Origin of the sequence: Streptomyces sp. NPDC003036 (genome assembly GCF_040611175.1) — a bacterium.
Classification (GTDB): domain Bacteria; phylum Actinomycetota; class Actinomycetes; order Streptomycetales; family Streptomycetaceae; genus Streptomyces.
In genome coordinates this window covers 1-55,496 of the sequence record NZ_JBEXNO010000004.1, presented here as the reverse complement: position 1 = coordinate 55,496, position 55,496 = coordinate 1, and the positions used below count along the sequence as shown (strand labels likewise).

General features: G+C 72.8%; 54 protein-coding genes (1 of these 54 running past the window's edge). 27 read left to right on the top strand and 27 right to left on the bottom strand.

The window, feature by feature from the left end; all coding sequences use genetic code 11:
* Positions 1-422 carry the end of a PepSY domain-containing protein gene (locus tag ABZX67_RS04340; protein WP_355354293.1) on the top strand. It extends 1,012 nt beyond the left edge of the window, so only the last 422 of its 1,434 coding nucleotides appear in the window; its start codon lies off the left edge, out of view; the stop codon is at positions 420-422.
* Here the strand turns inward: ABZX67_RS04340 and ABZX67_RS04335 are convergent.
* The 6 genes from ABZX67_RS04335 to ABZX67_RS04310 form a co-directional block, all read right to left on the bottom strand.
* Complete coding sequence (locus tag ABZX67_RS04335; protein WP_355354290.1) at positions 419-973, bottom strand: winged helix-turn-helix domain-containing protein; 555 nt, start codon at positions 971-973, stop codon at positions 419-421. The genes ABZX67_RS04340 and ABZX67_RS04335 overlap by 4 nt on opposite strands.
* A 324-nt stretch (positions 974-1,297) precedes the next feature.
* Complete coding sequence (glnII, locus tag ABZX67_RS04330; protein ID WP_355354287.1) at positions 1,298-2,332, bottom strand: glutamine synthetase; 1,035 nt, start codon at positions 2,330-2,332, stop codon at positions 1,298-1,300.
* A gap of 129 nt (positions 2,333-2,461) precedes the next feature.
* Positions 2,462-3,625 carry a hypothetical protein gene (locus tag ABZX67_RS04325; protein ID WP_355354284.1) on the bottom strand — a complete coding sequence of 388 codons (1,164 nt, stop codon included), beginning with the start codon at positions 3,623-3,625 and terminating at the stop codon, positions 2,462-2,464.
* On the bottom strand, positions 3,622-5,043 hold the full coding sequence (locus ABZX67_RS04320; RefSeq protein WP_355354281.1) for a hypothetical protein: 1,422 nt from the start codon (positions 5,041-5,043) through the stop codon (positions 3,622-3,624). Before ABZX67_RS04320 ends, ABZX67_RS04325 begins: the two co-directional genes overlap by 4 nt.
* Positions 5,044-5,203: 160 nt before the next feature.
* Complete coding sequence (locus tag ABZX67_RS04315) at positions 5,204-5,905, bottom strand: hypothetical protein (protein WP_355354278.1); 702 nt, start codon at positions 5,903-5,905, stop codon at positions 5,204-5,206.
* A gap of 99 nt (positions 5,906-6,004) precedes the next feature.
* Entirely contained in the window at positions 6,005-6,367 is a 363-nt protein-coding gene (locus ABZX67_RS04310; protein ID WP_355354275.1) for an arsenate reductase family protein, read from the bottom strand.
* Between the two features lie 156 nt (positions 6,368-6,523).
* On the opposite strand from ABZX67_RS04310, the gene ABZX67_RS04305 reads away from it, so the two are divergent.
* From ABZX67_RS04305 to ABZX67_RS04295, 3 genes are all read left to right on the top strand, one after another.
* On the top strand, positions 6,524-6,799 hold the full coding sequence (locus tag ABZX67_RS04305) for a hypothetical protein (RefSeq protein WP_355354272.1): 276 nt from the start codon (positions 6,524-6,526) through the stop codon (positions 6,797-6,799).
* Between the two features lie 97 nt (positions 6,800-6,896).
* The gene (locus tag ABZX67_RS04300; protein ID WP_355354269.1) at positions 6,897-8,075 is read left to right on the top strand and encodes a winged helix DNA-binding domain-containing protein; all 1,179 of its coding nucleotides are present in this window, start codon (positions 6,897-6,899) and stop codon (positions 8,073-8,075) included.
* Between the two features lie 207 nt (positions 8,076-8,282).
* Positions 8,283-8,531 carry a hypothetical protein gene (locus ABZX67_RS04295; RefSeq protein WP_355354266.1) on the top strand — a complete coding sequence of 83 codons (249 nt, stop codon included), beginning with the start codon at positions 8,283-8,285 and terminating at the stop codon, positions 8,529-8,531.
* Positions 8,532-8,631: 100 nt separating this feature from the next.
* Here ABZX67_RS04295 and glnA read toward each other — a convergent pair whose 3' ends face one another.
* Positions 8,632-10,041 (bottom strand): type I glutamate--ammonia ligase, encoded by a 1,410-nt coding sequence (gene glnA, locus ABZX67_RS04290; RefSeq protein ID WP_355354263.1) that lies wholly within the window; start codon positions 10,039-10,041, stop codon positions 8,632-8,634.
* A 209-nt stretch (positions 10,042-10,250) separates the two neighbouring features.
* Here glnA and ABZX67_RS04285 point away from each other — a divergent pair, with 209 nt between their 5' ends.
* Positions 10,251-10,718, top strand: coding sequence for an RDD family protein (locus ABZX67_RS04285; RefSeq protein WP_355354260.1), 468 nt, complete (start codon positions 10,251-10,253; stop codon positions 10,716-10,718).
* Positions 10,719-10,812: 94 nt separating this feature from the next.
* Here the strand turns inward: ABZX67_RS04285 and ABZX67_RS04280 are convergent, their stop codons facing one another.
* On the bottom strand, positions 10,813-11,460 hold the full coding sequence (locus ABZX67_RS04280) for a ScbR family autoregulator-binding transcription factor (protein ID WP_355354257.1): 648 nt from the start codon (positions 11,458-11,460) through the stop codon (positions 10,813-10,815).
* Positions 11,461-11,724: 264 nt separating this feature from the next.
* On the opposite strand from ABZX67_RS04280, the gene ABZX67_RS04275 reads away from it, so the two are divergent.
* The 13 genes from ABZX67_RS04275 (at position 11,725) to ABZX67_RS04215 (ending at position 25,319) form a co-directional block, all read left to right on the top strand.
* The gene (locus tag ABZX67_RS04275) at positions 11,725-12,714 is read left to right on the top strand and encodes a ScbA/BarX family gamma-butyrolactone biosynthesis protein (protein WP_355354254.1); all 990 of its coding nucleotides are present in this window, start codon (positions 11,725-11,727) and stop codon (positions 12,712-12,714) included.
* The gene (locus tag ABZX67_RS04270; protein WP_355354251.1) at positions 12,708-13,853 is read left to right on the top strand and encodes an acyl-CoA dehydrogenase family protein; all 1,146 of its coding nucleotides are present in this window, start codon (positions 12,708-12,710) and stop codon (positions 13,851-13,853) included. The genes ABZX67_RS04275 and ABZX67_RS04270 overlap by 7 nt, the downstream gene beginning before the upstream one ends.
* On the top strand, positions 13,850-14,671 hold the full coding sequence (locus tag ABZX67_RS04265; RefSeq protein ID WP_355354248.1) for an HAD-IB family hydrolase: 822 nt from the start codon (positions 13,850-13,852) through the stop codon (positions 14,669-14,671). The genes ABZX67_RS04270 and ABZX67_RS04265 overlap by 4 nt, the downstream gene beginning before the upstream one ends.
* Before the next feature lie 17 nt (positions 14,672-14,688).
* Positions 14,689-15,534, top strand: a complete 846-nt coding sequence (locus ABZX67_RS04260) for a TetR/AcrR family transcriptional regulator (RefSeq protein ID WP_355354245.1) — start codon at positions 14,689-14,691, stop codon at positions 15,532-15,534.
* Positions 15,452-16,495: a LysR family transcriptional regulator gene (locus ABZX67_RS04255; RefSeq protein WP_355354242.1), complete on the top strand. Its 1,044-nt coding sequence runs from the start codon at positions 15,452-15,454 to the stop codon at positions 16,493-16,495. Before ABZX67_RS04260 ends, ABZX67_RS04255 begins: the two co-directional genes overlap by 83 nt.
* 259 nt (positions 16,496-16,754) lie before the next feature.
* Entirely contained in the window at positions 16,755-17,756 is a 1,002-nt protein-coding gene (locus ABZX67_RS04250; RefSeq protein WP_355354239.1) for a nitronate monooxygenase, read from the top strand.
* Positions 17,757-17,810: 54 nt separating this feature from the next.
* Positions 17,811-18,401, top strand: coding sequence for a YciI family protein (locus tag ABZX67_RS04245; protein WP_355354236.1), 591 nt, complete (start codon positions 17,811-17,813; stop codon positions 18,399-18,401).
* A gap of 58 nt (positions 18,402-18,459) precedes the next feature.
* On the top strand, positions 18,460-19,893 hold the full coding sequence (locus ABZX67_RS04240) for an FAD-binding protein (RefSeq protein WP_355354233.1): 1,434 nt from the start codon (positions 18,460-18,462) through the stop codon (positions 19,891-19,893).
* 31 nt (positions 19,894-19,924) lie between these two features.
* Entirely contained in the window at positions 19,925-20,860 is a 936-nt protein-coding gene (locus ABZX67_RS04235) for a hypothetical protein (RefSeq protein WP_355354230.1), read from the top strand.
* A complete protein-coding gene (locus ABZX67_RS04230) occupies positions 20,857-21,639 on the top strand; it encodes a hypothetical protein (protein ID WP_355354227.1) in 783 nt (260 codons plus the stop codon). Before ABZX67_RS04235 ends, ABZX67_RS04230 begins: the two co-directional genes overlap by 4 nt.
* Positions 21,636-23,420 (top strand): isocitrate/isopropylmalate family dehydrogenase, encoded by a 1,785-nt coding sequence (locus ABZX67_RS04225; protein WP_355354224.1) that lies wholly within the window; start codon positions 21,636-21,638, stop codon positions 23,418-23,420. Before ABZX67_RS04230 ends, ABZX67_RS04225 begins: the two co-directional genes overlap by 4 nt.
* Positions 23,413-24,273 carry a DUF6282 family protein gene (locus ABZX67_RS04220; RefSeq protein ID WP_355354221.1) on the top strand — a complete coding sequence of 287 codons (861 nt, stop codon included), beginning with the start codon at positions 23,413-23,415 and terminating at the stop codon, positions 24,271-24,273. Before ABZX67_RS04225 ends, ABZX67_RS04220 begins: the two co-directional genes overlap by 8 nt.
* Before the next feature lie 20 nt (positions 24,274-24,293).
* Positions 24,294-25,319: an MBL fold metallo-hydrolase gene (locus ABZX67_RS04215; RefSeq protein ID WP_355354218.1), complete on the top strand. Its 1,026-nt coding sequence runs from the start codon at positions 24,294-24,296 to the stop codon at positions 25,317-25,319.
* Between the two features lie 10 nt (positions 25,320-25,329).
* On the opposite strand, the gene ABZX67_RS04210 is transcribed toward ABZX67_RS04215, so the two are convergent.
* The 3 genes from ABZX67_RS04210 to ABZX67_RS04200 form a co-directional block, all read right to left on the bottom strand.
* The gene (locus ABZX67_RS04210; protein WP_355354215.1) at positions 25,330-25,878 is read right to left on the bottom strand and encodes a helix-turn-helix transcriptional regulator; all 549 of its coding nucleotides are present in this window, start codon (positions 25,876-25,878) and stop codon (positions 25,330-25,332) included.
* On the bottom strand, positions 25,875-26,432 hold the full coding sequence (locus tag ABZX67_RS04205; protein ID WP_355354212.1) for an XRE family transcriptional regulator: 558 nt from the start codon (positions 26,430-26,432) through the stop codon (positions 25,875-25,877). Before ABZX67_RS04205 ends, ABZX67_RS04210 begins: the two co-directional genes overlap by 4 nt.
* A gap of 189 nt (positions 26,433-26,621) precedes the next feature.
* Positions 26,622-27,827 carry an aminopeptidase gene (locus tag ABZX67_RS04200; RefSeq protein WP_355354209.1) on the bottom strand — a complete coding sequence of 402 codons (1,206 nt, stop codon included), beginning with the start codon at positions 27,825-27,827 and terminating at the stop codon, positions 26,622-26,624.
* A 44-nt stretch (positions 27,828-27,871) separates the two neighbouring features.
* Here ABZX67_RS04200 and ABZX67_RS04195 point away from each other — a divergent pair, with 44 nt between their 5' ends.
* A complete protein-coding gene (locus ABZX67_RS04195) occupies positions 27,872-29,221 on the top strand; it encodes an MFS transporter (protein ID WP_355354206.1) in 1,350 nt (449 codons plus the stop codon).
* 259 nt (positions 29,222-29,480) lie between these two features.
* Here ABZX67_RS04195 and ABZX67_RS04190 read toward each other — a convergent pair whose 3' ends face one another.
* From ABZX67_RS04190 to ABZX67_RS04130, 13 genes are read right to left on the bottom strand one after another with little or no spacing between them, the layout of a single operon-like run.
* The gene (locus tag ABZX67_RS04190) at positions 29,481-30,953 is read right to left on the bottom strand and encodes an MFS transporter (protein WP_355354203.1); all 1,473 of its coding nucleotides are present in this window, start codon (positions 30,951-30,953) and stop codon (positions 29,481-29,483) included.
* Positions 30,950-31,762 (bottom strand): methyltransferase domain-containing protein, encoded by an 813-nt coding sequence (locus tag ABZX67_RS04185; RefSeq protein WP_355354200.1) that lies wholly within the window; start codon positions 31,760-31,762, stop codon positions 30,950-30,952. The genes ABZX67_RS04190 and ABZX67_RS04185 overlap by 4 nt, the downstream gene beginning before the upstream one ends.
* The gene (locus ABZX67_RS04180; RefSeq protein ID WP_355354197.1) at positions 31,762-33,228 is read right to left on the bottom strand and encodes an amidase; all 1,467 of its coding nucleotides are present in this window, start codon (positions 33,226-33,228) and stop codon (positions 31,762-31,764) included. The genes ABZX67_RS04185 and ABZX67_RS04180 overlap by 1 nt, the downstream gene beginning before the upstream one ends.
* Positions 33,221-33,412: a hypothetical protein gene (locus ABZX67_RS04175; protein ID WP_355354194.1), complete on the bottom strand. Its 192-nt coding sequence runs from the start codon at positions 33,410-33,412 to the stop codon at positions 33,221-33,223. The genes ABZX67_RS04180 and ABZX67_RS04175 overlap by 8 nt, the downstream gene beginning before the upstream one ends.
* On the bottom strand, positions 33,402-34,889 hold the full coding sequence (locus ABZX67_RS04170; protein WP_355354191.1) for an aminopeptidase P family protein: 1,488 nt from the start codon (positions 34,887-34,889) through the stop codon (positions 33,402-33,404). Before ABZX67_RS04170 ends, ABZX67_RS04175 begins: the two co-directional genes overlap by 11 nt.
* A 55-nt stretch (positions 34,890-34,944) precedes the next feature.
* The gene (locus tag ABZX67_RS04165; protein ID WP_355354188.1) at positions 34,945-35,919 is read right to left on the bottom strand and encodes an ornithine cyclodeaminase family protein; all 975 of its coding nucleotides are present in this window, start codon (positions 35,917-35,919) and stop codon (positions 34,945-34,947) included.
* Complete coding sequence (locus ABZX67_RS04160) at positions 35,916-37,154, bottom strand: aminotransferase class I/II-fold pyridoxal phosphate-dependent enzyme (protein ID WP_355354185.1); 1,239 nt, start codon at positions 37,152-37,154, stop codon at positions 35,916-35,918. The genes ABZX67_RS04165 and ABZX67_RS04160 overlap by 4 nt, the downstream gene beginning before the upstream one ends.
* Positions 37,151-38,110, bottom strand: coding sequence for an alpha/beta hydrolase (locus ABZX67_RS04155; protein ID WP_355354182.1), 960 nt, complete (start codon positions 38,108-38,110; stop codon positions 37,151-37,153). Before ABZX67_RS04155 ends, ABZX67_RS04160 begins: the two co-directional genes overlap by 4 nt.
* A gap of 7 nt (positions 38,111-38,117) precedes the next feature.
* Positions 38,118-39,032, bottom strand: coding sequence for a hypothetical protein (locus ABZX67_RS04150; RefSeq protein WP_355354179.1), 915 nt, complete (start codon positions 39,030-39,032; stop codon positions 38,118-38,120).
* A gap of 43 nt (positions 39,033-39,075) precedes the next feature.
* Positions 39,076-39,924: an aldolase/citrate lyase family protein gene (locus ABZX67_RS04145; RefSeq protein ID WP_355354176.1), complete on the bottom strand. Its 849-nt coding sequence runs from the start codon at positions 39,922-39,924 to the stop codon at positions 39,076-39,078.
* Positions 39,921-40,877, bottom strand: coding sequence for a 2OG-Fe(II) oxygenase family protein (locus ABZX67_RS04140; RefSeq protein ID WP_355354173.1), 957 nt, complete (start codon positions 40,875-40,877; stop codon positions 39,921-39,923). The genes ABZX67_RS04145 and ABZX67_RS04140 overlap by 4 nt, the downstream gene beginning before the upstream one ends.
* Positions 40,878-40,891: 14 nt before the next feature.
* On the bottom strand, positions 40,892-41,443 hold the full coding sequence (locus ABZX67_RS04135; RefSeq protein ID WP_355354170.1) for a MaoC family dehydratase: 552 nt from the start codon (positions 41,441-41,443) through the stop codon (positions 40,892-40,894).
* Complete coding sequence (locus tag ABZX67_RS04130) at positions 41,440-43,194, bottom strand: 2-isopropylmalate synthase (protein WP_355354167.1); 1,755 nt, start codon at positions 43,192-43,194, stop codon at positions 41,440-41,442. Before ABZX67_RS04130 ends, ABZX67_RS04135 begins: the two co-directional genes overlap by 4 nt.
* A gap of 540 nt (positions 43,195-43,734) precedes the next feature.
* Between ABZX67_RS04130 and ABZX67_RS04125 the strand changes: the two genes are divergently transcribed.
* Both ABZX67_RS04125 and ABZX67_RS04120 read left to right on the top strand, forming a co-directional pair.
* A complete protein-coding gene (locus tag ABZX67_RS04125) occupies positions 43,735-43,932 on the top strand; it encodes a hypothetical protein (RefSeq protein WP_355354164.1) in 198 nt (65 codons plus the stop codon).
* Between the two features lie 64 nt (positions 43,933-43,996).
* Entirely contained in the window at positions 43,997-45,673 is a 1,677-nt protein-coding gene (locus ABZX67_RS04120) for a class I adenylate-forming enzyme family protein (RefSeq protein ID WP_355354161.1), read from the top strand.
* Here the strand turns inward: ABZX67_RS04120 and ABZX67_RS04115 are convergent.
* Positions 45,648-46,946, bottom strand: coding sequence for a M6 family metalloprotease domain-containing protein (locus ABZX67_RS04115; RefSeq protein WP_355354158.1), 1,299 nt, complete (start codon positions 46,944-46,946; stop codon positions 45,648-45,650). The genes ABZX67_RS04120 and ABZX67_RS04115 overlap by 26 nt on opposite strands.
* 260 nt (positions 46,947-47,206) lie before the next feature.
* Here ABZX67_RS04115 and ABZX67_RS04110 point away from each other — a divergent pair, with 260 nt between their 5' ends.
* The 3 genes from ABZX67_RS04110 (at position 47,207) to ABZX67_RS04100 (ending at position 49,812) form a co-directional block, all read left to right on the top strand.
* On the top strand, positions 47,207-48,112 hold the full coding sequence (locus tag ABZX67_RS04110) for a LysR family transcriptional regulator (protein WP_355354155.1): 906 nt from the start codon (positions 47,207-47,209) through the stop codon (positions 48,110-48,112).
* Positions 48,113-48,196: 84 nt separating this feature from the next.
* Positions 48,197-48,760: a cysteine dioxygenase family protein gene (locus tag ABZX67_RS04105; protein ID WP_355354152.1), complete on the top strand. Its 564-nt coding sequence runs from the start codon at positions 48,197-48,199 to the stop codon at positions 48,758-48,760.
* Positions 48,760-49,812, top strand: a complete 1,053-nt coding sequence (locus tag ABZX67_RS04100) for a putative sulfate exporter family transporter (RefSeq protein ID WP_355354149.1) — start codon at positions 48,760-48,762, stop codon at positions 49,810-49,812. The genes ABZX67_RS04105 and ABZX67_RS04100 overlap by 1 nt, the downstream gene beginning before the upstream one ends.
* An 11-nt stretch (positions 49,813-49,823) precedes the next feature.
* Here ABZX67_RS04100 and ABZX67_RS04095 read toward each other — a convergent pair whose 3' ends face one another.
* Positions 49,824-50,321, bottom strand: a complete 498-nt coding sequence (locus tag ABZX67_RS04095; RefSeq protein ID WP_355354146.1) for a MarR family transcriptional regulator — start codon at positions 50,319-50,321, stop codon at positions 49,824-49,826.
* 138 nt (positions 50,322-50,459) lie between these two features.
* On the opposite strand from ABZX67_RS04095, the gene ABZX67_RS04090 reads away from it, so the two are divergent.
* Together ABZX67_RS04090 and ABZX67_RS04085 are read left to right on the top strand one after the other, a co-directional pair.
* Positions 50,460-51,230 (top strand): class III extradiol ring-cleavage dioxygenase, encoded by a 771-nt coding sequence (locus tag ABZX67_RS04090; protein WP_355354143.1) that lies wholly within the window; start codon positions 50,460-50,462, stop codon positions 51,228-51,230.
* A 99-nt stretch (positions 51,231-51,329) separates the two neighbouring features.
* A complete protein-coding gene (locus ABZX67_RS04085) occupies positions 51,330-53,582 on the top strand; it encodes a VCBS repeat-containing protein (protein WP_355354140.1) in 2,253 nt (750 codons plus the stop codon).
* Here the strand turns inward: ABZX67_RS04085 and ABZX67_RS04080 are convergent.
* Entirely contained in the window at positions 53,579-54,106 is a 528-nt protein-coding gene (locus ABZX67_RS04080) for an N-acetyltransferase family protein (protein ID WP_355354137.1), read from the bottom strand. The two genes, ABZX67_RS04085 and ABZX67_RS04080, sit on opposite strands and share 4 nt — an antisense overlap.
* Positions 54,107-54,256: 150 nt before the next feature.
* Between ABZX67_RS04080 and ABZX67_RS04075 the strand changes: the two genes are divergently transcribed.
* The gene (locus tag ABZX67_RS04075) at positions 54,257-55,270 is read left to right on the top strand and encodes a sigma-70 family RNA polymerase sigma factor (protein WP_355354134.1); all 1,014 of its coding nucleotides are present in this window, start codon (positions 54,257-54,259) and stop codon (positions 55,268-55,270) included.
* The last annotated feature ends 226 nt before the right edge of the window (positions 55,271-55,496 follow it).

Below are 55,496 nucleotides of genomic sequence, written 5' to 3'. Positions count from 1 at the left end.
ACTCGGTCGCCGTCGACCCGGCCGACGGCCGGATCATGGACGAACTGCGGTTCGCCGACTACCCGCTGTTCGCCAAGCTCACGCGCATCGGTATCGACGCCCACATGGGCGTCTTCCTGGGTCTGCCCAATCAGCTCGCCCTGGCCGCCCTCATGGTGGGCCTCATCCTCCTCATCCTGTGGGGCTACCGGATGTGGTGGCTGCGCAGGCCCACCAAGGAGCGGACGCTGAGCTTCGGCCGCCCCGTGCCACGCGGCGCCTGGCGCAAGGTGCCGGCCGTGCTGCTCCTGCCGCTCGCGGCCGGGACGGCCCTGGTGGGCTGGTTCGTACCGATGCTGGGCATCAGCCTGCTGGCGTTCCTGGTGCTCGACGCGGCACTGGGCGCCCTGGCGGCCCGCCGCGCCTCGCAGAGCGCCTCCTAGGGCGCGTACTTGTAGCCGACCCGCCGTACGGTCTGGATCGTACGGCGGTGCTCGGCGCCCAGCTTGCGGCGCAGGCGGGCCACGTGCACGTCGACGGTGCGCCCGTCCCCGACGTGGCCGTAGCCCCACACGGTGGTCACCAGCTGGTCGCGCGTGTGCACCCGGTGCGGGTTCGCCACCAGGTGCGCCAGCAGCTCGAACTCCAGGTACGTGAGCTCCAGCGGCCGCCCGTCCACCAGGGCGGTGCGGCGGACGGTGTCGATGGCCACGGGCCCCTGGCCCGCGGCGGCCCGGCCGGGCGGGTTCTCCCCCTGCTCGGCCGGTACGAGCACGAGGTAGCCGACCATCGGCGGCTGCCCCGGCAGCACGGGCACGGCGTGCGGCGGCGCGGGCAGCCAGGTGGCGCCCGGCGGGATCAGCTCGGAGACGTCGACGGCGTCCACGATGTCGACGACCTCGTCCCGGCCGACGGCACGCAGCCGGTGCCGGCCGGTCGGCAGGGGAAGAGGGGACAGCGGGGAGACGGGGGCGGCGGTACGGGTGTTCGCCATGATGGGGTCAGCTCTTTCGCGCGAAGGGACGGGAGTACGTCGTTGCGCGACGGCCGAAGGCATCGGAGGGCCTGGAGAGGCCTCCACCAGCGTTAGAGGGCCGACGCGTTCCTCGCGCGGCAACACACCCGGTCGAAATCGTGGTGCTGACGGGACGGCCAGAACGGCTCGAGGTCGTCGCTGCGACCCGTGGCGGTGTTCCGGAGGCTGGCCATGCCGCTATTCAAGCAGACACCCCCGTACGCGCGGGAGGGCGCCCGCCGAAAATCGGCGGACGCCCTCGCGTCGTACAAGTCCCGCACCGTCATGCGGGGTGATGGCGGATCAGACCTGGCCGGCCTTCTCCAGCGCCTCGCAGCAGGTGTCCACCAGCAGGCGGGTCACCACGTACGGGTCGACGTTGGCGTTCGGGCGGCGGTCCTCGATGTAGCCCTTGCCGTCCTGCTCGACCTGCCACGGGATGCGGACCGAGGCGCCGCGGTCGGACACGCCGTAGGAGTACTGGTCCCACGGGGCGGTCTCGTGCAGGCCGGTCAGGCGGTCGTCGATGCCCGCGCCGTAGTTCTTGACGTGGTCCAGCGGCTTGGAGCCCTCACCGAGCGCCTCGCAGGCCGTGATGATGGCGTCGTAGCCCTCGCGCATCGCCTTCGTCGAGAAGTTGGTGTGCGCGCCCGCGCCGTTCCAGTCGCCCTTGACCGGCTTCGGGTCGAGGGTGGCGGAGATGTTGAAGTCCTCGGCGGTGCGGTACAGCAGCCAGCGCGCGATCCACAGCTGGTCGGCGACGACCAGCGGCGCCAGCGGGCCGACCTGGAACTCCCACTGGCCGGGCATGACCTCGGCGTTGATGCCGGAGATGCCCAGGCCCGCCTTGAGGCAGTTGTCCAGGTGCGCCTCGACGACGTCACGGCCGAAGATCTCGTCGGCGCCGACACCGCAGTAGTAGCCGCCCTGGGGCGCCGGGAAACCGCCGGCCGGGAAGCCCAGCGGACGGGTGCCGTCGAAGAAGGTGTACTCCTGCTCGATGCCGAAGATCGGCTCCTGGGCGGCGTACCGCTCGGCGACCTCGGCCAGCGCCGCACGCGTGTTGGACTCGTGCGGGGTCATGTCCGTGTTGAGGACCTCGCACAGGACCAGGATGTTCTCCCCGCCGCGGATCGGGTCCGGGCAGACGTAGACCGGCTTCAGGACGCGGTCGGAGGAGTGCCCCTTGGCCTGGTTGGTGCTGGATCCGTCGAAGCCCCAGATGGGGAGCTCGGCGACGCCGGTGGCCGCGCCCGCCGGAAGAATCTTCGTCTTCGAGCGAAGCTTGGCGGTCGGCTCGGTGCCGTCGATCCAGATGTACTCGGCCTTGATGGTCACGGGGGTGCCTCATCCTTCGGGTGCAGCGGGTGTCGCGCTCCCGGCAGCTTGGCAACACGGGATTTCCCGGCCGTTGCCCGATTGTGAACCCCGTGTTACTCAGCTTTTCCGTTATGCCCCTGATGTCCCCTACGTCTCCTGTGCCTTCACGCCGCGTGCGACGGCGTGCGCGTCGAGCAACGATCCGAACCCGGCGGCGCGGATCCGGGCCACCAGCTCGGCGTACCCGGTGCCGAGCGCCTCCGCCGTACGCCCCAGGTGCCAGTCGCAGTCCGCCAGCCGCCGCAGCAGGTAGCCGCGCCGGACCTGCTTCTCCGACAGCCGGAACGTCTTGAGGTAGGCCGTCCGCCCCTTGTGGTCGGTGATCAGCTCGCCGATGTGCTGCTCCTGCCCGCCGCCGCGCAGGAACGGCGGCAGGAAGCGGTACAGCGCGTACGGACCCATCCGTCGCACCCGCTCGAAGGCGTACGGAGTCTGCAGCAGGTCCCGCGCCATGAGCCCGTCGTGCGCCTCCGTCCACGCCCGCTCCTGCGCCCGCGCCGCCGCCCGCAGATCGGCGAGCGTCCGCAGGCCGCCGGTGTCGGGGACGCGCGCGGTGAACTCCGGGACCGGTGCGCCGTACAGCGCGTACTGGTACACCGTCTCGCCGTACAGGTCCTCGATGAGGGAGGGGTGCAGGGCGCGGTAGTCGTCCGGGTGGGGGACGACGAAGGCGGCGGCGAGCGCGTCCGCCGCGTACACCATCACCCCGCACTGGCCCGGGTGGATCTCGAACACGCGCAGCGCCTCGGCGAGCCCCCGCACCCGCCGCCCGGCGTACGCGTCCTCCGCGCGCGGCGACAGGCCCTGGCGTACCGCCTGCCGGGACCACTCGTCCCACACGATGGACGGGCCGCCGAAGTGCAGCGCGAGGTAGCCCTCCAGGGCGAGGTGCTGGGGCAGGAAGCGGACCCTCCCCGTACGCTGTTCGCCCTTGACCAGGCGGTGGTGCCGCCGGACGGGGATGCAGGGCGGCGGCTCGCCATCGGCGTCGTACGCGCCGAGCCGGGTGCCGTACGCCGCCGACTCGCCCGGCTGCCCCTGGCCGCCGGACCAGTCCGCCACGAGGCCGTGCGGGATGTACGACACGTACTCGGTGCGCGGCCCGACATCGACCACGCCGTACCCGCCGTAGACCCGCCGGTGGAGGCGCAGCCCCTCCAGCGGCTCTTCCCGCACCAGCGGTACGAGGCGGATGCCGCCCCACACCTGCGCGGGCCGGGCGGTCAGGCCCGCCAGATCGATCCGGGTCACGCTTCCGCCTCCTCCCTCGTCCGCAGGAACAGCTCCACCCGCCGGTCGAAGTACGCCCGCAGCTCCGCGAGCCCGGTGCGCCCCTCCGCGAACTGCGCCACCTCCACCAGGGCGGGCAGGTCCTCCGCGTCCCGGATCCCGGCCGTCGGCACGCTCGGCGCGAGACGCCGCACGTCGAAGCCGTCGGCGTCGTACACCGGGTTCAGATGCACCACGCTCGTACGCCGCTCCGGGTCCAGCCGGGTGCGCCAGACCCGCAGCACCTCACCGGCCAGACCGGGCGGGGCGTTGTCCCACCCGTCCGAGACGATCACGAGCCGCTGCGGCTCCGCCTCCAGCGCGTCGAGGATCCGCGTACCGAGCGGCGTCGGACCCCAGGGCCGTACGAGCAGGGCGTCCGTGGAGCCCGAGGTCCACCGGGGCGTGTACGTCGTCGCCAGCGCCTCCAGCAGGAAGTGGCAGCCCAGCGCCACGGCGAGCGGGCGGCGCCGCTTCTCTCCGGAGCCGGACGCGGAGTAGCTGTCGTCGAGGACCGCCGCGACGCGCCCCCACGTACCGGCGTACGGCCCCGCCGCCCGGCGCGCCGCGGCGCGCAGCGCGCCCGTCAGCTCCGCGCGCCGCGCGACCCGCTCCTCGACACCGAGCGACAGCGCGTACAGCGCCAGCCGGGTCAGCGGCATGCCGGACAGCTCCGCCGCCGGGCCGGTGCGCTGGGTGCGCAGCCGCTCCAGGCGGGTCATCCGGGGCGCGATCCGCTCCAGGAAGACCTCGCGCGGGATGCCGTGGCGGGCGGCGAAGCCCTCGGCGACGGTGAACGGCAGCTCGTACACCGCCGCCTGCTCGTACCGGGCGCGACGGTACGCCTCCAGGAAGGCGTTGCCGTACCGGAGGTGGCCGGAGGACGTGAACAGGAAGGTGCCCACCTCGTCGTCCGGCAGCCGGACATGGGCGTGACGGGCGGCCGCCTTCATCCCGGCGCGGTACTTCACCGCGTCGTACGCCGGGTCGGGGCGGGCCGCCAGCCAGTCGCGCATGAGCGCGCGTGTGCGGCGGTTGTTGACCCGGGCGGCGCGCAGGGCGCGGAAGAGGCGGTAGACGCGCGGGGGAGGGAGCATGGCGAGCCGCGCCGCGATCAGCCGCCCCTCGGCGCGCTTGTCCGCCGCGTCGGCCGCGTCGGCCGCCGTGCGGAGCAGCGCCTCGATGATGAGCGCGGCGTTGTGGTCGTTGATGTCGAGGGCGAGGGTGGCGGCGTAGAGGGGCCGGTAGTTGACCCGTACGTACTCGTGGAGGAAGGACAGCGACAGGCGCTGCTCCTGCGCGTCCGAGCGGAACTCGCGCTGGCCCGTCGCCGTCACGGCGGCGTTGACGAAGAGCAGCACGTCCTCGGCCGCGATGAGGTCGGAGAAGGTCTCCGCCATCGTCTCCCCCCGATGCGTACGAAAGCCGGTGCCGGCCGGGGAATGAGGGCGCGAACAGCTGAATCATCGCTTCATAGGCAAGTCCCGGAAGTCGCGCCGGAGTCCCGCGGCCGGCCTCCGCAAGGTAACACCGAGGGCGGAGACGCGGCTCTGGGATTTCTCAGCCCACGCGTTCGATCCGGGCCTTGCGGATCAGGAACTTGCCGGGCTCGCGGACCTGCTCGAACGCGGCGTTGTTCAGCAGGGCGCAGCTGCCGGAGGGCGCGGTGACCTCGACGGTGGTGGACTTGTTGTTGTCGAGGTTGGTCACCTTGAGCTTGGTGCCGATCGGGAACTGGTTGCTGGATGCGGCGGGGGCGCCGCCCTCACCGGACAGGGTCACCGTGGACCCGGCGCAGACGACCTCGCCGACGGCCCCGCCGCCGCCCTGCTGTCCGGCTCCGGCCCCGGCTTCCGCCCCGGCTCCCGCACCGGCTTCCGCCCCGGCTCCCGCACCGGCTCCCGCCCCGGCGCCGCCGCCCGGGGCCTGGCCGCCCGCCTGGGCGCCACCGGCACCACCCGCACCGCCCTTGCCGGCGGCGCTGCCCTGGCCCACCTCGCATCCCGAGGCGGCCTGCTTGCGTTTGATCTCCTCGATCACCGCCAGCCGGTTGGCGATGCGCGCCTCCGACTGGGCGTCCGGATTGGCGCGTTGACCGGCGATGAACTTCTCGTTGTTGCTCAGCGCGGTCGCGAGCCCGTCACAGGCGACGGACGCCTGGCTGGTCCCGGTCATCACCACCGCCGTACCGCCGGCCATCGCGACCGCGCCGATGAGGAGGGCGAGCTTCTTCTTCCCGCTGAGGGTCTTTCCGCGTGACACGTGGGGGGCTCCTGTCCCCGGCCGCACGGGGCGGCGGCCGGATCGGTTCCGTGTGTGCCCCTACGTACGAGTAGCAAGCGGAATCTGCTCAACCGCCTTTCAGGAACGGCGGATCGCGTCCCGTACCGCCTCATCGGTCCGGCCCACCACCGCCGTGCCGTCGTCGGCCGTGATGATCGGACGCTGGATCAGCTTCGGGTGCTCCACCAGCGCCGTGATCCAGCGCTCACGCGCACCGGCGTCACGCGGCCACTCCTTCAGGCCGAGCTCCTTGGCGGCGGCCTCCTGGGTACGGGTGATGTCCCACGGCTCCAGGCCGAGCCGGTCCAGTACGTCGCGGATCTCGTCCGCGGAGGGCACGTCCTCCAGGTAGCGGCGGACCGTGTACTCGGCGCCCTCCTCGTCGAGGAGGTTCAGGGCGCCACGGCACTTGGAACAGGCGGGATTGATCCAGATCTCCATGCCCGTCACCGTACCCGCCGGACCGCCGAAAGCCCTGGCGAAGCCCCCTGCGAAGCCCCGCCGGCCAGGGCCGATTGTCAGTGGTGGCCGGTAAAATTCAGGTAGTTCGTGAGGGCCCGGGGGAGGGCCCCCACACCCCGTACCAGGAGGTCGCCGATGGCTGTCGCCACGGTCCGGACACTGCCCCTCGAACCCTGGAAACCTCTGCAGAAGAAGCCACTGCCGGCGGGCCGGCCCCGCGAGTGGTACGTCGCGCACAACCGCCGCCTCAAGGCCATGCGCCTGGCGATCGCCCTGCTCGACTCGGGCGTCTACCACCCGTCCAAGGCCGACGACGACACGATACGCAGCACGGCGGAGCGCCTCGGCATGCACGCGCCGTCCGAGGTCACCTGCCGCATGGTGCGGACCCTGATCCGTTCCGGCCGCTGAGCCGCCGATCCGCCGATCCGCCGATCCGCTCATCCGCCGCCCGCCGCCCCTCCGGGGGCGGCGGGCCCATGCCCCCGCCTGACGGAGGTCCACCCGCATGACGAGCACCCGCCCCCGCATGACCGCCGAGGAGCGGCGCCGGCGCCTCGCCGTGCGCCACCACCTGGCGCCCGCCGCCCGCGCGGCCACGGCCGAGGAGGTGGCGCGCTCGCTCACCGCCCTGCACGGCACCGACCCGGCCACGGTGTACCTCGCGGTGGGCGCCCGGCTGGCCGATCCGGCCGGCCCGGTGGCCGCCATGGGGCGGGCGCTGTACGAGGACCGCACCCTGGTCCGTATGCACGGCATGCGCCACACGGTCTTCGTGGTGCCCACGGAGCTGGCGCCCGTCGTCCAGTCGTCCACCACGCACGCGGTCGCCGCCCGCGAACGGGCCACGCTCGTCAAGCAGCTCACGGCCGGCAGCTCGCTCGACGAGGCCTGGCTGGCGGATGTCGAGGAGTCCACCCTCGCCGCCCTGGCCCGCCGCGGCGAGGCCACCGCCGCCGAACTGGCCGCCGAAGAGCCCCGCCTGCGGGAGCGGTTCGTGTACGCCCCCGGCACCGCGTACGAGACGAAGCAGAGCGTCTCCACGCGCCTGCTGCGGCTGCTCGGCACCGAGAACCGCGTCGTCCGCGCCCGCCCGCTGGGCTCCTGGACCTCCAGCCAATTCCGCTGGGCGCTCGCCCCCGCGCTGCCGGACCTCCCACCCGCCGAGGCCCGGGCCGCGCTCGCCCGCCGGTGGCTGAGGGCGTACGGCCCGGCGACGGAGGCGGACCTCACGTGGTGGACGGGCTGGAAGGTCACGGACGTCCGCAAGGCCCTCCAGGCCGTCCAGGCGGTCGAGGTCGACCTCGACGACGGCACGACCGGCCACGTCCTGCCCGACGACACGTCCCCCACCGACGCCCCGGCCCCCTGGGCGGCCTTCCTCCCGGCGCTCGACCCCACCCCCATGGGCTGGCGGCACCGCGACTGGTACCTCGACCCGGCCCACCGCCCCGAGCTCTTCGACCGCAGCGGCAACATCGGCCCCACCGTCTGGTGGAACGGCCGCGTCATCGGCGCCTGGGCCCAACGCCCGGACGGCGAACCGGTCTGGCGCCTCCTCACGGACCCGGGCACCGAGGCGACGTCCGCCATCGAGGCGGAAGCCTCCCGCCTCCACACCTGGCTGAACGGCACGCGCGTCACCCCCCGCTTCCGCACACCGCTGGAGCGGGCGCTGTCCGGCTAGCGCTGCCGCTCGGCGCGCCGTAAGCACGGCTCGCCGGGGCAATGGGAACGAGGAGGAGCGGAGCCGAAGCCGGGCGGCAGGCTGGAGAGGGGCTGCAGATGCGCATCGTCCCCTTGCTGCATCACCGCCTACGACCAGCGGTACGCTGCCTACCCCCCGGGGGGGCGCTCCTGCTGCAGCGCCATCGACACGGCGGCATGCCTCGGCGTGGCGCTCGTCGGCCTGGGCAACGGCGACCAGGTGTACAAGCAGACCTTCGTGACCGACAGCCTCGGCCTTCCCCACGTCGTTCTGGCGAGGCACACCCCGCGCGCGGCGGGATACCTCGTCCACGACGTGGCCATGCGCAGGACCAGGGACTTCATCACGGCACGCCCCCGCCCGCGGGCGTTCGTCCGCGAGGGGCTCCGCCGCTACGGCCGGCTGAGGGAGCGCCACCTCGGCTCGCCGCCGTGAGCCCGGGCACAACGCCGAAGGCCGCCACCCGCACAGGGGGTGACGGCCTTCAGCACGACGCCTGGCCCCGGGTCAGGGAACCCGGCTTGAGGGATCCGGCTTAGATGTCGAAGTACAGCTCGAACTCGTGCGGGTGCGGACGCAGCTGGATCGGGGCGATCTCCTTCGTGCGCTTGTAGTCGATCCACGTCTCGATCAGGTCGGACGTGAAGACGCCACCCGCCTGGAGGTACTCGTTGTCCTCTTCCAGCGCGTTCAGCACGGACGCGAGGTCGGTCGGGACCTGCGGGACGCCCGCGTGCTCCTCGGGGGCGAGCTCGTAGAGGTCCTTGTCGATCGGCTCGGCCGGCTCGATCTTGTTCTTGATGCCGTCGAGGCCCGCGAGGAGCAGGGCCGAGAAGGCCAGGTACGGGTTGGACGACGGGTCCGGGGCGCGGAACTCGACGCGCTTGGCCTTCGGGTTGGAGCCCGTGATCGGGATGCGCATCGCGGCGGAGCGGTTGCGCTGCGAGTAGACGAGGTTCACCGGGGCCTCGAAGCCCGGGACCAGGCGGTGGTAGGAGTTCACCGTCGGGTTGGTGAAGGCCAGCAGCGACGGGGCGTGCTTGAGGATGCCGCCGATGTAGTAGCGGGCGGTGTCCGAGAGGCCCGCGTAGCCCTGCTCGTCGTAGAAGAGCGGCTCGCCGCCCTGCCACAGCGACTGGTGGACGTGCATGCCGGAGCCGTTGTCACCGAAGATCGGCTTCGGCATGAAGGTCGCGGTCTTGCCGTTGCGCCAGGCGACGTTCTTCACGATGTACTTGAAGAGCATCAGGTCGTCGGCGGCGGCCAGCAGCGTGTTGAACTTGTAGTTGATCTCGGCCTGGCCGGCGGTGCCGACCTCGTGGTGCTGGCGCTCGACCTGGAGGCCGGACTTCTCCAGCTCCAGGGAGATCTCGGCGCGCAGGTCGGCGAAGTGGTCGACCGGCGGGGCCGGGAAGTAGCCGCCCTTGTAGCGGACCTTGTAGCCGCGGTTGTCCTCGAGGGCACCGGTGTTCCAGGCGCCGGCCTCCGAGTCGATGTGGTAGAAGCCCTGGTTCGCCGAGGTCTCGAAGCGGACCGAGTCGAAGACGTAGAACTCCGCCTCCGGGCCGAAGTACGCGGTGTCCGCGATGCCGGTGGAGGCCAGGTACGCCTCGGCCTTCTTGGCGATGTTGCGCGGGTCGCGGCTGTACTGCTCGCCCGTGATCGGGTCGTGGATGAAGAAGTTGATGTTCAGCGTCTTGTCACGGCGGAAGGGGTCCACCCGCGCGGTGGACAGGTCGGCGCGCAGCGCCATGTCCGACTCGTGGATGGCCTGGAAGCCGCGGATCGACGAGCCGTCGAAGGCGAGCTCCTCGGCCGGGTCGAACGCCGTCGCCGGGATCGTGAAGTGCTGCATCACACCCGGAAGGTCGCAGAACCGGACGTCGACCATCTTGACGTCGTTGTCCTTGATGAACTTCTTGGCTTCGTCGGCGTTCTGGAACATCCAACTCCTCCTACTCCCACCCAGGGAGGGGCGGGGTTGCAGCTCGGTCGTGAGGCCAGTGCGGTGGCACACGCTGGTTCTGACCCTAGGGACCCGGGATTTCTCGGGCATGACCCATTTGTTTCGGGAAAGTTAACCAGCGCGCGGGCGCGTAACACATCAAGGACCCGGGTCGAAGTGATCGAAAGCGGGCACAGTACCGTGGTCGCGTGGACAACAGGCAAGCAATCGGATCGTGGCTCTCCGGACCGCGCGCGGCCGCCGAGGAGATGGGCGCGGACTTCGGCTACCGGGGTGAGCGGCTCGGCCTGCCGCAGGAGGGGCCGGGCTCCATCGCCCCGCTCGGGCGGCGCTTCGGGGCCCTCTTCATCGACTGGACCCTGTGCCTCGTGATCGCATACGGGCTGATCGCGCCGGGTGACCAGACCCGGGCCGGCAACTGGGCCGTCGTGGTGCTCTTCGTCCTCAACGTGCTCACGGTCGGTACCGTCGGCAGCACCCCGGGCAAGCGCCTCCTCGGGCTGCGCGTCATCTCCGTCGAGGGCGAGCGGCTCGGCTTCCTGCGCGTGTGGCTGCGCAGCATGCTGCTCTGCCTCGCGATCCCCGCGCTGATCTGGGACCGCGACGGGCGCGGACTGCACGACCGGCTCTCCCGCGCCGTGCAGGTCAGAGGCTGACGGCACGGACACGAAGAGGGGCGCCCCCCCCGCGGGGGGGGGGGGCCCCACCGCTCCCCGGCATGTGCCGGGCGCCGACCGTCCTCGCGCGCGCTCAGTCGGCGCGGATCGCGCGGAAGAGCAGCTCGCTCAGATCCTGCCAGCGCGTCACCACGTCGGCGCGCCCGCTGAGGACGTCGGAGACGTGCTGGGAGCCGAAGAACGCGGAGACCAGGGAGCGCGCGGCCTTGGCCGGGACGACGCCGGGACGCAGCTCGCCCGCCTCCTGGGCGGAGGTCAGCAGGGACTCCAGGAGGGCGATCCAGTCGACGTACGGAGTGGGGAGTTCGGCGTCGATCTGCGGGCGTTCCAGCTGGAGCCGGGCACCCGCCTGCACGACGACGTCCTCCTGGAACGCGGTGGCCGCGCGCTCCAGCATGCGTACGGCCGTATCCAGGGGGCCGAGGCCCTCCCCGGTGATCTCATCGAGCATTTTCGGCCAATGAGCGTAGTGTTCCTCGACGATCGCCACGGCCAGCGCTTCCTTGGTCGGGTAGTGGAAGTACACGGCGCCCTTGGTCATCTCGACCCGGTCGGCCACGTCCTTGACCGACGTGTGGCGGAAGCCCCGCTCGGTGAAGAGCTCCGCGGCCCCCCTCAGGACCCGCAGGCGAGTCCTGGCCGAGCGCTCCTGTTTGGGCTCGGAACCCCTTCTGGCAGAAGTCTTCTGCGGGGTGAACGCGGTGGCCTGCGGCTCTGGCATGAGGGGCGGTCCTCTGTCGTCGGTCGGCTGCTGTCGTGTGCGGTTGCGTCGTGCCCGGGTCCGTGTCCGGTCGCACGAGGTGGCGAAAAACGATCCCCCAATATACCTTCCCGAAGGTATATTTTCGCCGTCGCCACTTGCTGTGTCGGGACGATACCGGCGCGTGGCTGCCACGGCGACAAGGGGAGGAATCTTCGCGTGCACGCCATGCCTGAAGTAGGGATACGAGCCGGCCTGCCCGGGCCGGAGCGCCACTGGCCGAGAATGAACTTCGACCGGTGCGTTCCGCGTGAGTCCGTCCACAAGGCGGCCGAGGGGGAAGTGCTGCTGACGGACGCGCAGCGGCTCGGCGACGACCGTTTCGCGGTCGCGGCCTTATGGAACCGGGACCACTACCTCGCTCACCACGGTGGCCCTGCGTCCGACCCGGTCCTGCTGGCGGAGACCGCGCGGCAGACCGCCATCCACGTGTCCCACCGCTTCCTCGGCGTCGCCTACGGGATGCCGTTCGTGCTCAGTGAGATCTCCGTCGACCTGTTCGAAGCACTCCCGCCGGTCGGCGCGGAGCCGCTCGCCGTCGGGCTCGACGTCGTCTGCCGCGCTCCCGCCGAGGGCGCCCGGCGCCTGCGCCTGGAACTCGAGGCCGAGGTCCTGGTGCGGCACCGCTCCGTCGGGCGGGTGCGGGTGGCCTGGGAGCCGATGGAGCCCCGCCGCTATGCCCTGCTGCGGCGCCGCGGCGGGCAGGCGCCGGACGAGGCTCCGCCGCGCCACCAGCCGCCGCACGTTACGCCGTCGCACGTACCGTCGTCGCACTTTCCGCTGCCGTACGTTCCGCTGCCGCCGGCCCGCGTCGGGCAGCTCGCCGAACGCGACGTCCTCATCGCCGCCGCCGACCCGCATCGGGCGGGCCGCTGGTGGCTGCGGCTCGACCAGGACCACCCCGTGCTCTTCGACCACGAGTCCGACCACGTGCCGGGCATGATGCTCGTGGAGGCGTTCCGGCAGGCCGGCCGGGTCGCCGCGGCGGACAGCCGGCCCGGCGCGAGCGGTGTGACGCGGCTCGCCGTGACGTTCAGCGCGTTCGGGGAACTGGCCGTGCCGGTGGCGATCACGGCGGAACCGGCCGAGCGGACCGATCCGGCCGGCACCGTCTTCACGCTCCGCGCCCGCCAGGGCGACCGCGAACTCGCTCACGCCACGGTTCGCCACGGCAGAGCGGATCCCGCGTGGAGCCGGCTGGGGGAGGCGTGCTGACCGCCCGGCAGCAGGCCGGCGAGGTACGGAATGACGCACGGCAGGACGCACGGCAGGACGCGCGCAGCCTGCTCGTCGAGGCCGCGGCACGGGACGCGCGAGGTGCCGACGAGCGGCGCAGGCTCGACCCGCAGGTCGCCGCCGCCGTCGTCGAGGCCGGGTTCCCGCGCCACTTCGTACCGGCCAAGTGGGGCGGCACGGCCGGGAGTTTCGCCCAGTTGCTCGCCGACGCTTCGGCGGTCGCGGAGGCCTGCGCCGCCACCGGATGGTGCGCCGCCCTGTACGCGGCGCACGGCCGGCTCGCCGCCTACCTGCCGGAACAGGGCCAGTACGACCTCTGGACGCACGGCCCGGACGCGCGCATCGCCGCGTCGATCGTGCCGCCGCAGGGCCGCGCCACGGCGGTGGCCGGTGGCTGGCGGCTGGACGGGGAATGGCGGACCGCCAGCGGCGTCGACCACGCCGAGTGGGTGCTGGTGGCCTCCTGGACACCGGGTCGTGACGGTACGCGGGAGCACCGGATCTTCGCCGTGCCGCGGGCGGAGCTCTCCGTCCGGGACACCTGGGACTCCGTCGGTCTGCGGGGAACCGGCAGCAACAGCGTCGTGGGCGACGGGATCGACGTGCCCGCCCACCGCTCGTTCACGCTGGACGCGCTGCTGCGCCCCCTGCCCGACGCGGCCCGCTGCCACCGCGTGCCCTATCCGATGGTCGCCGCGCTGATCTTCGCGGCCCCGGTCCTCGGGGCGGCCCGGGCGGCGCTGCGGGCCTGGACGGCCGAGTGCGTACAGGAGGCGTCGCGCACACCCGGCCAGAACCTGCTGCTGGCCGGGGCGTCCGCGCGGATCCACGCGGCGCGGCTGCTTTTGGAGGCCGCCGCCGACCGCGCGGACCGGGGGGAGATCACCCCGCTCGCGGTGGCCGAGAACCGTCGGGACGCGGCGACCGCCGCCGCGCTGTGCCGTGAGGCGGTCGACGAGCTGTTCCACGCGTCGGGCATGCGCGGGCAGTCCGCGGGGAGCCCGACGCAGCGGGCGTGGCGGGACGTCACGACGGCGGCGGCGCACGGGGCGTTGGGCCTCGACGGGGCGGCCGACGCGTACGCGGACGCGGTCCTGGTGAGCGGGGGTGCCCGATGACGGCGGTGGCCGGGGGCGGGCGTCCCTCGCTCGCCTTCTTCGACGTCGACGAGACCGTGATCGCCGAGAAGAGCATGATCGCGTTCTGGGAGTACTGGGTGGCCTCACAGCCGGCCCCGGCCCCGGCCCCGGCCCCGGTCGCCGCCGACGTGCTGGAGCCCCCGGTCGCCGCCGACGCGCCGGAGCCCCCGGCCGACGCGGCGGCGACCCGCGACCGCGAGGCACTGAACCGCGCGTACTACCGGCGCTACGCGGGTGTGCCACCGGCCGTCCTCGAGGCGTCCGGGCGGCTCTGGTACGACGGCTACCGCCGCGGCGGCGCGGCCTTCGTGCTGCCCGCCGTCGACGCCGTCGCCGCGCACCGGGCCGCGGGCCGCGACGTCGTCCTGGTCTCGGGCTCGATGCGCCCGCTCCTGGACCCGCTGGCCGAGGAGCTCGGGGTGTCCCGGGTCGTCTGCACCGAGCTGGTGGTGGGGGCCGACGGGGTGCTGACCGGCGAGGTGCACCGCCCGATGATCGGCGAGGCCAAGGCCGAAGCCGCGCTCCGCATCATGCGGGAGCGGGGTGCGGATCCGGCCGACTGCTTCGCGTACGGCGACCACGAGAGCGATCTCGCCCTCCTCCGCGCGGTGGGGACGCCGGTCGTGGTGGGGGATTCGCCCGAGCTGAACGAGGAGGCGGAACGCTTCGGCTGGGCGGTGCTCCCCGCCCGTCGCGGCCCGCTGAGGGCGGCGCGGGCGGTGTCGGCGGGCGATGCCCGGGCGACCGGAACGCTGCGAGAGCATTCCGCCTCGATGGTATGTATGTGCTCTCTTTGACCAGGGAGGGTGCAAACATGGCCAAACAGGAACGGGCGCGGCGTACGCGGGAGAAGGTGCTGACGGCCGCCGCCGAGGTGTTCGCCTCGGAGGGCTACAGCCGGGCCACCCTCGGTGCGGTGGCTGATCGCATCGGCATGACGAAGGGCGCGCTCTACGGACACTTCCCCTCGAAGAAGTCGCTGGCCGGGGCCCTGATCGCCGAGTCCCGGCACGCCTGGACGAGCCTGCGGGCCGAGTGCGACACCTCCGGCGCGGACGCCGGGTGCGTCCTCGAAGGCGTCGTGACGGGTTTCTCCGGCCGGTTGCAGTCGGACGTGCGGCTGCGGGCCACCGTGCGACTGGCGGCCGACTGCCCGGTCCTGGCGCGGGCGCTCTCCGACGTCCTCGTCGAGGTGCACGACGTCCTGATGGACCTGGTCCGCCGGGCGCAGCGGGACAGCGGCTTTCCCGCGCACTCGCCGCGGCTCGTCGCCCGCCTGCTGGTGATCGTGATGTACGGGCTGCTGCACGCGCCCGCCGGGAGCGCCGGGGACGAGGGCGCGCCCGGCGGGGAGCCGCTGTGGCGGCTGCTCTTCGCGGCGCTGTCGGGGGTGGAGGGGCAGGGTTCCGTGCGCGGGGGTGGTGAGGCCGGCCATGGTGACGAGGCTTTTTCAGGCGCTAAAAAAATACCTTCGGGAACGAATTTTCTGACATGCTGCACCTGGGCCCGGGCATGCCCGGGGCCGGGTGGGTGCGTCCCTGCGCGGGGCAGGGGCGGCGACACGTGGGAGGAAGCGGATGAGCGTGCTGGACGAGTGGACAGGTCGGCGCACCCAGGGTCGGGCGGACCTCGACGCGCAGGGTCCGGATCCGACGGGTGAGGTCGTATTCCGGGCGATCACCGATGCGCGCGACGTCGACGATTTCGACATGCGACATCTCCGGTATTTCCTGGCCGTGGTACGCGCGGGAACCGTATCGGCGGCAGCCCAGGAACTCCGGATATCTCAGCCGAGCCTCAGCCAGCAAATTCGGCGCCTTGAGCAGCGCGTCGGTGCCGCGCTGTTCATCCGGAGTTCCCGAGGCGTTGAACTGACGGCCGGCGGCCGCGCCTTTCTCAGAGAAATTCAGGGAATTCCGGGCCAGCTGCGCTCCGCCATCGCCGCGGCCGCTCCCGCGCCGCGGGTCTGGCCCGTCGGGGTGTGCGGCGGGGTGCCGGCGGACGTCCTCATCGAGGTGCAGCACGCCCTGTCCGGCAGCCACGCACACGGCAGCCGCCCGCACGGCGGTCGCGAGGCCGGCGCGAAGCTGCGCATGCGCTCGGTGGGTGCGGCGGACCAGGGCGAACTGTTGCGGCACGGTGAGATCGCCTTCGGCATCGTGCGCCTGCCGTTCCCGATGACGCACCTGGTGCGCGCCGTGGTCCGGGACGAGCCGCTCGGCGTCGTCATGGCGCGAGAGCACGCGCTCGCCACGGGTGCCGACCTCACCTGGAGGGACCTCGCCCGGCAGCGCCTCCTCTGGTACGAAGAGGGCTGCGCGCCGGGGTTCGCGGACACCGTGCCGGCGCATCTGGCCAGGCTCGGGTGGGACGTGGCACTGCATCGCGTCGACCATGACCAGCACGCCCTGTTCCTGCACGCCCTGCAGACCACCGCCGACCTGGTCGCCCTGCGTCCGCGCCGCGCGGTGGAGCGGGAGCCGCACCTGGTCTGGCGGCCACTGCCCACCACCCGGCCGCCGCGCGAACGCCTCGCCGTCACCGCACTCGGCGGCAGCCGCACCGCCCGCGTCCTGCAAGAGGTCTCGGCGGAGCGCGGCTGGGCGTTCCTCACCGAGTAACCCCCGCCTCTCCCCGCGGCGGGCCCGCCTGTGATCCGAGCAATACCGGCTCGGCTCACAGGCCTTTCTTGTTTCCGCTGCCAGGCGGTATAGGTGCCCGGTTATGGCTGTCACGCGGTTTGCGTCTTGGACGGGCCACAGGCGCCGAAGCTAATCTCGTGAACGTCAATCGACGCGATCCCGCCTTTCTTCCTCGCGGAATTCGAGCGGGAATTCTCCGGAACTTTTTCTCACCGGCGAACCGGACCAAGGGAGCATCGTGATCTCGACCAAGCTGACGGAACTGCTCGGAATCGACCACCCGGTCGTCTGCGCCCCGATGGGTTCCGTGTCCGGCGGGCGGCTCGCCGGCGCCGTGACCCGCGCGGGCGGCCTCGGCCTTGTCGGCGTCAGCTACGGCGACGCGGCGTTCATCGACGAGCACGTGGCCCAGGCCGCCGAGACCGGCGGCGTATGGGGCGTCGGCTGCGTCATGTTCACCTTCGACGAGCGGCCCGGCCTGTGGGACAAGGTGCTCGGGTACGCCCCGCCGGTCATCGCCCTCTCCTTCGGCGACGCGGCGCAGGTCCGCACGTACGTCGCGTCCGCGGCCGACGCCGGGGCCCACGTCGTCGTCCAGGTCCACGACCCCGAACAGGCCGCCGTCGCCGTACAGGCCGGGGCGTCCGTGCTCGTGGCCCAGGGCGCCGAGGCCGGCGGCCACCACGCGTCGCTGGCCACGCTGCCGCTCATCCCCGCCGTGCTCGACGTCACGCAGGGCCGGGTTCCGGTGGTCGCGGCCGGCGGGTTCGCGGACGGCCGCGGCCTCGCCGCGGCCCTCGCGCTCGGCGCCGACGGCGTGATGATGGGCACGCGGTTCGCCGCGACCGAGGAGTCGATGGCCACCGCCGGATTCAAGTCCCACCTGGTGTCCGCGCACACCGCCGACACCGTCGACACCCGTTCGTTCGACGTCGTGCGCGGCATTCCCTGGGACGAGAGGTACCAGGCCCGCGCCGTGAGCAACGACTTCACCCGCACCTGGACCGGGCGGGACGCCGAACTCGCCGCGCAGCGGGCCACCGTCGAGCCCGAGTGGACCGCCGCCGTCGCCCGCGACGACACCAGCCAGCGCGCCATGTTCGCCGGTGAGGTGCTCGACCTCATCCAGGACATCCAGCCGGCCGCCCAGGTCGTCCACAGCGTCGTGGCCGACGCGGAGGAGATCCTCGCCGGTCTGGCCCGGAAGACCTCGGCCTCCCCCGCCGCCTCCGCCGCCTGATCCGGCCGGTTTCCTCCCCGCCCCCCTTCCGCCCCCACCCACGCAGAGGACCCGATGATCCACGTACTGACGCTCACGTACCTGACCCCCCGCGAAACCGTCGTCGCCCACATGGCCGAGCACAAGGCCTGGCTGCGCGAGCACGGAGACCAGGGCCGCATCCTGCTCAGCGGGCCGCGTCCCGAGGGCGGTGCGGTCATCGTCACGGCCGACCTCGACGAGACCCAGGTGCGCGAGCTCATCGAGAGCGACCCCTGGCACAAGCTCGGCATCGCCTCGTACGAGCGGATCTCCTTCGAGGGCCGCAACGCGAGCCCGGGCGTGGTCACCGCCCCGGAGCCGGACGACGGCGTGCTGCTCATCAACGTGGCCACCACCGACGACGCGGCCGCCAGCGTGGCCGCGCTCGCCTCCGCCGTCGAGCACGTCGCCGCCACCGCCGACGGCTTCCGCGGCTCCCGCCTGCTGACGAGCGTCGACGGTGACGCCATCGTCAACTTCGCGGCGTGGACGGACCAGAAGCGGTTCGACGCGATCTTCGAGGACCCCGAGTTCACCCGCCGCTACCAGGCGTTCGCCGAGACCACGACCGGCGCCAAGTACCGGCTCTACCGCACGAGTCGGGTCATCACGCCGAACCGCTGAGCTCGTAGGCCCGCAGGCCCGTATCCACCGCTTTTCCGACCTTCTCCGAGGAGAGACCATGTCAGGCTCGAACACCCGGGCACAGTACGACCTCATCGTCATCGGGTTCGGCGCCGCCGGCCTGTCGGCCGCCCTGTCCTTCGCCGAGGCCACCGAGGGCCGCGAGACCCCCGCCAGGATCGCCGTCCTGGAGCGGGCCACGAAGGAGGAGCGCGGCGGTGCCACCCGCTGGACCGGCGCGTTCCTGCGGATCACCCAGGACAAGCGGCTGGACACCGACTGGGCCGAGCACGTCGTCCGGGTCTCCGGCGGCCTCGCCGACATGGAGTACTGCCGCACCGTCGAGCGGGAGACCCCGCAGACCCTGAGCTTCGTCGAGAAGCACGGCGTCGAGATCGCCTTCGAGGACTTCCCGCTGCCGCACACCTTCGACGGCGGTACCCCCTCCATGACGCCGCCGGCCAGCCCCCGCGGTGGCGGCGCCTCGATCGTCGAGCACCTCGGTGCCGCGCTGGAGAACGACCCGCGCGTCGACATCCGCTACGAGACGGAGGCGCTGCGCCTGACCACCTCCGACGACGGCTCCGTCGACGGCGTCGTGGTCCGCACCTCCGACGGCCGCACCCAGCGGCTCGCCGGCCGCGCCGTCGTCCTGGCCTGCGGCGGCTTCCAGGGCAACACCGAGATGCTCACCCGCTACGTCGGCGACAGGGCCTGCGACCTGCCGCTGATCGCCCCCGGCATCACCAACAACCGCGGCGACGCGCTGCGCATGGCGCTGGAGCTGGGCGCCGACACCGCGGGCCAGTTCGACGGCATCCACGCCGAGCCCGTCGACCGCCGGACCGAGAAGGCCGACGCGGTCCTGTACGGCTTCAGCACCGGGATCTTCGTCAACGGGAAGCTGGAGCGCTTCTTCGACGAGGGCCGCGACACCTGGGACAACACCTTCGAGCACGTCGGCTACGAGATCTGGAAGAACCAGGAGCAGGAGGCGTACTGGATCGCCGACGCCAAGACGCTCGCCATCCCCGGCATCATGAACTCGCTGCTCAGCGACGTGCCGCCGGAGCAGGCCGACACCCTGGAGGAGCTGGCCGGCAAGCTCGGCATCGACGCCGAGGGCCTGGAGAAGACCGTCGCCGAGTTCAACGCGGCCGTCGGCCCGGGTGAGTTCGACCCGACGCGCCTCGACGGCAAGGCGACCGTGGGCATCGAGCCGAAGAAGTCCAACTGGGCCACGCCGCTGGACACCGCGCCGTTCATCGGCGTCCCGGTCACCGCCGCCATCTGCTTCACCTACGGCGGTGTCCGCACCGACCTCGACGGCCGTGTCGTCACCCCCTCCGGTGCCGCCATCCCCGGCCTGTACGCGGCGGGCGAGGCCACCGGCCTCTACTACCACGCCTACCCGCCGGCCACGTCCGTGCTGCGCTCGCTGATCTTCGGCCGGCTCGCCGCCCACCACGCCGCGGCTCAGCAGTCCGCCTGAACCCCGAGTCCCGAGTTCATCTGGAGGAACCATGAGCATCGTCAACATCGACGTCACCCTCCGCGACGGCGGGTACCGCAACGGCTTCAACTTCCCTCTGGAGTACGCGCTCACGCACGCCAGGCTCAGTGTCGAGGCGGGCTTCGACTGGGTGGAGATCGCCTACCGCAAGGGTTCGCTCCTGCCGATGCCCGGCCTCGGGCTCACCGGCCGCGGCGACGACGAGTACATCGCCGCCGTGGCCCGGGAGATCGGGCCGGACAGAGTCGCGATGATCCTGCACCCGAAGAACATCACCGCGCACGACCTGCCCGCCATGTACGCCGCGGGTGCCCGCCTGGTCCGCATCATCCTGCCGTCCAAGGGCTACGAGCGCGGCCTGGAGTACATACGCCAGGCCAAGGAGACCGGGTTCAGCGTCGGGGTCAACTTCGCCCGGATCAGCCAGTGGGCGGGCCGTGACATCGTCGAGGTGGCGACCGCCGCCACCGACGCCGGCGCCGAGTTCGTCTACCTGGCCGACTCCAACGGCAGCCTCTCGCCCGTGGACACCACCGACCTCACCACCCTGACCAAGTCGGTCACCGGCGGCCCGGTCGGCCTGCACGCGCACAACAACCTCGGGCTCGCCCTGGCCAACGCGATCAGCGCCGTCGCCGCCGGTGCGACCTGGATGGACTCCTCGATCCAGGGCATGGGCAAGGGCCCGGGCAACCTCATCGCCGAGCAGTGGCTGGCGCACCTGGACCGCACCGACGCCGAGGCCGCCGCCCGCCTCCACCTGGGCCCCGCCCTGGAGCTGGCGGAGCTGCTCCTCGCCACCATCCCGGAGGGCACCCCCTCCCTGCCGCTGCCGGACCTGGTCCTGGGCCGCTACGACCTGCCGGTCGAGCACCGCAAGGACCTGCTGGGCGGCAGCCACCGCGAGGGCATCGCCACCGCGCGCACCCTCGCCACCGTCCGGTGACCCACGCCGGACTCGCGGTGCCGACGGCGGTCTTCGGACCCGAGGCCGCCGTCGGCACGGCACACGCCCTCGTCCTCGCCCCCGTCATCCCGCGCTGGGACGGCGGAGCGTTCTTCGCCCCCGTCACCCGGGTCCTGGCCGACGCCGGCCTGCGGGTGACCGTGGCGGACACGCTCTCCCTGTGGGACGAGGAGACCGACTCGCTGGACTCCTTCGTCGCCCGCTGGCGCGGACTCCTCACCCGGTACGGTCCCGTGGACCTGCTCTGCGGGAACGCGCTCGGCGGCGCGGTGGCCCAGGCGCTGCTCCCCGATGTCGCCCCCGGCACCGCCGCGCTGCTCGTCTCCGGACCGGCCCGCACGGACGCCGTCCTCGAATCCCGGCTCCGGGAGATCGCCGACCTGGCCGCCGGCGGCCGCTCCGACGAGGCCCTGGCCCTCCTCAACCGGCGCGTCCAGCCGCGCGGCCGCCGCCCCGACACCGAGGACGACGGCGACGACGCCCCGGCACCGCACGATCCGACCGCCGGGCGCCGGCTCGCCGCCGGCATGCGCATGCTGTGCGGCGTCGACGTGACGGACGCGGTGCGGGCCCACCCCGGCCCACTGCTGCAGATCGTCGGCGGCCACTCGCAGCTCGTCACCCGGCGCCACACGGCCGCGGCACCGCACCACCGCGTCCACGTCATCGAGGGCGCCGGCATGCGCCCCCACTTCGAACGCACCGCAGAAGTGTCCGCCCTCGTCGGCGCCTTCCTGCGAGAGAAGGGACTCACATGAAGAGCGTCGCTGTCCTACCCGGCGACGGCATCGGACCGGAGGTCACGTCCGCGGCCCTCGACGTCGTGGAGAAGCTCGGCCTCCCCCTCGACCTGCGCTTCGGCGAGATCGGCTGGGAGTGCTGGCGCCGCGAAGGCGACCCGGTCCCGGAGCGCACCTGGAAGCTCCTGGAGGAGACCGACACCTGCCTGCTCGGCGCCATCACCAGCAAGCCGCTGCGCGAAGCCGAGGAGGAACTCCCCGCCGAGCTGCGGGGGACCGGCCGCACCTTCGTCTCCCCCGTCATCCAGCTGCGCCAGCGGCTGAGCCTGTACGCCAACGTCCGCCCGGTCGTCGACCTGGTCGACGGGCGCTTCGACTTCACGGTGATCCGCGAGAACACCGAGGGCCTGTACGCGGGCTTCGACGTGCGCGGCGTGGACGACGCGCTGTGGAACGTGGTCCGCGACCACCCCAACGCCCTGGCGTCGGGACCGGACGCGACCAGCGTCACGCTGCGCCTGCAGACCGAGTTCGGCATGGACCGGCTGCTGCGCTACGGATTCGCCTACGCCCGCTCCCGCGGCTACACCCGGCTCACCCTGGTCGACAAGCCCAACGTGCTGCGCAACAGCAGCGACCACCTGCGCGAACGCCTCGAACTGGTCGCCGGCGCCTACCCCGACATCGAGACCGAGATCCTCAACGTCGACGCCGTCGCCCTGTGGATGGTGCGCAGGCCCGAGCGGTTCGGGGTGCTGGTCGCCGAGAACATGTTCGGCGACATCCTCTCCGACCTCGGTGCGGGCGTCATGGGCGGCCTCGGCCTCGCGCCCAGCGGCAACATCGGCGACCACGGCAGCTACTTCGAGCCCGTGCACGGCAGCGCCCCCGGCATGGCGGGCCAAGGCCGCGCCAACCCCATGGCGATGATGCTCGCCGTGGCCCAGCTGCTCGACCACCTGGACCTCTCCGTGCCGGGCGACGAGCTCAGGGCGGCGGTGCGCACGGTCGCCGCGCGGCGCACGACCGTCACGTACGACATGGGCGGTACGAGCGGTACGCGGGAGGTCGCGCAGGCGGTGGCCGGTGAACTCGCCGCGAGCGGGGGAGAGCCGAGCCGTCGCGAGGACGTGGTGGACCGGTTCGCCCGCCTCGACACGGCGTCCGTCTCCGACGCGCTCGACAGCCTCGGCGTCGGCGGCGTTCTCGCGGGCATCGCACCGCGCGTTCCCGGTGCCCGCGCCGCGGGCCGCGCGTTCACCGTCACGTACCAGCCCGTCGACACCGCCGAGAAGGGCTTCCGCAACGCGGCCAACTACCTGGACGACGTACCGGAGGGCTCGTTCGTGGTGGTCGACAACGCGGGCAGCACCACCTGCACCAACTGGGGGTCGCTGCTGACGAGGCTGGCGCAGCGGCGCGGGATCCGCGGGACCGCCCTGCACGGCTCGGCCCGCGACATCGCCGAGATCCGCGCCGCCGGGTACCCGCTGTTCAGCACCGGCGCCACCATGGTCAGCGGCAAGAACCGGGTGGAGCTCGCGGCGACCGGCCGGGACGTCCTCATCGGCGACGTCACCGTACGGCCCGGCGACATCGTCGTCGCCGACGACAACGGAGCCCTGGTGGTGCCCGCCGAGCACGCCGCCGAGGTCGCCGAGCGGGCGGAACGCGTGGAGCGGACCGAGGCCGCGATCGCGGAGGCGGTCGGCGCGGGCCTGCGGCTCGACGAGGCCCGCCGCAGGTTCGGCTACGCCAGGCCGTGGGGCGACGGTGGCGCCCGGCCCTCCCGTGCATGACCTGGAGGGGCGCGTGGTGGTGGACGTCCACTACCACGCGGGCCCCGACCTGTACCGCCGCCGTCTGACCTCCGCCGGTGCGGGCCGGGCGTACGCCGAGGTGGGCGGCTGGGTGGTGCTCAAGAGCCACCTCACCTCGACCGCCGCCCGCGCGTGGGAGGCCCGCCAGGAGGGGCTGCCGGTCTCCGGCACGCTCGTCCTCAACGAACTGGCGGGCGGTGTCCGTCCGCGGGCCGTGGAGCAGGCCGTGTACGCGCACGGCCCGGACAGCCCCGCCCGCCTCGTCGTGCACCTCCCGACCCTGGTGGGCCCCGCGCACGCCTCGGCGCTGCGCCGCACGTCGTTCCACCCCCGGCTCGATCCCGACCGGTGGCGGACCGGCCGGGTCCTGGACGCCGGCGGGCGGCTGCGCCGGGACGTGCGCGAGGTGCTGCGGGCGGCCCGTGACCTGCCCGTCGCCGTGGCGACCGGGCACAGCGACCGGGAGGCGGCCCTGCGGATCGTGGACGAGGCCGTCCGCCTCGACGTACCGCGCCTGCTCCTCACCCACGCCACGCACCCGATGTCGGGCTTCACCCCCGACGATCTGGCCGATCTCTCCCGTGTGCCGCAGCTGTACGTCGAACTGACCGCCCTGACACTGCTGTTGGGGCACCGGGGCGTCGAGCACCTCGCCGAGGTCGTCCACGCCCACCCGCGGGTGGTGTTCAGCTCCGACCTCGGACAGCCCGACCAGCCGGACGTGAAGGAATGGCTGGACCTGAGCGAGCGGTGGTTCCGGGAAGCGGGCCTGACGCACCGGGAGATCAGCGCCGTCACGTCGGAGAACCCCATGAACCTGCTGATGCCGTGAGCACGCGCCAAGGAGATGCCATGAGAGAGCCGGAGGACAGGGTGCCCGTTCCCTCGCGGCGGGGGATCCTGCGCACCGCGGTGGCCTCCACCGCGGCGATGGCCGTGTCGCTGACGGGCGCGCTCCCGGAAGCACATGCGGCGCGGCCGCGTATCGGATCGCTGGGTGACCAGTCGGCCGTGCGCACCCTCACCCTGGGGGACGTCCGGCTGACGTACGTCGTCGACGCGGCGATGGAGCTGGACCGTGCCGGTTTCCTCCCCGCCGTCCCCGCCGCGTACTGGAGGGAACACCCCGAGGCGCTGGCGCCCTCCGGGCGCGTCGCCGCCTCGGCGGGCGGCGTCCTCGTGGAGCGGGGAGGCCGCCGGCTGCTGATCGACACGGGCCTGGGCGCCAACGTGCTGGCGCCCTCGCTCGGTGTCTCGCGCGGAGGAGCGCTGCTGCGCACCCTCCGGGCGCTGGGCGTGCCGCCGGGCTCCATCGACACCGTGGCCTTCACGCACCTCCACACGGACCACACCGGCCTCGGCTTCCTCACCGGGCACGGCCGCCGGCCGCGCAAGGCGTTCCCGTGCGCCGACTACCTCGTGGCCCGGGCCGAGTGGGAGCCGTTCTGGAACCGCGAGGTGGAGGTGGGGGCGCCGTCCTGGGAGGGGTTCATGGTGCCGATGTCGCGGGTGCTGCGCCGGTTCGACGACGGGGACGAGATATGGCCCGGCGTCACCGCGCTGATCACGCCCGGCCACAGCGCGGGCCACACCACCTACGTGGTCTCGGCCCGGGGCGGGCGGCGGATCCTGGTGTTCGGCGACGCCTTCCACACTCCGGCACAGGTGACCCACCCCGAGTGGCCGTCCGGACCCGACGTGGACGTCGACGGCGTCCTGCGTGCCCGCGCCGCGCTGCTCACACGGCTGCGGGCACCGCGTACGTACGGCTTCGCCTTCCACTTCGGCGACCAGGCGTTCGGCCGGGTCGCCGCGGGGGACCGGTGGCGTCCGGTGCCGGCCCGCGCGCTCCTGCCGCATCCGACCCGGCTGACCTGAGCCGTGGTCGTCAGTTGCGTTGGGCGGGGCAGGACACCCACGTCACCATCGACGCCTCGACGGCGCGCCAGGACACCTCGCCCGGCTCCGTCACGTCGAGGGCGTCGCCCCCGTCGAGGGTGTAGTCGGTGGAGTCGACGCGGACGACGACGGTGCCGCTGACGACGTAGACGAACAGGCCCCGGTCGTCGAGGTCGACCGGGCAGGCGCCGTGGTCGCCGGGGAGGGCGGAGACGACGCAGCTGCGCAGCGAGAGCAGGGGGTGCGAGATCTCGGTGAGGCCCCGCGGCCCGTCGGGCACCTTGGCGCGGCGCAGGGTTTCCTGGCCCTCGTGGGCGAGCACCTCCGGGATGCTCACGCCGAGGGCCTCGGTGATGGAGGCCAGGGTGTGCAGCGACGGGTGGTTGATGCCCTTCTCGACCGCGGAGAGGTACGACACGGAGACGCCGCAGGCCTGGGAGAGCGCCGCCAGCGTGAGCCCGCGGTCCTTGCGCATGCGGCGCAGCTGGCCGCCGACGCGGGCGGCGAGCGTGCTCTCGTCGTCTACGTGTCTCTTCACAGGATCGCCGGGGTCACGGCCCACAGGATCACCGCGGGGTCGCTGGAGGTCACCGTGAGCGTGTGCTCGGGGTGGGAGGAGTAGTGCAGCGTCTCACCGGGGCCGAGCTGGAGGACCGTGGCCCCTATGCGGGTCTCGATCTCGCCCTCGAGCACGAGCAGGAGCCTTTCGCCGAAGCAGGAGTAGGGCGCGGTGGTCTCCGGCGGTTCGATCCGGTCGAGCAGACCGGTGAAGGCGGGGGCGACCGATCGCGCGGACAGGACAGTGTAGGTTCTGGCCCGGCCGGTCGCCACCCGCATGTGGTTGGTGGCGGCGGCGCGGTGGACGTGCACGGTCTCGCGTGCCGCCGGGGGGAAGAACGCCGACATGTCCGTGCCCAGGACCGCGGCGAGGGTCGACAGCGCGCTGAGGCTCGGGGTGGTGACCCCGTTCTCCACGTTGGCGAGGTAGCCGCCGGTGAGGTTGGCGCGGTCGGCGAGGTCGGCCAGCGTCATGCCGCGGGCGCGGCGCAACTGGCGGAGTCTGCCTCCCACCTGTTCCACGAGCTCGTCCATGCGCCATCCCCGTATCGTCGTTCCGTACCCGCTGTGCCGTGAGGCCCAGACGTGCTGCCCGGGCGTGATGCCCGGCCCTGATGCCCGGCCCTGATGCCCAGAATAGGCAGCGCGCGGAAGGCGGGGTGAGGTGTGCCGCCGCACCCCCGTGACGCCGGCACACCTCGCCGCGCCCGCCGCGCGCTGCCGTCAGACCGTCCAGACCCCGTGGTCGAGGACCATGACCGCGGTGCCGTCCGCCGCCAGGCCCTCCACCGTCATCTCCGGTGAGCCGATCATGAAGTCGACGTGGATGGCCGAGGTGTTGATCCGCGCGTGGTCGGCGGGGTCCTCGACCGGTGCGAGGTAGCCCCAGCCCAGCGCGAGGTGGGTGGCCGCGTTCTCGTCCAGCAGCGTCTCGTGGAAGACGGTGCCCAGCGGCCCGATCCGCCCGGAGCCGTCGACGAGCGCGAGTTCGCCCAGGTACGCGGCGCCCGCGTCGCGGGAGGCGTACCCCTCCAGTACGGCCCCGCCCTTGTCGGCCTCGATCGACACGGCCCGGCCGCCCTCGAAGCGGATCCGCAGGCCCTCGACCGTGGCGCCGGCCAGGACCAGGGGACGGGTCGCGGTCACGACGCCGTCGACGCGCAGCGGGTCCGGCGTCGTCAGCAGCTCCTCCGTGGGCAGGTTGGCGAGGTGCTGGACGCCGTCGCGCGAGTGCATGGAGGTGGTCAGCCAGCGGGAGCTCGGCAGGAGGCCGATCGTGACGTCCGTGCCGGGCGCCCGGAGCCGTATCGCGTCGAACCGCCGGGCGGTGAGGCGCGCGCCGACGTCGGCGAGGTCGGCCATGCGCGTGCGCCAGGCGGCGGCCGGATCGGGTTCGTCGAGGCGGCAGATGTGGAGGAGCTCGTCGACGAGCCGGGACAGGGCCGCGTCCGGAGCGAGCGTCGGGTGCGCCAGGGCCGCCCACTCGGCGGAAGGGGCGGGTACGAGCGTCCAGTTGATGCTGCGGTCGTTGATGACCGTACGGCGCTCGGCGACCATCGGCAGCATGTCCCGCCCGGCCAGTACGGGGTCGAGCCCGTCGAGGGCGCCCGGCTCCGTCGGGCCGGTGATGCGGACCGTGGCCGCTCCCGCGTCGCCCTGGGCGAGGACGGAGTCGCCGAGCCACGGGGGGACGAAGTCGAGCGTGTCCGGCCGCGCGTGCTGGACGCGGACGCGCTTGAGCAGGGGATCGAACACGGCCACGTCGACGAAGCGCGCCCCCCGGCCGTACGCGGCCCGGGCTATCTCCCGGGCCAGCGGCAGGTGTCCGGGCTCGGCCGAGACCACCACGATCTGGCCGGGCTGGACGTTGGCCCCCACCGTCACGGCGAGCTCCGCGACCCCTGTCGTGAACTCCTCAATGCTCCCCATGGGAAGGACTGTACGCCACTTCTCCTGCATGGGAAAGTGAAGTTATGCCAGACAGGAAAAATTCCCAGACCGAGTTACTCCACGCCCCTTCCGGCTCCGAAGCGGGGTCCGCGTCCGCGACCGGCCCCGCCCGTGCGGGCAGACGCCGGCCGATCGTCGCCGCCTCGATCGGCAACTTCGTCGAGTGGTACGACTACGCCATCTACGGCACGCTCGCGGTCGTCCTGGCCGAGCTGTACTTCCCGAAGCAGGACCAGACGGCGGCGGTCCTGCTGACCTTCACCGGGTACGCGGTCGCCTCCGTGCTGCGGCCCGCGGGCGCGCTGCTGTTCGGCGCGCTGGGCGACCGGATCGGCCGCAAGTCCACGCTGTCCGCCGTCGTCCTGCTCATGTCGGCCGCCACCGCGGCGATCGGCATGCTGCCGACGTACTCCGACATCGGCGTGTGGGCGCCGATCCTGCTGTTCTTCTGCCGCGCCCTGCAAGGGCTCTCCGCGGGCGGCGAGTACGGCGGTTCGGCGACGTTCCTGGCCGAGTACGCGCCGCCGGGGAAGCGGGCGCTCTACACGAGCTGGCAGACCTTCACGGTCCTGCTCTCCTTCCTCTGCGGCGCCCTCCTCGGCGCGCTGCTCACCCGGGAGCTGGGCCGCGACGTATTGTTGGCATGGGCATGGCGCATTCCTTTCCTGGTGGCGCTGCCCCTCGGACTCGTCGGCCTCTACCTGCGCCTGCGCCTGGAGGACACCCCGGCGTTCACCCGGCTCCGGCGGCAGCGGGACGTCCCCCGCAGCCCGCTGCGCGAGGCCGCGCGCGACCACAAGGGGGCGCTCGCCCGCGTCTGGGGGCTCGCCTTCTTCGGCACCGCCGCGACCTTCGTCTTCCTCACCTACTCCACGACGTACGCCGTCGTCACGCTGAAGAAGGACCTCGACCTGGCGCTCATCGGCCTCAGCGCCGGCCTGGTCGCCGGCCTCGTGCTGTGCCCGTTCGTCGGCGTCGCGGCCGACAGGTGGGGGCGCCGCCCGGTGATGCTGTACTCCACGATCGCCTGCCTGGCGCTGACGTACCCCGGCTTCCTGCTCATGGGCGGGCGGTCCGAACTCGGGGTCGTCGCCGGCTTCGTCCTCTTCACCGTGCTGCTCACCCTCTACACCGGGGCCGGACCGGCGGTGCTGACCGAGGCGTTCCCCACGCGGGTCCGCTACTCCGGCCTGTCGATGGGCTACAGCGTCGCCGGCTCGCTGACCGGCCTGCTCACGCCGTTCGCGATCGAGTGGCTCATCCGCCACACCGGATCCGCGATCGGCCCGACCCTGTGGATCCTCGCCACCGGGATCGCCGGCCTGACGGCGGCGATCCTGCTGCCCGAGACGCGCGGCAGGGAACTGACCTAGGGAGTGTCCGCAAAGTAGCGTCGTCCGCCCGAAGGGCGGGCCTGGCGGCGTCTGGTGCGTGCGATCGCAAGGCGGAGGAGGGAGCCACTGCGGAGCATTGGCGACTGACGACAACGCGGCTGGGGACACCCCCAGGCGAAGCTCTGGGGGAGTGCGTGCCAGACGCCGCCAGGCAGACGGGACTTTGCGGACACGACCGAGAGACGACGGTACGTACGCGCCGCCGGGTGGCCGACGGACCACCCGGCGGCGCGACGCGTCACCCATCGGCCGTCCGCACCGCGCGCCGCGCCCGTACGCGGCCGGCCGCGTACCCCGCCACCAGCGCGACGGCCAGCAGGACGAGGATCACGAGCGCCACCGCGAACACGTCGCGCAGGCCCAGGCTGCGGCCCGCGACGGCCGACACCCCGCCGCCGCTCATGTGGTGCGCCGCCCGGATCTCCAGGAACGCCGCACAGCACGCCGCCCCGACCGAACCGCCCAGGCTGCGCGCCATGTTGAACAGCAGCGACCCCGACGACGCCTGGCTCGCGCTCAGCGCCCGCGTCGCCATCAGGCCCAGCGCGGCGAGCAGCAGGCCGGACCCCACGGACCGGGCCATCAGCGCCACCACGATCACGCCGTACGGCGGCGAGGAACCGGCGAGGAACGGCAGCAGCGCCGCCACCGCGAACACCACCGCCCCCGCGCACGACACCAGATACGCGTCGACGCGGCGCAGCAGGACGGGCAGGCCCAGCGCGATGACGAGCTGCACCGTCCCGCCGTACAGCGTCACGGTGCCGATCTCACCGACCGAGAAACCCAGGTTGGTCAGATAGAAGGGGATCAGGATGAAGCTGGAGTACACCGCCACCCCGGCCACCACGTTGAACACGCAGCTCGACAGGAACGGCCGCAGCCGCAGCAGCCTCAGGTCCACCAGCGGGCTGCGACTGCGCAACTCCGTCACCACGAACAGCACGGCGGCGGCCACGGCCACCACCACCGTCACGGTCACCACCGCCGACGCGAACCAGCCGCGCCCCTGGCCCGTGTCCAGCGCGTACTGGGCGCAGAACAGGCCCACCACGGCCGCGCCGATGCTCACCGCGTTCGCCCGGCGCCCGAGCGGCGACTCGTCCTGGCGCATGTCCCGCAGCCCCGGCAGCGCCAGCCACAGCGCGACCGCGCCGACCGGCGCGGCCACGCAGTACAGCGCCCGCCAGCTGAGCCACTCCGCCAGCGTGATGCTCAGGATCGGCGCCAGGACGTAGGAGCCGGTGACCGTGATCGAGAACGTCGAGATCGCCTTCGGCTGCTCCTCGCCCGGCAGCAGCACGACGATGGCGTAGTACGCGAACGGCATGATCGCCCCGCTCGCCGCGCCCTGCACGACGCGGGCCACGAGCAGGCTCTCGAAGTTCCAGGCGGCGGCCGACAGCAGCGCGCCCGCCACGAACACGCACACCAGCAGGACGAGATAGGTGCGCGGACGGAACACCCGGGTCAGGAAGGCGCTCAGCGAGAGGGTGATCAGCTCGGCGGTCGCGTACGCCGAGATGACCAGCGCGCCCTTGGCGAGCGAGGTGTCCAGTGTCTCCTGGATGGAGCCGAGCGCGGTGCTCGTCATGGACAGGTCCAGCACCGTCATGGCGGCGGCCAGGATGCAGCCGAGCGTGGCGCGCCGGCGCAGCGGCGACAGTTCCTTCCGTACGGCGGGGGCCGCCGCCGGGCCGGGTGCCGTCATGAGCGTTCCTCGGGGCCGGCGGGGACCCGGCCCCACGCGTACACGGTGATGGAGCGGATGTCGGTGAAGCCGGGGTCGGCGCACAGCGCGCTCACCGCGTCCACGTCCGCCTGGGTGAGGAGCCCGGTGCGGACCAGGTACGCGCCCTCCTGCCGGATGTTGGCGGCCGCCAGCGCGCCGTAAGGACCCCGCTCGCCCAGGCAGTTCGCCCGGGTGAAGACGGAGACGTCCACCAGCCCGGCACGCGCCAGCTGCGACGGCAGCGTCTGCGCCCACCGCGTCATGTCCGAACCCTGCGCCTCCCAGCCCTTCTCCAGGGCGCCGAAGAACCGCCGGACCGGCGCGTACGCGGACCCGGCCGCCGGCATGCACATCGGGTCGCCGAGCACGAGCCGGCCGCCGGGCTTCAGCCACCGCGCCGCACGGGCGACGAGCGCCTCCCGCTCGGGCAGGTGGCAGAAGGTGAGCCGGGAGTGCACCAGGTCGAACGAGCCCGGCGCGAAGTCGAGTTCCCGGATGTCGCCGGTACGCCACTGGAGGTGGGGGCGCTCGGTGCCGGTGAGGTACCGGGTGTCGATGTCGACGGCGACCACACCGCCGTCCGGGCACTGGTCGGCCATCCAGCGCGCGACGGACCCCGCGCCCGCGCCGATCTCCAGGCACCGCCAGTCGCGGCCGATCCCGGCGGAGCGGAGCACCCGCCGGGTGTCGGGGTCGCCCCACTCCTGGAGGAGCCGCAGGCGGTCGAACTCCTCGGCCGTGTCCTTGCTCAGCGGTCCCGACGCGTAGTCGGTCGCCAGTTCTTCCATCAGCTCACCACCGCCGTGTCGTCGGGTTCCGGTGCCGGGTCCGGCGGGCGCCGGTGGCGCTGCCCCAGCTCCGCTTCGAGGGCCGCCGCCACGCGGAACACGGTCGCCTCGTCGAAGGCCCGCCCCACGATCTGCAGACCGATGGGCAGGCCGTCCGCGGCGAACCCGATCGGCAGGGACAGCGCCGGGTGGCCGGTCACGCTGAACGGGATCGTCTGCATGTCGTTGGCGAGTTTGGGCGGCGGCCAGTTCTCCGGGAAGTCGCTCCAGCGCGCGGCCGTGGTCTGGCCGCACACCGTGATCAGCACGTCGTACCGGTCGAACACGGTCTCGTCGAGCCGCCGCCGCAGCCACCGCCGTACGTCGTACGCGCGCAGCAGATCGGACGCGCCGACCCCGGCGCCGGGCATCACCCGCTGGTAGGTGTAGCGCCCGAACTCCCGAGGGCGGCGCCGCAGATCCTCCTCGTGGGTGGCGAACGCCTCCGCCGCGAAGATGACGCGGCCGCACGCGTTGAAGACGTCGTACGGCGGCAGCGTGACCTCCTCGACGGAGGCGCCGAGCCCGCCGAGTACCCCGAGGGCCCGCTCGATGCCGGTCACGATCTCCGGCAGCGTCGCGGGGTCGTCGGCGTACCAGCCGGGTGAGCACGCCACCCGCAGCCCCGCGACGCCCCGGCCCAGGACCGCGGTGTAGTCGGGGACCTCCGCGCCGGCCGTGCGCGTGCGCGGGTCGGCCGGATCGGCGCCCGCGATCACCCGCAGCGCGGCCGCCGCGTCGCCGACCGTCCAGGTCAGCGGCCCGAAGTGGTCCAGCGTCCAGGAGAGGGTCTGGACACCGTGCCCCGACACCCTCCCGTACGTCGGCTTCAGCCCGACCGCCCCGCAGTGGAACGCCGGGCCCCGGGTGGACCCGCTGGTGTCGGAGCCGACGGTGACCCGGACCAGCCCGGCCGCGACCGCGGCGCCCGAGCCCGACGACGAGCCGCTGGGCACGTGATCGCCGCTCCACGGGTTGCGGGCCGGCGGCACGGGCAGGTCGAAGCTCGGGCCGCCGACCGCGAACTCGAACGTGGTCAGCTTGCCGAGGCCGACCGCGCCCCCGTCGCGCAGCCGCCGCTCGACCGTGCTGTCCGCGTCCGCGACATGGCCGTCGCGCAGCCGGGAGGCGCTGGTGGTGGGCACCCCCTCCGCGTCGAAGATGTCCTTCAGCGCGTACGGGACGCCGTGCAGCGGACCCCGGTCGAGCCCGGCCCGCAGCTCGCGGTCCGCCGCCGCGGCACGCTCCAGCGCCGTCTCCTCCGTCACGCGGATGAAGGCGTGCAGCGCGGGGTCGAGCCGGGCGATCCGGTCGAGGGCGGCGCGGGTGAGCTCCACCGAGGTGAGCTCACCCGCCCGCAGCAGCGCGCCCGCCTCCGCGACGGAGAGCTCGTGGAGCGGCGCGGCGGCCGTGGGTCCGTCAGCCACCCGGCGCCTCCCGCACCTCGGGCGCGGCGGTGTCCGTCCGGACCTCCCGCAACAACTCCGTCATGGCCCGCAGGCCCGCGTAACCGCGGACGACGCCGTCCTTGAGATCGGCCGGCACCTCGATGCCCAGCCGGCCCGCGAGGACGTCGAACTCCTCCGCTATGGCCCCGCCCTCAGACGCCATCGACGCCCGGCTCCCGCGGTCCGGCCTCGCGCTGGGCGGCGAGCCAGGCCTCCACCTCGTGCGACGCCGTCGGCAGCTTCTCCGTCAGCAGCCGCGAGCCGCCCGCGGTCACCAGCACGTCGTCCTCGATGCGTACGCCGATGCCGCGCAGCTCCTCGGGCACCAGCTCGTCGTGCGGCTGGAGGTAGAGGCCGGGCTCCATGGTCAGCACGTGGTTCTCGCGCAGCGTGCCGCTGCCGTAGTACTCGGGCCGCGCGTGCCCGCAGTCGTGGACGTCCAGGCCGAGCATGTGCCCGAAGCCGTGCAGCGACCACCTGCGGTACGCCATCGTCTCCGGGTCCAGCACCTCCTCCAGGCTCCCCTTGAGCAGGCCGAGCCCGCGCAGGCCCTCCGCGAGGACCCGGTTGCAGACCGTCTGGATCTCGGCGAACTCCACGCCCGGGGCGATCGCCTCCAGGCCCGCGGTCCGCGACGCGTACACGATGTCGTACACATCGCGCTGCGCCCGGCTGAAGGTTCCGGAGACCGGCAGGACGCGCGTCACGTCGGCCGTGTAGCAGTGGACGTTCTCCACGCCCATGTCGAGGAGCAGGATCTGCCCCGGCTCGACCACCGCGTCGTTGCGCGACCAGTGCAGGATCGTGGAGCGGGGCCCGCCGCCGACGATGGAGCTGTAGCCGAGGCCGTTGCCGTCGACGCGCGCACGCCAGGAGAACACGCCCTCGATGTACCGCTCGGACGTCGGGGCGTCGGGCCGCAGCCGCCGGGCGACGTCCTCGAAGCCGCGCACCGTGGCGTCGACCGCGTCCTGGAGCTGCGCGATCTCCCACTCGTCCTTCTCCAGGCGCAGCTCGGACAGCACGCTCGCCAGCAGCGCGTCCCGCTCCTTGTTGTCGGGCGTGACGGGGAGCGAGCCGCGCTCCATGCCGCCGTCGATCCCGGTGTCGTACCCGCGCAGCACCCGCAGCCGGTCGGAGGAGGCCACCGAGGCCAGGACCTTGGGCAGCTCGCCCAGGGGGCGCGTCTCGATCTCGAAGAGGACGGACTTCTCCTGCGGCGAGTGGCGCCGGCCGTGCCAGATCTCGCCGTCCATCCGGTCCAGGTACTGGGCGCTGGTCGAGGAGTCCGAGCGCGGCTGCGCGTACAGCACGGGGTCGTGCCCGGTGGCCGTCGGGTGCAGGACCAGCACCGAGTTGGGATCCTGGTCGCCGGTCAGCCACAGGAAGTCGCTGCCCGCCCGGAACTCGTACGGCGCGCCGAAGGTCCGGGAGCGGATGTTCCCCGTGGGGATCACCAGGGTGTCGCCCGGGAAGGCCGCCGAGAGCAGCGCCCGGCGCCGGGTGAGCTGCTTCACGTGGGGGACCGGGGCGACGTCGATCTCGTCCTTGCTCCAGCCGGTCGTCATCAAGTCCAGGAACTTCTCCGGGATCGCCCGGTCGTGCGTTCCCGAGATCTCTTCCCGCCCGATGTTGCCCATGGTGTGTCCCTCTTTTTGTGCGGTGGTGTCCCCGTCGCCGGGGCTGACTGTGTGTTCAACGGGCGGGGTCCGCCGCCCGGAACTTCCCCGCCTCGTCCGGGTGACGGACCAGGTGGGCGCAGGTGATCAGGTCGAGGTACGCGCAGCCCGTGGAGGCGAAGACCGTCCGCCGTCGCGCGAGGTCCCCGGGTGCGTCGGGTGTGTCCAGGGCGCTCAACTCGAGGGCGCCGGCGTGGCTCTCGCCCGCCTCGGCGATCGCCGTGCGCAGATCCTCGACGATCACGACGCTGTCGCGGAGCAGCGCCACCGGCACCTCCCGGGAGGTGGTGGTGTGCGCGCCCACGCAGTTGATGTGGACGTGGTCGGGGAGCCGCGCCGAGATCGGCAGCGGCTCCACCGAGGTGGTCGCGGTCGACAGGATGTCGACGCCGTCGCTCGCCCGCTCGGCGGAGTCGCACAGGACGACGCGCGGCGGTCTGCGGTGCCGCTCCCCGGCGGCGTCGGCGATGGCGTGGGCGAAGGCCCTCGCGTGGCGCGGGGTGCGCGACCAGATCCGTACCTCCTCCAGGTCGCGCACCGCGGACACCCCGAGGAACTGCTGGCGGGCCTGGACGCCCGAGCCGATGACGCCCAGCACCCGGCTGCCGGGTGCGGCGCACCGGTCGGTCACCAGGGCGGTGACGGCGGCGCACTTGAGGTTGGTGACGGTGGCGCCGTCCAGCGTGCCGAGGAAGCGGCCGGTGGAGACGGAGAACATCGGCACGACGGACGTCACGGTCGAGCCCCGGCCGGCGACAGGGGAGGCCACGATGGTCGCGACCTTGTTGACGTACAGGTCGTGGTCGGGCGAGACGGCGGGCATGGAGAGGAACTTCGCGCCCGAGGCGTCCTCGACCGTCTCGCGCGGCGGCACCAGCATCCGCGCGACGGCCCCGTCGCGCAGCGCGTCGCGCATCGCCCCCGCCAGCGCCCGGATGCGCGGCAGGGACGACACGGCGGAAGCGGCGGCCGAAGCCTCGGCCGGCGTCATGCGAATCCGTCCAGGACGTCCTCCAGTACGGTGACGAAGCGCTCCGTCATCGCGGCCGTCATGTCGCCGCGCAGCATCAGCCGGATGCCGGCCTGCCCGCGCGGCACCACGGGGAAGAACATCGCCGAGCAGTAGTAGCCGCGCCGGTACAGCTCGGTGGCCAGCCGCACCGCCCGGTCGTTCTCGCCCACGGTGACGAACTTGATGTGCGAGCCGGTGCCCCGGACGCCGCGGTCCTTCATCCGCCGGTCGAAGAGCGCGATGTTCTCGGCGAGGCGCCGCTGGCGCACCCCGAGTTCGGGGGACCGGTGGACGGCGATGCTGCCCAGCGTCGTCCCGATAGCGGCGGTACGCAGCCCCTGGGACCAGCCCATCGGCCCGGAGCGGTACAGGAAGTCGAACCGGCTGGAGGCGCCCAGCATGGCGATGCCGCCGGTGGAGCCGAACGCCTTGGCCGTCGAGGCGACGATCATGGTGCGCTCGTCGAGCTCCCGGAACACCGAGCGGGCGTAGCCCTCGCCGTACGGGCCCTGCGTGGACAGCGCGTGCGAGTCGTCGAGGTAGACGTACAGCCCGTACCTCTCCTGGAGCGTCCGGATGCCCTCCAGGTCGGCGAGGCCGCCGGTGGAGTAGGCGCCCTCGCACACGTAGGCCACGCGCGGGTAGCGCCGGCAGACGTCCTCCAGGAAGTCCATGTCGTTGTGCGGGCAGGTCAGCACCAGCGTCTCGTCGGCGACGACCGGCTTGACGAAGTTCATCGAGAAGTGCGCGAACCGGTCGAACACGACGACCAGCGGATCGGTGCCGGTGAGGTGCCCCGACCCGAGCAGCGGCAGGACGGCGGAGCTGAGCACGCCGCACGAGATCGACGGCAGCACCCGCGTCCCGAACAGCGCCGACAGCTCCTCCTCCAGCCGGTGCGCGGCGTCCAGCCGGATGCGGAACTCGGCCATGGCGAGCCCGGTGACCCGCTCCTCCCGCAGGGCCGTCACCCCGGCCTCGACGACCGTGGGGTGGCTGTTGAGACCCAGGTACGAGCAGGAGGCGAGGTTGAGGAACTCGTGCCCGGTCCGCACGTCGCGGAGCCGGTTCTGGCCGTGCGTGGCGTCGACGCGGATGTCGAGCATGCCGTGGTCGGCGGCCAGCTGCCACGCGGACTCGCTCGCCGGGACCATGCGCTGGTTGTTCCGGAACCGGTGCGGCCCCATGACGTCCTCGATGCCGGTCCCGGTCACCGCACCGCCTCGGGCTCGCGCTCGGCCCCGGGCTCGCGCTCGGGCGACTTCAGGAACGCGCCCAGCCGCGCCAGCGCCTCGCGCGCCTTGGCCAGCCGCGTGTGGTGCAGGTGCCACACGTGCACCATGCCCGGCCACACCTCCAGCGTGGCCGGCACCCCGGCGGCGGCCAGCTTGGCCGCGAACCGCTCGGCGTCGCTGTGCAGCATCTCCCGCTCGCCCACCTGGATGAGCACCGGCGGCAGGCCGTGCACCTCGCCGTAGAGCGCCGAGACGTACGGCGTCTCGGGCGCGGTCCCCGCCAGGTAGGCCGCCGCGACGTCGTCCACCACCGACCGCGTGATGAGGGGGTCGATCGCCTCCTTCGACGTGAAGGTCTCGCCCGTGCCGGCCAGGTCCACCCACGGCGAGACGCAGGCCGCGGCCCGCGGCATCGGCAGCCCCTGGTCCCGCGCGGCGAGCAGCGACGCGAACAGCAGGCCGCCGCCCGCCGAGTCCCCGGCGACGACGACCGACCCGGGCGCACGGCCCTCGGCCAGCACCGCCTTGTAGACGGCGACCGCGTCCTCCAGCGCCGCCGGGTACTTGTGCTCCGGGGCCCTGCGGTACTGCGGGTGCAGGAAGGCGCAGCCGGCGCTGCGCGCGGCCTCGGCCACCATGGAGCCGTGGCTGCGCTGCGTACCGAACACGTAGCCGCCGCCGTGCAGCCAGATGCCGATCCGCGCGGGGTCGGCCCCCGGAGGGGTGAGGAGGTACGCGGGTACGCCGCCCACCTCGCACTCCGAGACCCGGACGTCGGCGGCGACCGGCGTGCCCCACCGGTCGTAGAAGTCCCGGCCCTCGAAGAGGTCCTCGGGCCATTCGTCGGCGCGCAGCAGGTCCAGCAGGTCCGCCAGTTCGCGCTCGTCCGCGGCGCTCATGCCCGGTACGTCGCCCGGGCGGTACGGGAGTGACATGGGGGCCTCAGTTTCCGAGTGCGACGGCGCTCACGCCACGGTGGTAGCGCTCGTGGTCGGGGGTGCCGGCGTCCGGCACGGTGACGTGGACCTCGGGCATCGGGAGCCGGTAGTGCGCGTACCAGGTGTTCAGGTTCCGGCCGTCGGAGAACTGGAGCTCGATGTGGCGCAGCGGGCGCTTGCCGGGCTTGGCCGGGTCCGTCAGGGTCGGCGCGGTGCCGGCGTGGGCGAGGCCGCCGGAGACCTCGTTGTCGAGGACGACCATGGCCATGTCGTCGCTCAGGTCGACGTCGACGGCCACGGCGAGCGCGTGGTCGGCGAGGATGGCGTCGGCGTACTCCTGCTTGACGGCGACGTTGTAGCTGTGCGGCATGAGCTCGACCAGGTCGGCGGGGTCGACGCCGTTGCGCCGGCAGAACTCACGGGTGTCGCACACGATGGGCCGGCCGCCGGTGATGTTGGTGTTGGGGCCGTAGACGTTGCCGATGAAGGTGGTGGCGGCGTCGAAGTGGACGCACTTGGTGGTGAGGAACTCGCGGGACTCCGTGTGGTCGGAGTTGGGCGTGAAGCTGGTGTTCTTGTTGAACCCGTCCACGTCCATGGAGGCGACCTGGTCGTACCCCATGGGGACCGGGGTGTGCTTGGTGAGGTCGACCTCGGCGGTGAAGGCGCGGAAGAGCGCCTCCAGGTAGTCGCGTGCGGCGGCGGCGTGGGCCTCGTCGTGGATGTCCATGCCGTGCCGCGCGAGCAGGGCCCGCACGCCGTGGCAGACGGCAAGGCCCTCCCCGTCCGCGACGAGGTCCACCACGCGCGTGATCAGCTCGGTCGGCACGGAGCCGAACCGGCCGTCGGTCACCTCCACGTCGTAGCGGGAGACGTCCACCATGGCTTCGTTCACGATCTCTGTCAGCGGGGTGCTCACAAGGTCCTCCACGGGTGCGGGGTACGGGGGTCGGGGGACGGCGTCAGCGCACGGGCCGCGCCGCGCCCTCGTGCAGCGCGAGCATGCGCCGGGCCTTGAGGACGAAGGGGGGTGCGAGCACCCGGTCCTTGCTGACCGCGAAGCCCGCCTCGTTGGCCTCGTAGTCCTTGATCGTGTGGCGGTAGCCGTCGAGCTCCTCGGGGGTGACGGTGAACGTCTCGACGATCGCCTCGACCTGCTTGGGGTGGATGGCCGCCTTGCCGGTGAAGCCGCACCGCTTCGCGGCCTCGCACTGGGCGCGGACCACGTCCATGTCCCACAGTTCGAAGGAGTTGGTGTCGATGACGGGCAGGCCGTAGCGGGACGCGGCCACGCACATCCGGACCCGCGCGTGGGCGAGGTACGACTCGTCCGGCGCCCACATCTCGGCGGCCAGGTCGGCCTGGCCGAAGCAGAGGCCGTCGCTGGCGGCGGCGATGTCGAAGACGTTCTCGACCGCGTCCACGGTCTCGATGAAGCTGCATATCTCCGGCGGCCGGGGCAGGTCGGACAGCAGCGACCGGTAGATGGCGACGTCGCGTCCGGCGGCGACCTTCGGCACCAGCACCGTCCGTACGGGCAGGCCGCCGATCTCGCCGCCGAGTTCCAGGAGCCGCTGGAGGTCGAGCAGCCCGTCCAGCGTCTCCACGCTGTTGACGCGCACCGACACCCCGGACAGCCCGGTCCCGGTCAGGTCGGTCTCGCCGAGCCGCCGGCGGGCGAGCGGCTTCTTCTGCTTCGGGACGGAGTCCTCCAGGTCGAGCACGAGCGCGACGGACTGCCGGGGCACGTGCTTGAGCAGGGTGTCGACGCGCGACGCCGGTACGTAGAAGAGGCAGGGGTCGACGTTCACGCCTGCTCCTCCCGTCCGAAGAGCGCGTTCATCTTCCGCAGGGAGAACGTCTCGTAGCGGATCGGCTCGTACGCCGCCGGGCGCTCCCGGGTGAACTTCGGGAAGGCCTCGATCACCGCGTCGTCGTTGGCCAGCTTGAAGAAGACGATGGACTGGCGCGGCCGGTCGACGAGCCGGACGCGGTGCGGGGTCGACACGTACTCGTCGTTCGACCAGCGCGCCATCAGGTCGCCGATGTTGACGACGAACCAGTCGCGCTCGGGTACGTCCACGTCGATCCAGGTGCCCGACAGGTCGCGCAGCTGGAGCCCGGGGCCGTCCTCGGTGAGCAGGGTGATCAGGGTGCCGTCGGTGTGCTCGCCCATGCCCTGGTCGTTGGCGAACTCCTGCCGGACGCCCGGGTAATACTGCGAGCGCAGCGAGTCGTTGGACCGGTCGGTGCGGGTGGCGAAGAAGTCGCGGGGCAGCTCCAGGGCGATGGTCAGCAGCTCGGTGAGGCGCGCCGCGAGGGACTCGCAGGCGGTGAAGTAGGTCTTCAGCGCGGCGCGCAGCGCGGAGCCGCGCTCGTCGGCGGGGAAGGGGAGTTCCTCGGCGTCGTCGAGGACGAGCCGCCCGACGCTGAACTTCTCGACGTAGTCCGCCGGCATGCCCTGCCTGCCGGTGTAGGCGTAGGCGTTCTCCGACAGCAGGGCGCTGTAGCCGTAGGGGCTGTAGTCGTTGTCGCCGCGCGCCGTGCTCGTCCGCATCGGCAGGGCGTTCTTCTCCGCAGCGGGGCGCCGGAAGAAGTCGAGGGACAGCGCGTAGGCGTCGTCGAAGACCCGGCGGTCGATGCCGTGGCCGCGTACGACGAAGAAGCCGACCTCGGTGCAGGCCCGGGAGATCTCGTCGGCGACCTTCTCCTCGCCTCCGTCCGCCGTCGCCTGTTCGAGGTTGATCACCGGAAGTGCGGTCATGGGCGTCTCCTGTCTCAGAGCTGAGGGTCGGTGACCGGGTTGCCCGGGTTGCGCAGGGGGGCCAGGAGGGTGCGGTCGAACGCGATGACCTGGACCCCGTCCTGGTTGCGGCCCACCGTGTGGACGGTGACGACGCCCTCGCCCGGCCGGCCGGCGGAGAGGCGCTTCCCGGTGATCGTGGTCTCGGCGTAGAGCGTGTCCCCGACGAACACGGGGGCGGTGAGCCGGACCCTGTCCCAGCCGAGGTTGGCGACGGCCTTCTGGCTGATGGTCTTCACCGTCATCCCGTTGACGATCCCGAAGGTGACCAGGCTGGAGACCAGCAGCTTCTTGAACGGGGTCTCGGCGGCGTAGACCTCGTCGATGTGGAGCGGGTGCTGGTTGAGGCAGAGCAGCGAGCTCCAGATGTTGTCGGTCGCGGTGATCGTGCGCCCGGGCCGGTGCTCGAAGACGTGGCCCACGACGTAGTCCTCGTAGGACAGCCCGTCGTCCTCGCGGAACCGCCCGGGTTCCAGCTCGACGTACGACGACGGCGCCGACCGCGCCTCCCACGTCGGGTCGCTCATCGGGCTCCCTCCCGGGGCCCGGCCAGGTGCGGCACCGGCGCCGTGTCGTCGGTGCGGGCGCCGGCGCGGTGCAGCGCGGCCAGCACCGCACGGACGGCGGCGGCGTGCGCGGTGGCGCCCAGGCCCACGCCCCACACCGGGCGGTGCTCCACGAGCACCCGGGCGTAGCAGGCGTGCGCGGCGCCGGTGGCGGGCCCGGCCTCGCCGTGGACGAGCCGGTCCGCCTCGGCGCGCACCCCGCGGGCGCGGACCGCTGCGAGCAGCGCGCCGATCGGATCGCCGTCGGTGTCGTCGCTGCCGCCGCCGTCGGCGTCACGTGCCGCGAAGGGGGCCCAGGCGCCGATGTCGCCGTACTCGGCGCGGAAGGTGTCCCAGATCCGGTCCGGCGCCACCTCGGCCCCGGTCACGTCGGTGACCCGCTGGATCACCCCGGCGAAGTCGGCCCGCAGCCCGGCGGGCAGGTCGAGCCCCCACCCGGTGCGCAGGACGTGCGCGATACCGCCCTTGCCGGACTGGCTGTTGACGCGGATGACCGGCTCGTAGCCGCGGCCGATGTCCCGGGGGTCGATCGGCAGGTAGGGCACTTCCCAGGGCAGGTCGCGGGCCGGTGTCCCGGTCTCGGCGGCCCGGGCCTCCAGGTGGGCGAGTCCCTTGGCGATGGCGTCCTGGTGGGTGCCGGAGAAGGCGGTGAAGACGAGGTCGCCGGCGTAGGGGTGGCGGGCCGGTACCGGCATCTCGTTGCACTCCTCGACGACGGCGCGGATCGCTGGGATGTCGGACAGGTCGAGCTGCGGGTCGACGCCGCGGCTGAGGAGGTTCAGCGCCAGGGTGACCAGGCAGACGTTGCCGGTCCGCTCGCCGTTGCCGAACAGCGTGCCCTCGACCCGGTCGGCCCCGGCCGCCAGCGCGTACTCGGCGGCGGCCACGGCCGTGCCCCGGTCGTTGTGCGGGTGGACGGAGAGGATGATGCCGTCGCGCCGGTCGAGGTTGCGGTGCATCCACGCGATCTGGTCGGCGAAGACGTGCGGCGCGTGCGTCTCCACCGTGCTCGGCAGGTTGAGGGTCAGCGGCCGCTCGGGCGACGCGTCGACGATCTCGGCGACGGTGTTCGCGATCTCCAGCGCGAACGCGGGCTCGGTGACGTTGAAGGTCTCCGGTGAGTACTCGAACCGGATGTCCCCGTCGGCGCGGTCGGCGAGGCGCACCATCCGCAGGGCGCTCTCCCGCGCCAGCGCCAGCACGTCGGACGGCGTCATCCGGAAGACGACGTCCCGCCACAGGCACGCCGTCGCGTGGCAGAGGTGCACCACGGCGCGGTCGGCGCCGCGTACGGCCTCGAAGGTGCGGTCGATGAGGTCGGGGCGGGCGGGGGTGAAGACCGTGATCGTGACGTCGTCGGGTAAGTCGTCACCGGTGACGAGCCGGCGTACGAACGCGAAGTCGTCCTCGCTCGCCGAGGGGTAACCGATCTCGATGTCCTTGAACCCCATGCGGACCAACAGGTCGAACATCGCCCGCTTGCGCCGGGGGTCCATCGGGTTCGCCAGGGCCTGGTTGCCGTCGCGCAGGTCCACCGAGCTCCACAGGGGGGCGCGGTCCGGGGGGTTGTCGAGCCAGGTGCGGGAAGGGGGCCCGGTCAACTCCGGTGCGGCGGGCCGCCGGTAGCGGTGGACCGGCATCCCGGACGGCCGTTGGGGATTCCACCAGGGCGTCGGGGCCGTGGGCTCGCTGGTGGACGGTGGTGGTGTCATGGGTGCTCCCTCGGCGAACCTGCGTGTGTTTCACGAACAGTGCGTCTCGGGCTGTCCGGGACGAGGGACAGGGCTGTGGGCCGAAGGCGGTCGCCCCAGATGTGGTGGAAAAAGAGGTCTCGGAGTGCGCTGCAGGAACGTTCCCCCCGTTCTGCACGCCCCCGAAGTTCCTGTTATGGAAAAGGTCTCATCGGTCGGCAGGAAACTAGCGACAGCGGTTCAGGGGTGTCAAGGTGCTGGCAACCCGCCCCGCGGCCGCTTCTCGATGGTTGCCCATCAACGATCACCGCGCTGCCGAGATGGCCAAGAATTGCGAGGTTGGCCGGATCCGTACGGCCGCTGTTCCGCCCCGGAACACCAGCACTCACGGGCCGTCAGGACCTTGGAGCGGCGGGTGCGGACGCGTGAGCGGCGGGTGCCCGAGTGGCTGGATGTCCGCCTTGCGCGTCCGCGATCCGTGCCGCAGCCCGTGTTCCGCACGGCGTTCCGGGGCGCAAGCCGACTTATCGCGTGCGCGAGCGGAGCGGCACTCGCTGTCAAATGCTCCGGCGCGACGTACGCGTCGGCGTGAGCCTGGACGGCACGACGCGTGACCGCGACCGCAACCGGCGGTTCGCGGACGGGCGCGGCAGCCACGCGGCGGTCGCCGAGGGGCTGCGGGCGCTCGGCGCGGTGGAGAACCGGCACCTGTATGCCGAGCAGGCCGAAAATGAGTGGTACCTACAAGCACTTGCTTGACGGGGCGGTGCGCTCCCGCATAGCGTCGCCCGCAGCAGGTGAGCAAGCGCTTAGGAGGGCGAGGGTGCCGCACCCCGATCGGTCCACGGACGGCCTGGCGACCGCGTTGACCGCCGTGACGGCGTTGACCGCGCCCGGCGCGCCCTTCGCCGTCACGGCGGACCAGGACGGCCGGCTCGTGTACGCCGCCGGGCCGCGCACCCTGCGCGAGTTCGCCGAGACCACCTGGGCCCACGGCGAGCGGCCGTTCCTCGTCGCCGAGAGCCGGAGCTACACGTACGCCGAGTTCTTCGCGGCCGCCTGCGCGCTCGCCCGGCGGCTCACCGAGGAGTACGGGCTGCGCCGCGGCGACCGTGCCGTCGTCGCGATGCGCAACCACCCCGAGTGGCAGATCGCCTTCTGGGCGGCGCAGCTGGCGGGCCTCGTCGCCGTACCGATGAACGCCTGGTGGACCGAGGAGGAGTTCGCGTACGCCCTCGACGACTGCCGGCCGCGCGTGCTGCTGGTCGACGGGGAGCGGGTCGCGCGCGTACGGGAGTGGGCGCGGGCGGCGGGCGTGCGCGGGGTCGTCTTCCACGGCGAGGCGGAGCAGGGTTTCGAGCGGTACGAGGACCTGCCCGCGCCCGACCCGGCGCTCGGACCGCCGGACGTGGAGGTCCGGCCCGAGGACGACGCCACCATCATCTACACCTCCGGCACCACCGGCCGCCCCAAGGGCGCGGTCGCCACACACCTCGCCCAGGCCGGGGCCGCGATGAACCCGCGCTACCAGGCGGCGGACGCCGCGCTGCGGCGCGGCGAGGTGCCGGGGCTGGGGCCGGCGCCCGTGACGCTGATGACGTTCCCCTTCTTCCACGTCGCGGCGTTCACGGCGTTCTACTCCGCCATGGCGACCGGCGGCACCCTGGTGCTCATGCGGAAGTGGGACGCGGCCAAGGCCCTGGAGCTGATCCACGAGCACGGGGTCACGCACTACGCCGGGGTCCCGGCGACCGCCCTGCAACTGCTCGACGCGGCGGAGGAGAGCGGGAAGGGACTCGGCCCCCTCACGCACCTCAACACCGGCGGCTCCGCCGCCCCGCCCAGCCTGGTCGCCCGCTGCCCCGGCGGCGTCGAGCCCCGCAACGGCTACGGCCTCACCGAGACCAGCGGCGGCGTCCTCGCCACGTACGGCGACGAGTACCGCAGCTTCCCCGGCGGCGCCGGGCGGCCGACCCCCGTCACCGAGGTGCGCGTCGCGGGCCCGGACGGGCGGCCGCTGCCCGACGGCGAGGTCGGCGAGCTGTGGCTGCGCGGCCAGACCCTGGTGCGCGGGTACTGGGGCGACGACAAGGCGACGGCCGAGGCGTTCACGGACGACGGCTGGTTCCGCACCGGCGACCTGGCGACGGTCCACGACGGGCGGGTCAGCGTCGTCGACCGACTCAAGGACATGGTCATCCGCGGCGGCGAGAACGTGTACTGCGTCGAGGTCGAGGCCGCGCTCTACACCCACCCCGACGTGCTGGAGGCGGCGGTGCTCGGCGTCCCGCACCCCGTCCTCGGCGAGGAGGTCGCGGCCGTGGTCCGGCTCCGGGAGGGGACCCCGGCGGCTGTCGAGGAGCTGCGGGCGCACGCGGCGCGGAGCCTCGCCGCCTTCAAGGTGCCCGCCCACGTCCTGGTGCAGGACGGGCCGCTGCCGCGCAACGCCACGGGGAAGGTGCTCAAGCGGGAGCTCAGGACGAGGTTCCCGAGCGCGTGACGCGGATCCGGTAGGTGCCGGAGCGGCGGTTCTCGGCCAGCACCGTGATCCGTACGCCGTTCTCGCGGTCGACGAAGGACTCGCCCGGCCGGAAGGGCGCGTCCGACAGCTCCGCGTGCACGTTGGGGCGGCGCGTGCAGCCGCCGCTGTCGCGGTCGCTGTCCAGGACGGTGACCGGGCCCTCGCCGGTGTTCACGTCGGACCGTACGTGGTAGATGAGGACCCCCGGCTCGCAGACCGCCTCGTCGTTGCCCTCCCGGGTGCGGACCTCGACCGCGTACCCCGTCTCCTCCGTCAGGGGTATGACCGCGAGCTTGGTGCCGTCGCCGCGGGTGGCGAGCGGGGCGAGGTCGTAGACGCGGCTGCCGGGGGACGCGGCGCACCGCACCTGGTCGTTTCCGAGCCAGCCCAGCTTCCACTTGTGCCAGCCCAGCAGGTCGTTGTTGGCGCCCCAGTCCTCGGACATGATGTCCCAGTGCCCGACCGCGCCGCCGCCGTCGGCCGTGTAGAGGTCGGGCAGGCCGAAGACGTGGCCGTTCTCGTGCGGCAGGACGCGGTAGCCCGTCTCGTGGTACGTGCCGGAGCCGTCGTCCTGGCGGCTGTAGACGAAGGACGTGTGGGCGAGCGGGGTGCCGTCCGCGTGCGGGGCCTCGGTGTTGCCGGAGAAGGTGACGGACAGGACGGTGTCGAGGGCGGAGGGGCCCGCGTTCGGCGTGACCAGGATGTTGACCAGGTCGTACGCGCTGAAGTCGACCTTCGGGTCGGCGGCCTCCACGATGTCCTCGACGAGCTTGCGGTAGCCCGGCTCGTACGGCGAACCGCGCTCTATGCCGTACTCGGCGAACGGCATCGGCATCCGCAGCCAGTCGGGGAGGGGCGCCTCGGGACGGTAGACGAGCCGTCCGTACGAGCTGACGCGGAACCAGTCGGAGGTCTGCGGGAAGAACTCGGCGTACCGCTCCATCGCCGGGCCCTCACCGGGCGCGTCCGGGAAGTCGATCATCAGGTTGAGGGCGCGCACCTCACCGGTGGAGGGGGCATAACCGGGCGGGGTGGGGATGCCCTCCGACATCTGTACGCCCACGGTGGCCGGGATCCGGCACGGGCCGAGGGCGGCGAGCTCGTCACCGGCGTTCTCGGCGGCGACGGGGCCCGCGGAGGCGCGGGAGGAATCCGGGAGGGTCGAGCTCGCCGTGGCCAGCGTGGCGAGGGCGAGCGTGGTGGCCGCCCCAAGGGCGACCGGTCTGCGTATCCGCCGGCGCGTCCGCTCCATAGGTGCTGGTCGCCTTCGGTGTCCGCGGCAGGCGGCCGGATCCGCGCTGCGCTCCTGTCCGAACAGCCTGGGCCGGGCGGGTCGCGGGCGCGCGCCGGGTGGCCCGAACGTGGGTTTTTGCGCGGACGGGTGAGGGGCGCGGGCCTCTCCGGGTTGCGGAAACGCGGCCTTTCGGGTGGCGTGGGAGTGGCCTCGAAGAGACCTGTGAACGGCCGGGAAACGTCCTTTCCGGGACCCAATTTCTCCTTATGCTTTCGAGCGTGTTCGATTCCCGGTACATCAAGACCTTCCACGAGGTCGTCCGCACCGGTTCGTACACCGCCGCCGCCCGCGCCCTCGGCTACACGCAGCCGGCCGTCAGCCAGCAGATGAAGGCGCTGGAGCGGGACGTCGGCACGCCGCTGTTCACCCGCGTCGGCCGCGGCCTGCGCCTCACCGAGGCGGGCCAGGCCCTCACCCGCCACACCGGCACCATCCTCGACAGCCTCGCGGCCGCGCAGGAGCAGATCGACGCCATCGCCCGCCTGCGCTCCGGGCGCGTACGGGTCTGCGCCTTCCCCAGCGCCGGGGCGACGATCCTGCCCGAGGCGATGGCCCGGATGGCGGACGAACACCCGGGCCTCCGGGTCGAGTTGGTGGAGGCGGAGCCGCCGGAGTCGCTGCGGATGGCCGCGCGGGGCGAGTGCGACATCACGCTGGCCTTCAGCTATCCCGGCCTGCGCGTCGAGGTCCCGGACGAACTCGCCGAGTACAAGCTGCTGGAGGACCCGCTCACGGTGCTCCTGCCCGCCGGCCACCCCCTGGCCCGCCGCCGCGCCGTCCACGTCGGCGACCTGCGGCACGAGCGGTGGATCGCCGGCTGCGCCCGCTGCCGCGCGAACTTCCTGCACGTCTGCGCCGAGGAGGGCTTCACCCCGGACATCGCCTGCACGACGGACGACAACCTGGTGATGCAGAGCCTGGTGGCGGCGGGCGTCGGCGTCGCGCTGGTCCCGGCGCTGGTGCTGTCGTTCCTGTGCCACACGAAGGTCACCGGCCGGATGGTCGAACCGCACACCCGCCGCCAGGTGTACGCGTACGTCCTCCGCGACCACCTGCGGATCCCGGCCACGTCGCTGGCGCTGGAGGCGATCGTCGCGGTGGCGGAGGCGAAGGTCGGCTGCTGAAGTCGCCGTCCATAAGCGGGCGTTGGGGGCCCGCCAACGAACTCTCCTTGGACGGAGCCGGCCCGCCGGTCGGACGCTCCCGCCATGACCACCCCCTCCATCGCTTCGCTGGAACCGACGGCCACCGCCCGTCTGCGGACGCTCGTCGGCGAGGTGCGCGCGACCGTGGGCCGGGGCCTGCCGCCCGGGCCGACGGCCCGGCTCGTGGCCGAGCGCCTCGCCCCGCACCTCGGCGCGCCGGACCTGCTCACCGCCGCCCAGTGCGAGGGTGACCCCGCCCGCTACCGCCAGCACGTGCTGCACGCCGAGCCCGACGGCTCCTTCTCGCTCGTCTCCCTCGTCTGGCTGCCCGGCCAGGCCACTCCGGTCCACGACCACGTGGCGTGGTGCGTGACCGGCGTGCACCAGGGCGAGGAGCACGAGCGTCGCTACCGGCTCGTGCCGGACGGCGACGCGGCGCGGCTGGTCGCCACCGAGGACGTGGTCAACGCGCGGGGCACGGTCGCCGCGCTCGCGCCCCCCGGCGACATCCACCTCGTACGGAACGGCGGCACCGAGACCGCCGTGTCCCTGCATGCGTACGGCGCCGACGTCACGCGCCTCTCCACCAGCATCCGGCGCGTGTACCGGCTGCCGGCGGACGCGTGATGACCCTCCTCGGCGCGCGGACGGCATCCGGAAGACAAGCCCTGGCCGCCGGGCCGCTGCGGCCGCTGCCCGGGCTCGCGCTCGCCGCCGGGGGAACCGGTGCCGCGTGGCTGGCGCACCGCGCCCTGCCCTCCGTGCCGATGCTCACCGCCGCGGTCGTCCTGGGCGTCGCCGCCGCCCACACCCCGGGGCTGCGCAGCGCCGTACGGGGCCGGGGCCGGTGCCGTCCGGGGCTGGGCCTGGCCGCCAGGCGGCTGATGCGGCTCGGGGTCGTGCTGCTCGGGCTGAAGCTGAGCCTCGCCGACGTGCTGGGCCTCGGCTGGCGCACGGTCGCGATGGTGCTCGCCGTCGTGGCCGCCACCTTCGGCGGCACGTGGTGGCTGGGGCGCCGGCTGCGGCTCCCCGGCGACCAGCCGCTGCTCATCGCCGCCGGGTACGCGATCTGCGGGGCCTCCGCGATCGGTGCGGTGGGCGCCGTGCGCGACAGCGACGAGGACGACGCCGCCGCCTCCGTCGCGGTGGTGACGCTGTGCGGGACGCTCGCCATCGGCGTACTGCCGCTGCTCCAGGGGCCCTTGGGCCTGACGGACGAGCAGTTCGGGCGGTGGGTCGGCGCCGGGGTGCACGACGTGGGCCAGGTGGTGGCCGCCGCGCAGACCGCCGGTCCGGCCGCCCTCGGCGAGGCCGTCCTGGTCAAACTCATGCGGGTCGCGCTGCTGGCCCCGCTGGTGGCGGCCCTGGTCGTGGCGTCCCGCCACCGCGGCCGGCCCGCCGGGCCTGCCGACCTGGCACGCCCGCCGCTCGTGCCGCTCTTCGTCGCCGGGTTCCTCGCCATGGTGGCGCTGCGTACGACGGGCCTGGTCCCCGCGCCCGTCCTCGCGGCCGCCGGAACGGCCCAGGAACTGCTGCTCACCGCCGCCCTCTTCGCCCTCGGCAGCGCGGTCCACCTCCCGAGCCTCGCGCGGACGGGCGCCCGGGTGGCGGCGCTGGGCCTCGCGGCGTGGGTGCTGGTGGCGGTGGCGGCGTACGCGGGGGTGCTGTTCGCCTCCTAGCGGCTGGCCCGCTAGCGCAGCCAGGGCAGGTCGGCGCCCGGCTCCGAGGGCTGGAGCCCCTCCGCCATCAGCCGCATGATCTCGCCGAGCTGCTCGATCTGCTCGGGGCTGAGCCGGTCGAAGATGGCCTGCCGTACGGCGGCGACATGGCCGGGGGCGCTGCGCTTGAGGACCTCGTACCCCTCGTCCGTCAGGTAGGCGTTCTGTCCCCGCTTGTCGGAGGGGCACTCCTCGCGGCGTACCCAGCCGCTCTTCTCCAGGCGTGCGATCGCGTGCGAGAGGCGGGAGCGGGTGATCTTGGCCCCCTTGGCGAGCTCGGTCATGCGCATCCGGCGGCGGGGCGCCTGGGAGAGCTGGACGAGGAGGCCGTAGTAGATGTGCGGCATGCCGGCGTCGCGCTGGAGCTGGCGGTCGAGGTGGTCCTCGAGCAGCGTGGTGGCGTGCAGGTAGGCGCGCCAGACGCGCTGCTCGTCGTCGCTGAGCCAGCGCGGGCCGTCGTGATCGCTCATGCATCCCACTCTACGTCTCTTGAAAGTTGAACTAGATAGCTGTTACGGTCGGAATCCGTAGAGATTTAACTTTCAAGTACTGCTGTCGCGTACCGGCTGCGCGTAGTGTCGGAACCATCGACCCGGGAGTCGACCGTCATGACCCGGATGCCCGCCCTCTACCTCTCCCACGGCGCGCCCCCGCTCGCCGACGATCCCGTCTGGCCCGGCGAGCTCGCCGCCTGGTCGGCCGCCCTGCCCCGGCCCACCGCGATCCTCGTCGTCTCCGCCCACTGGGAGGAGGCCCCGCTCGCCCTCGGCGCCACCACGACCGTGCCGCTCGTGTACGACTTCTGGGGCTTCCCCGCGCACTACTACCGGGTGCGGTACGCCGCACCCGGCGCGCCGCACCTCGCCGAGGCCGTCCGCGCCCTGCTGCGCGGGCCCGGTACGCCCGTACAGGACATCCCCGACCGGGGCCTGGACCACGGGGCGTACGTACCGCTCGTCGAGATGTACCCGGACGCCGACATCCCCGTACTCCAGATCTCGATGCCGACGCTCGACCCGGCGGCGCTGATGGACATCGGGCGCAAGCTGGCGCCGCTGCGCGACGAGGGCGTACTGATCGTCGGGAGCGGGTTCTTCACGCACAACCTGGCGGCGCTGCGGCACCAGGGCGTGCCCGGCTGGTCGGCGGAGTTCGACGAGTGGGGGCGGCTGGCCCTGGAATCCGGCGACGTGGACGCGCTGCTCGACTTCGAGCGCACGTCCCCGGCCGGGAAGCTCGCGCATCCGCGCACCGAGCACTTCGCCCCGTTGTTCGTCACGCTGGGCGCGGCGGACGCGACGGCGGACCTGGCCTCCGGGCGGAGCGTCGTGGAGGGGTTCTGGATGGGCCTGGCGAAGCGTTCGCTCCAGTTCGGGTAGCAAAAACGAGCAACGTGTGCAACCACCCTCCCTTTTCGCGTGTCTGAGTGATACGTGCGCACTGATGTGCGTGCCGCTCGCTCATCAGGAGGGACTTACTTGTCTTCCGTACGCACCACCCGCCGCCGGCTCGGCGCCTCCGTCGCCACCGTCCTCGCCGTGACGGTCGGTGCCGGCGTCCTCGCCTCGCCGGGGGCCGTGGCCGCTCCCGTGGCCGCCGCCCAGGCCGGGGCCACCACCGCGGCCGTGACCGGGGCGAACCTGCCGCTCGACGCCGAGATCGTCAGCACGGGCGACACCGGCTACCTCACGTCCCGCAAGGACGACGCCGGCAATCCGGTCCTGGAATGGCACCGGTACGCCGACGGCGCGGTGCTGCCGATCGATACGGGCACCGTGGGCCACGGCAGCAATTCCGACATCGTCGTGACCAGCGACGGCGGCAGCACGGTCTACCTGCGGGACATGAAGGACGGCGGCACCCTGTACGCGTCCTTCGACCTGGCGGCCGAGTTCAAGCCCGGCGCGAAGCTCGTCGGCGTGGTCGGCGCGAACCTCTTCGTGAGGGTTCCGACCGGCAACCAGGACTACCACGAGCTGTGGCAGCTCACCCCGGTCGACGGCGTCGCCAGGAAGACCCTGCGCCAGGGCGGCCCCTACGGCCTCGACTTCAAGGTCATCGCCTCCACGAGCGACGCCATGCTCCTCCTCAGCAGCAACCGGGTGTTCCCGAGCCCGGCGACCCGCAAGACCGAGTTCTGGATGACGCGCAGGAACGTCAACCCCGACTCGACCGTCAAGGAGGGCAGCGGCGCGAACACCGCCCTGTGGACCCACGCCTCGACGGGTGCCTACAGCGCCGACTACGAGACGTGGGTCGAGTACCGCAGCGGGGTCACCACGCTCCGCGTGGAGGGGCAGTACGTCCACCGGACGTACTCCATGGACAGCTCCATGAGCGGCGCCGTCATCGCCGGCGTCCTCGGGGACACCCTGCTCTACGGCGTCCCGGGCAAGGCGGCGGCGGCCGGTGAGACGCCGAGCCCGCTGTACGCCCGGAACGTCAAGAGCTCCACGGCCGCGCCGTACAAGCTCCTGGAGCACTTCTCCAGCGTGGCCCAGGCGCCGGACGGCGGCTACCTCGTGCGCGGCGCCACGGCCGAGGCGGACGGGCTGTTCCGGATCTGGCCCGGGGACGACGGCCGCCCGACCGCCACGCTCGTCGCGGACACGGGCCGGGTCCTGCCCGTCACCGTGATGGGCTCGAAGGTTCCCACCGCGGTGAACCTGGAGACGCCGGGCACCACGGTCCCGATGGAGTGGACCCTCTCCCGCGCCGACGCCACCGTGGACGTCACGCTCACGCACACGGCCACCGGCAAGAAGCGCACCCAGCGCCTGACCCAGCCGGTCGCCGACAAGCGCTTCGCGTACGTCTGGGACGGCCTCCTGGACGGCATCAGCGCCCCGAACGGCGCCTACACCTGGCAGATGACCGCCACCCCGGCCGACGGCACCGGCGCCCCGGCGACCGCCGCCGGGAGCTTCGAGGTCACGCGCCAGGCCAACCCGCACGACTTCAACGACAACGGCTCGACGGACGTCCTCGCGCGGGACGCCTCCGGCGTGCTGTGGCGGGACGACCTCTTCGACTGGCCGTCGAGCGGCGGCCAGATCACCCCCGCCCAGCGGACGAGGGTCGGTTCCGGCTGGCAGGTCTACAACCAGATCGAGGCCACGGGCAACCTCGCCGGCAGCCCCGTGGGCGACCTCGTCGCCCGCGACACCTCGGGCGTCCTGTGGCTGTACACGGGCAAGGGCGACGGCACCTTCACGACCCGCGCCAAGGTCGGCACCGGCTGGCAGATCTACAACAAGCTCACCGGCGGCAGCGACGTCACCGGCGACGGCCGCGCCGATCTCTTCGCCACCGACACCTCCGGCGTCCTGTGGCTCTACAAGGGCACGGGCAGCGCGACCGCCCCCTTCGCCACCCGCACCAAGATCGGCGGCGGCTGGCAGATCTACAACCAGATCACCGCCGTCGGCGACATCGCGGGCAGCGCGGCCGGCGACCTCATCGCCCGCGACACCGCCGGCGTGCTGTGGCTCTACCAGGGCAACGGCACGGGCGGCTTCGCCGCCCGCGTCAGGATCGGCAGCGGCTGGAACGCCTTCTCCCAGCTCGTCGGCGCCGGCGACGTCACCGGCGATGGCCGCCCCGACCTGATCGCCTACGGCACGAACGGCACGTACGTCTACCGTTCGACCGGCTCGGCGACGGCCCCGTTCAGCCGGCAGACGACCACGCTGTACGCGGGCGAGGGGAGCAAGTTCAACAGCGTCGCCTAGCCGTCTGTCCCGCTCAGCTCCTTCTCGTACCAGGCGACGTCCCAGTACCGCCCCAGCTTCCGCCCCACCTGGGTGAAGGTCCCGGTGTGGCGGAAGCCGAAGCGGGCGTGGAGCCGGACCGACGCGTCGTTCGGGACCGTGATGCCCGCGTAGGCGCGGTGGACGTCCTCGCCCGCGAGGGCGTCGAAGAGGCGCTCGTACAGCAGGGTGCCGATGCCGCGCCCGGCGGCCTCCGGGGCCAGGTAGACGCTGACCTCGACGGAGGTGGAGTACGCGGCCTTCGGTCGGAACGGGCCGGAGGTCGCGTACCCGAGCCGGTGATCGCCTTCGTGGGCAACCAGAAGCCGGTGCGGGCCGTCTTCAGGGTGGGAACGCAGCCACGGAAGGCGCTGTTCGGGGGTGAAGGGCGCCGTGTCGAATGTGATGGCCGTCTCACGGATGTAGTGGTTGTAGATGTCCGTGAGGGCGCCGATGTCGGCCTCCGCCCCCGCTCTGACCTGCAGATCCGTCCGTGCTCGCGGCATCAGCCCTCCCCTGGTGGCCCGAGAGGATACTGCAAGATCGCGAAAATCGGTGGGTGTCATGGGAATTCTGTCCTGATTCCGGTCGTTGTTTCCGTCGGATGCAGGGCACCCGGAAGGGTGTCGCGACACCTACTCAGCAAGGGAGCTCGCATGGCAACCCGTGCCGTCGCCCAACGTCAGTCGGCCGCGACCCGTTCCGCCGCGACCGGCACCGACCGGGGCAGCAGTGCTCGCGCCGTGGGCGGGGAGATCGCCGACCGCGACCTGGTCGGCATGTACCTGGACGAGATCGCGCGCACGCCCCTGCTCGACGCCGCGAAGGAGGTCGAGCTCTCCCAGACCATCGAGGCGGGCGTGTACGCCCAGCAGATCCTCGACGGCGAGGTGGAGAGTAAGGCGGGCGGAGCGACCCGTGAGGAGCTGGAGGCGCTGGTCGCCGAGGGGGAGCGGGCCAAGGACGTCTTCATCCGGTCCAACCTGCGGCTCGTCGTCGCGGTCGCCCGGCGCTACCCGCGCAGCGGCCTGCCGCTGCTCGACCTGATCCAGGAGGGCAACGCGGGCCTGGTGCGGGCGGTGGAGAAGTTCGACTACACCAAGGGCTTCAAGTTCTCGACGTACGCGACGTGGTGGATCCGCCAGGCCATCACCCGCTCGATCGCCGACCAGTCGCGCACGATCCGGCTCCCCGTCCACCTGGTGGAGGAGCTGGGCCGCATCCGCCGCGTGCAGCGCGAGTTCAACCGCGAGCACGGCCGCGACCCGGAGCCCGCCGAGATCGCCGAGGAGCTCGGGTCCTCGGCGGAGCGCATCACCGACGTCCTCGACTGGGCGCGCGACCCCGTCTCGCTGAACATGTCGGTCGACGACGCGGGCGAGACCCAGTTCGGCGACCTGCTGGAGGACACGTCGGCGGTGTCGCCCGAGCAGTCGGTGCTGACGCTGCTGCGCAGCGAGGAGCTCGACGACCTGATCGACAAGCTCGACCACCGCACGGCCTCGATCATCCGGATGCGGTACGGCATCGAGGACGGCCGCGAGCGCACTCTCACGGAGGTCGGCAAGGAGCACGGCCTCACGCGTGAGCGCATCCGCCAGATCGAGAAGCACGCGCTGCTGGAACTGAAGCGCATGGCCCACGACACCGGCTTCGACGCGGCGGCGTAACCCTGAGGGGGGCGCCGCTGCGCCGCTGCGCGGGGCTTTGCGCCGTGGGCGCGGTTCGCTGCCCAGGGCTCGTGCCCGGTGGACCTGGCCGCTGCGCGGTGCTTGCTGCCCGGTGGGCACAGGTCGGGTGCCGGGGGTTCCGGTGGGGGGTGGTCGGACTCTCGTTCACCGCGCTTCGCGCGAGTTCAGTCGTTTTAAGTAAGACCCCCCCCCACCCACCACAGAA

What these genes read in the sequence shown, in the direction of transcription:
- ABZX67_RS04245 (WP_355354236.1), top strand. Translation starts at nt 17,811, where the DNA reads ATGATCCACGTACTGACGCTCACGTACCTGACCCCCCGCGAAACCGTC.
- ABZX67_RS04190 (WP_355354203.1), bottom strand. Translation starts at nt 30,953, where the DNA reads ATGACGGCACCCGGCCCGGCGGCGGCCCCCGCCGTACGGAAGGAACTG.
- ABZX67_RS04135 (WP_355354170.1), bottom strand. Translation starts at nt 41,443, where the DNA reads ATGAGCGACCCGACGTGGGAGGCGCGGTCGGCGCCGTCGTCGTACGTC.
- ABZX67_RS04320 (WP_355354281.1), bottom strand. Translation starts at nt 5,043, where the DNA reads ATGGCGGAGACCTTCTCCGACCTCATCGCGGCCGAGGACGTGCTGCTC.
- ABZX67_RS04075 (WP_355354134.1), top strand. Translation starts at nt 54,257, where the DNA reads ATGGCAACCCGTGCCGTCGCCCAACGTCAGTCGGCCGCGACCCGTTCC.
- ABZX67_RS04175 (WP_355354194.1), bottom strand. Translation starts at nt 33,412, where the DNA reads ATGGCGTCTGAGGGCGGGGCCATAGCGGAGGAGTTCGACGTCCTCGCG.
- ABZX67_RS04205 (WP_355354212.1), bottom strand. Translation starts at nt 26,432, where the DNA reads ATGGACGAGCTCGTGGAACAGGTGGGAGGCAGACTCCGCCAGTTGCGC.
- ABZX67_RS04300 (WP_355354269.1), top strand. Translation starts at nt 6,897, where the DNA reads ATGACGAGCACCCGCCCCCGCATGACCGCCGAGGAGCGGCGCCGGCGC.
- glnA (WP_355354263.1), bottom strand. Translation starts at nt 10,041, where the DNA reads ATGTTCCAGAACGCCGACGAAGCCAAGAAGTTCATCAAGGACAACGAC.
- ABZX67_RS04310 (WP_355354275.1), bottom strand. Translation starts at nt 6,367, where the DNA reads ATGGAGATCTGGATCAATCCCGCCTGTTCCAAGTGCCGTGGCGCCCTG.
- ABZX67_RS04165 (WP_355354188.1), bottom strand. Translation starts at nt 35,919, where the DNA reads ATGACGCCGGCCGAGGCTTCGGCCGCCGCTTCCGCCGTGTCGTCCCTG.
- ABZX67_RS04115 (WP_355354158.1), bottom strand. Translation starts at nt 46,946, where the DNA reads ATGGAGCGGACGCGCCGGCGGATACGCAGACCGGTCGCCCTTGGGGCG.
- ABZX67_RS04255 (WP_355354242.1), top strand. Translation starts at nt 15,452, where the DNA reads ATGAGCGTGCTGGACGAGTGGACAGGTCGGCGCACCCAGGGTCGGGCG.
- ABZX67_RS04140 (WP_355354173.1), bottom strand. Translation starts at nt 40,877, where the DNA reads ATGACCGCACTTCCGGTGATCAACCTCGAACAGGCGACGGCGGACGGA.
- ABZX67_RS04200 (WP_355354209.1), bottom strand. Translation starts at nt 27,827, where the DNA reads ATGGGGAGCATTGAGGAGTTCACGACAGGGGTCGCGGAGCTCGCCGTG.
- ABZX67_RS04225 (WP_355354224.1), top strand. Translation starts at nt 21,636, where the DNA reads ATGAAGAGCGTCGCTGTCCTACCCGGCGACGGCATCGGACCGGAGGTC.
- ABZX67_RS04170 (WP_355354191.1), bottom strand. Translation starts at nt 34,889, where the DNA reads ATGGGCAACATCGGGCGGGAAGAGATCTCGGGAACGCACGACCGGGCG.
- ABZX67_RS04275 (WP_355354254.1), top strand. Translation starts at nt 11,725, where the DNA reads ATGAACTTCGACCGGTGCGTTCCGCGTGAGTCCGTCCACAAGGCGGCC.
- ABZX67_RS04260 (WP_355354245.1), top strand. Translation starts at nt 14,689, where the DNA reads ATGGCCAAACAGGAACGGGCGCGGCGTACGCGGGAGAAGGTGCTGACG.
- ABZX67_RS04185 (WP_355354200.1), bottom strand. Translation starts at nt 31,762, where the DNA reads ATGGAAGAACTGGCGACCGACTACGCGTCGGGACCGCTGAGCAAGGAC.
- ABZX67_RS04280 (WP_355354257.1), bottom strand. Translation starts at nt 11,460, where the DNA reads ATGCCAGAGCCGCAGGCCACCGCGTTCACCCCGCAGAAGACTTCTGCC.
- ABZX67_RS04125 (WP_355354164.1), top strand. Translation starts at nt 43,735, where the DNA reads ATGCTCCGGCGCGACGTACGCGTCGGCGTGAGCCTGGACGGCACGACG.
- ABZX67_RS04100 (WP_355354149.1), top strand. Translation starts at nt 48,760, where the DNA reads ATGACCCTCCTCGGCGCGCGGACGGCATCCGGAAGACAAGCCCTGGCC.
- ABZX67_RS04090 (WP_355354143.1), top strand. Translation starts at nt 50,460, where the DNA reads ATGACCCGGATGCCCGCCCTCTACCTCTCCCACGGCGCGCCCCCGCTC.
- ABZX67_RS04265 (WP_355354248.1), top strand. Translation starts at nt 13,850, where the DNA reads ATGACGGCGGTGGCCGGGGGCGGGCGTCCCTCGCTCGCCTTCTTCGAC.
- ABZX67_RS04195 (WP_355354206.1), top strand. Translation starts at nt 27,872, where the DNA reads ATGCCAGACAGGAAAAATTCCCAGACCGAGTTACTCCACGCCCCTTCC.
- ABZX67_RS04215 (WP_355354218.1), top strand. Translation starts at nt 24,294, where the DNA reads ATGAGAGAGCCGGAGGACAGGGTGCCCGTTCCCTCGCGGCGGGGGATC.
- ABZX67_RS04240 (WP_355354233.1), top strand. Translation starts at nt 18,460, where the DNA reads ATGTCAGGCTCGAACACCCGGGCACAGTACGACCTCATCGTCATCGGG.
- ABZX67_RS04080 (WP_355354137.1), bottom strand. Translation starts at nt 54,106, where the DNA reads ATGCCGCGAGCACGGACGGATCTGCAGGTCAGAGCGGGGGCGGAGGCC.
- ABZX67_RS04105 (WP_355354152.1), top strand. Translation starts at nt 48,197, where the DNA reads ATGACCACCCCCTCCATCGCTTCGCTGGAACCGACGGCCACCGCCCGT.
- ABZX67_RS04335 (WP_355354290.1), bottom strand. Translation starts at nt 973, where the DNA reads ATGGCGAACACCCGTACCGCCGCCCCCGTCTCCCCGCTGTCCCCTCTT.
- ABZX67_RS04130 (WP_355354167.1), bottom strand. Translation starts at nt 43,194, where the DNA reads ATGACACCACCACCGTCCACCAGCGAGCCCACGGCCCCGACGCCCTGG.
- ABZX67_RS04235 (WP_355354230.1), top strand. Translation starts at nt 19,925, where the DNA reads ATGAGCATCGTCAACATCGACGTCACCCTCCGCGACGGCGGGTACCGC.
- ABZX67_RS04095 (WP_355354146.1), bottom strand. Translation starts at nt 50,321, where the DNA reads ATGAGCGATCACGACGGCCCGCGCTGGCTCAGCGACGACGAGCAGCGC.
- ABZX67_RS04155 (WP_355354182.1), bottom strand. Translation starts at nt 38,110, where the DNA reads ATGTCACTCCCGTACCGCCCGGGCGACGTACCGGGCATGAGCGCCGCG.
- ABZX67_RS04305 (WP_355354272.1), top strand. Translation starts at nt 6,524, where the DNA reads ATGGCTGTCGCCACGGTCCGGACACTGCCCCTCGAACCCTGGAAACCT.